We start from the raw sequence: 51295 nt of genomic DNA on the forward strand, positions 1-51295 counted from the left end.
GGGCTGCGCGGGGACGCCCTGCGCCCCATGCGCAAGCGCCATGTCCTGCATTGCGTTTGCACCGCGCGCCGGCTGGCGGCGCGCTTCGCCGAGCGGCGCGCCTGGCTGCGACGGCGCGCGCGGCGGTTCCATCGCTGCTCGCGACGCACCCGCAGGCGGCGTCTGCACCGGCGGCACCGGCGCACGCGTGCCGCGCAGCCAGTCGGCGGCCGCTGTCGGTTCGGTGCGCGCCCATGCCGCGGCGCGATCGGCGGGACCACGGAAGCCGGGCTCGGCACGCCACGACGCAGCATCCGCAGACGTGTCCTGTGCGGCGGCAGCGGCCGACGCTGCGCCGAATCCCGTGGCCATCGCGCCGGCTGTGCGCGGCGTATCGCGACCCGCGCGATCCTCGCGTACGTCGCGCGCCGGCGGCCGCCAGATCGTCGGCCGTTTGCGTCGTGCGCCGTCGCCTGGCATCGGCGGATTGAAGGTGGCGGCGCTATGCGTGGGCAGTCCGTCTTCGGCTGCGGCATGGCGGCTGCGGCGTTCGCGGCGCGGGCTGTCTTCGGTTTCTCGCGCGGCGCGGATGTTCAGGCCGAGGCCTAGCGAGATGTCGGCCCAGGCGAGGAATTCGCGCCAATGGAAGTCGAGCAGCCACGGCAAGCTCACGAGCAGGAGGGCCGTCATCGCGAGCGGCGCGGCCACGTGGCCGACGAGCTTGCCGAGCCCGCCCGAAAGCGCGTGGCCGAGCGCGTCGAAACCGGCGATGTCGATTACCGTCGCCTCGAGCGCGCAGCTCGCCACGAGCACGCCGACGAAGCCGAGCCAGAGCCGGATCGTGCCCGGGCCGCGCAGGCCCGCGCCGCCCGGCAGCACGGACTTGACGAGACGCCAGATCAGGGGGATGAGCCAGACGGTCGAAATGCCGAACCAGCCAGGAACTACCGTGTGCATGCCGAAGATATACGTAGAGAAGGTGTGCGACGTGTGGAGTGTAACCGCTCGGCCCCTGCGCGCCGCCATCCGCTTGAGGGCGATGTGGTGCGCCGCGCGGCAGGCGTTGCGCGCCCGACACGCCAGAGACCCCGCGTGTGCCGCTTTGGTTCGCGCGCAACAAATAAAGAGCCGCGCCGGGCAAGGGCGCGGCGGCTCGTGCGCGCAGCGATCACTGCGCCGGTTTGGCGTCGGAGGCTGTGCCGGGCGTCGCGGCCGGGCTTGTGCCTGGTTCGGCGCCCTGTTCGGCAAACGTCAGGCGGTCGCCGTTTTCGAGCACGAGAAAGAGCGATTGCGGATGGCGCATCTGCACGCCGGAGCGCGCGATATGCGAGAGCGCTTCCAGATAAGCACCCTCGATATCGCCGCCCGCGCCGATGCACGCCATGCGCGTGCTGCCGAGCTGGCTGAATGAGAGCAGGCCGTTCTTGAGCGCATAGGCGCCGAAATAGCGGTTGCAGCCCGAGAAGCCGCTTGCGCGGCGCTGGCCGCTCTCGGTCGAGAGGTCGAGCGTGATGGGGCGAGCGTCGGGGTTTTCGGTGTTGCCGGCATCGGCGTTGCGGCCCGGCAGGGCGCGCATCGTGCCGTCGGCGCGCTTCCATTCCACGAGCTGCCAGTGCGTGTTGTCGAGCAGCTGCGTCGTGGCGGGGTTGAACGGATCGGGCAGCGGCGCGGAGGCATCCGTGTGCACGGGCAGCTTGCACGCGCACACCAGCAGGGCCGCAGCGAGCATCGCCGTGCGCGAGGCCAGCTTTCGCGCGAATTCGCCTCGGGCGGGGCGCTGGCGCATCTTCACGCGCGGGCTCGGTGCCTGGATCGGCGTCTGGCTCGGCGTCTGGCTCGCCGTCCGGCTAGTAGGCATCGCATCGTTCCTCGTAATCGACGAAGGCGTAAGCGTAACGCACCGCGCTGCAGCATGCGAGCGCAAACGTGCGCGCGCCGCGCCTGAACCGGACGGCCGCCGACGCGCCAAAGTGCCGCGCCGCGGCAAGGCCGCGTGTTAACATCGGCGCTCTTACGCATTTGCGCCATCCCGCCATTCTGGAGACATCATGCAAACCCGCCCCCGCATCGGCACGCCGCTTTCCGCTTGCGCCACCCGTGTCATGCTGCTCGGCGCGGGCGAGCTTGGCAAGGAAGTGATCATCGCGCTGCAACGTCTCGGCGTTGAGGTGATCGCCGTCGACCGTTACGAAAACGCGCCGGGCCATCAGGTCGCGCACCGCGCGCACGTGATCGACATGGCCGATCCCAAGGCGCTGCGCGCGCTCATCGACGCCGAACGCCCGCATCTCGTCGTGCCCGAAATCGAAGCGATCGCCACCGACGCGCTCGCCGCCGTCGAAGCCGAAGGTGTCGCCGAGGTGATCCCCACCGCGCGCGCCGCGCAGCTCACGATGAACCGCGAGGGCATCCGGCGTCTCGCCGCCGAGGAACTCGGCCTCGCCACCTCGCCCTATGCGTTTGCCGATTCGCTCGACGAGCTGAAGGCGGGCGCCGCCAAGGTCGGTTATCCGTGCGTGGTGAAGCCGGTGATGTCGTCGTCGGGCAAGGGGCAGTCGGTCGTGCGCAGCGACGCCGACGTCGAGCGCGCCTGGGACTATGCGCTGGCGGGCGGCCGCGTGAACCGCGGGCGCGTGATCGTCGAGGGCTTCATCAACTTCGACTATGAAATCACGCAGCTGACCGTGCGCGCCACCGACCCGGCGAGCGGCCAGGTGCAGACGTATTTCTGCGATCCGATCGGCCACCTTCAGGTGGACGGCGACTACGTCGAATCGTGGCAGCCGCAGCCGATGAGCGCGCAGGCGCTCGAGCGCTCGCGCGAGATTTCGCACAGGGTGACCGAGGCGCTCGGCGGCCGGGGTCTGTTCGGCGTCGAGCTGTTCGTGCGCGGCGACGAGGTGTGGTTCTCGGAAGTGAGCCCGCGCCCGCACGACACGGGGCTTGTCACGCTCGCGTCGCAGCGCTTCTCGGAGTTCGAGTTGCATGCGCGCGCGATTCTCGGTCTGCCCGTCGATACGACGGCGCGCGGTCCGGGCGCCTCGGCCGTGATCTATGGCGGCATGGACGCGCGCGGCATCGCGTTCGAGGGCGTCGTAGAGGCGCTGGCCGTGCCGGGCGCGGATCTGCGCCTGTTCGGCAAGCCCGAAAGCTTCGTGAAGCGCCGCATGGGCGTTGCGCTCGCCACGGGTGCCGACACCGGCGAGGCCCGCTCGCGCGCCCGCGAAGCGGCCGCGGCGGTGCGTCCGGTGCCGGGCGACGCCGCGCAGTGACCGTACGGCGCGGGACCGGCGCAACGCCAACGCAACACCAACGCAACACCCGGAGAACACAATGATCGACGCTCGAAGCGGTGCCATCCGGCTGGCGGCAGCGTGCGGTCTCGCCGCCGCGCTGCACGTGGGCATGGCGAATGCGGCAAATGCGGCGGCCCCGCTCGAAGTGCGCGACATCCAGGTGCAGTCGCGCCACACGTTCAGCTACACCTGCGCCGACGGCAAGACCTTCAAGGTCACCTATCTGAACGCGGCCAACGGCCAGAGCTTCGCGCTCGTGCCGGTGGACGGCCGCAAGCGCCTTTTCGTCGGCGTGATCGCCGCTTCGGGCGTGAAGTACGTCGCCGACCGCTACACGTGGTGGACGAGAGGCCCCGGCGCGGATCTCTACGACGTCACGTCCGAGGCGAGTCCGAAGCCGGTGCTCCCGGGTTGCGCGACGATCATGCGCTAACGCCCGACGCCCGACGCACGCTTCACGACGCATTCCGTCTCGCGGGAGTAACCTGTCGGCCTGTTCGCGAAGGCCGGCTGCCGCCCGCGCCGCCGGCCGCGCTCTTGCCAGCGAGGTGGTCGATGAAAGCATCGGATCTGTTCGTGAAGGCGCTCGAAGCAGAAGGCGTCGATTATGTGTTCGGTATTCCCGGGGAAGAGAACCTCGATCTGCTCGAATCGCTGCGGCGCTCGAAGATTCGTCTGATCGTCACGCGCCACGAGCAGGCCGCGGGCTTCATGGCCGCCACTTATGGACGGCTGACGGGCCGCACCGGCGTGTGTCTGGCTACCCTCGGGCCGGGCGCCACCAACTTCGTGACCGCCGCGGCCTACGCGCAGCTCGGCGGCATGCCCATGCTGATGGTTACGGGCCAGAAGCCCATCAAGTCGAGCAAGCAGGGCCACTTCCAGATCGTCGACGTCGTGCGCATGATGGAGCCGCTCACCAAGTACGCGCGTCAGATTGTCTCCATCGGCAACATTCCGGCGCTCGTGCGCGAGGCGTTTCGCCAGGCCGAGCAGGAGCGGCCCGGCGCCGTGCATCTCGAACTTCCCGAAGACGTGGCCGACGAAGAGGGCGACGGCAAGCCCATTCCCAAGAGCTTCAGCCGCCGGCCCGTGGCCGAGGAAAAGGCCGTCGCGCACGCGGTGGCGGCGATCTGCAAGGCGCGCCATCCGCTTCTCATGATCGGTGCGGGGGGCAATCGCAAGACCACGCGCAACGTGCTGCGCGAGTTCGTCGACGAAACTGGCATCCCGTTCTTCACCACGCAAATGGGCAAGGGCGTGATCGACGAGTCGCATCCGCTGTGGCTCGGCAACGCCACGCTGTCGGACGGCGACTTCGTGCACCGGGCGATCGAGCACGCCGACTGCATCATCAACGTCGGCCACGACGTGATCGAAAAGCCGCCGTTCTTCATGCGCAGCGCGGAAGAGAAAACCGTCATCCACGTGAATTTTCTCGGCGCGCAAGTCGACCCCGTGTATTTCCCGCAGATCGAGGTGGTGGGCGACATCGCCAACGCCGTGTGGCAGCTCAAGGAGAGCCTGAAACCGCGCGAGCACGCGTGGGACTTCGCGCGCTTCGAGGAGATCAAGCGCCATTTCGAGGCGCATCTCGTTAAGGGCCAGCACGACGAGCGCTTTCCCCTGTACCCGGTGCGGCTCGTGCACGACGTGTACGGCGCGATGCCCGAGGACGGCATCCTCTGCCTCGACAACGGCATGTACAAGATCTGGTTCGCGCGCTACTACCGCGCGCGCGAGCCCAATTCGATCCTGCTCGACAACGCGCTCGCCTCGATGGGCGCGGGGCTGCCCTCGGCCATCGCCACGAAGATCGTGCATCCGCAGCGCAAGGTCGTGGCCGTGTGCGGCGACGGCGGCTTCATGATGAATTCGCAGGAACTGGAGACCGCGGTGCGCCTGAAGCTCGATCTCGTCGTGCTGCTGTTGCGCGACGACGCGTTCGGCATGATTCGCTGGAAGCAGGAAAACATGAATTTCCCCGATTACGGGATGACGCTGCAGAACCCCGATTTCGTCGACTACGCGCAGAGCTACGGCGCGCATGGCCACCGCGTGGGATCGGCGGACGAACTCAAGCCGCTCTTCGAGCAATGCCTCGCGCAACCGGGCGTGCATGTGATCGACGTGCCCATCGACTATTCGGACAATGAGCGCGTGCTCAATCGCGATATCAAGCGCCTGAGCGCGCAGCTTTGACGCCGCACTTACGGAGAACCCGTCATGCTCAAACCGACCTATCCGTATTACCTGGCCAACGAGGCTGTCGCCGCCAACACCGACCTCGAAGTCACCGACAAATACAGCGGCGAAGTCGCCACGCGCGTCGCGCTCGCCGACGCGAAAGCGATCGATAAAGCCATCGCGGCGGCCGAAGCCGCCATGCCGGCCATGCGCGCGTTCCCGCCGTACAAGCGCCAGGCCGTGATCGACCATTGTGTGGCGCGCTTTCGCGAGCGCTTCGACGAGCTGGCGATGGCGCTGTGCATCGAGGCGGGCAAGCCGATCAACGATTCGCGCGGCGAGGCCACGCGCCTGATCGACACGTTCCGCGTGGCCGCCGAAGAGAGCGTGCGCATCGACGGCGAGATCGTCAATCTCGAGATTTCGGCGCGCGCGAAGGGCTATCACGGCTACGTGAAGCGCGTGCCGATCGGACCGTGCTCGTTCATCTCGCCGTTCAATTTCCCGCTCAATCTGGCGGCGCACAAGGTTGCGCCGGCGCTCGCCGCCGGCGTGCCGTTCGTGCTGAAGCCCGCGAGCCGCACGCCGGTGGGCGCGCTGATCATCGGCGAGGTGCTGGCGGAAACCGACCTGCCCAAGGGCGCATTCTCGATCCTGCCCGCGCACCGCGACGGCGCCGACCTCTTCACGACCGACGAGCGGTTCAAGCTGCTCTCGTTCACGGGCTCGCCCGCGGTGGGCTGGGACCTCAAGAAGAAGGCCGGCAAGAAGAAAGTGGTGCTGGAACTGGGCGGCAATGCGGCGGCCATCGTCGACGGCGACCAGGGCGGCAAGCTCGATTACGTCGTCGAGCGCCTCGCGTTCGGCGCGTACTACCAGTCGGGGCAGAGCTGCATCGGCGTGCAGCGCATTCTCGTGCACGCGTCGATTTACGACGCGCTGCGCGACAAGCTCATCGCCAGGGTCAAGACGCTCAAGATGGGCGACCCGAAGGACGAAACGACCTTCGTCGGGCCGATGATCTCGGAGTCCGAGTCGAAGCGTCTGGCGGGCTGGATGGAGAGCGCGGTGCTCGCGGGCGCGAAGATCGTCGCGGGCGGCAAGGTGGACGGCGCGATGTTCGAGGCCACGCTGCTCGAAGACGTGCGCCGCGACACCGACCTCTACCGCAAGGAGGCGTTCGGGCCGGTTGCGATCCTCGAGCGTTTCGACGACTTCGGCCGGGCGATCGAGATCGTCAACGACAGCGATTTCGGCCTGCAGGCGGGCGTGTTCACGGATTCGCTCGCCCACGCGCACCGCGCGTGGGACGGGCTCGAGGTGGGCGGCGTGGTGATCAACGATATTCCGTCATTTCGCGTCGATAACATGCCGTATGGCGGCGTGAAGGATTCCGGGCTCGGGCGCGAGGGGGTGCGCTACGCGATCGAGGATATGACCGAACTGCGGCTGATGGTCATGCGCGAGACGTGGTGAGCGGCGAGCAGCGGGCTGGCGAAAAAAGGGGTGCGATGCTCTGCCGTATGGCGCGCGGGACTTTCCCGTGCGCCGCGTTGCAGAACGCATGGCCTGCTGCCATAGGGATTTATGCCAAGGTGCTACAATACCGGCCTTTCGGCCCTTTGCGCCTGCAGCAAAGGGCGGGCAGAACGTCTGCAGTACGCCGGTCACAAGCCGCCCCGAGGCTTGCTCGATCGGCCCGAGTAGCCGATCGAGCCGTTTGACATATCCGGTGCGCACGCCAGTCGACAGGCGAGGATGGCGCCGGAACCATCTGGAATCGAGCGAGTCTGGCTGGGTTGAACCCGTGCGAGCGCGGCCCTGGAGCCTGCGCCCCGTCACCCGGCAGATTCTCTCGTCGTCCACGGGCCGCCCCGGGCCATCTGTTTGCGGGGCAGCCCTCGCGGGCGTGCGTTCCGCCCGTCGCCGCAGGGCGCCGATGTTGTTCGGCTCCCTTGCATCGACCTGCAATGCCCAGCAGTGACCTTTTGAGGCGCTCCCGCGCCTTGCGCGAATAGCGCCTTTATAGCGAAGCCACCATGTCCGACACAGCCGTCACGCCCAGCACCGCGAACTTTGACCAGTTTGGTCTGGCCCCCGAAATTCTCAGGGCCGTCAAGGAGCAGGGCTACACGACGCCCACGCCGATCCAGGCGCAGGCGATTCCCGTGGTGCTCACGGGCCGCGACGTGATGGGCGCCGCGCAAACCGGCACGGGCAAGACGGCGAGCTTCTCGCTGCCGATCCTGCAGCGCCTCCTGCCGATGGCGAGCACGAGCGCCTCGCCCGCCCGCCATCCGGTGCGCGCGCTGATTCTCACGCCGACGCGCGAGCTGGCCGACCAGGTCGCCAACAACGTGCGCACCTACGCGCAGCACACGCCGCTGCGCAGCGCCGTGGTGTTCGGCGGCGTCGACATGAATCCGCAATCCGACGAGCTGCGCCGCGGCGTGGAAATCCTGATCGCGACACCAGGCCGCCTGCTCGACCACGTGCAGCAAAAGACCACGAGCCTCGGTCAGGTGCAGATGCTCGTGCTCGACGAAGCCGACCGCATGCTCGACATGGGCTTCCTGCCCGACCTGCAGCGCATCCTGAACCTGCTGCCGAAGGAGCGCCAGACGCTGCTGTTCTCGGCCACGTTCTCGGGCGAGATCAAGAAGCTCGCCGCGACCTATCTGCGCACGCCGCAGACCATCGAGGTGGCGCGCAGCAATTCCACCGCGACCAACGTCACCCAGGTGGTGTACGAAGTCGCCGAGGGCGACAAGACCGGCGCGGTCGTGCAGTTGATCCGCGACCGAAGCCTGAAGCAGGTGATCGTGTTCTGCAACAGCAAGATCGGCGCGAGCCGCCTCGCGCGCCAGATCGAAAAGCAGGGCATCGTCGCCGCCGCGATCCACGGCGACCGCTCGCAGAGCGAGCGCATGCAGGCGCTCGACGCCTTCAAGCGCGGCGAAATCGAAGCGCTCGTGGCGACCGACGTGGCCGCGCGCGGCCTCGACATTGCCGAGCTGCCCGCCGTCATCAACTTCGACCTGCCTTTCAATGCCGAAGACTATGTGCACCGTATCGGTCGCACCGGGCGCGCGGGCGCCTCGGGTGACGCGCTTTCGCTGTGCAGCCCGAACGAGAAGAAGCAACTCGCCGATATCGAGAAGCTCATCAAGCGTCCGCTGACCGTGGAGCGCCTCGTGGTCGACGTGCCGGTGCCGCATCACGAGGGTGGCGGCCGCCGCCGCGAGCGCGACGGCTACGAGAGCCGCGAAGGCCGCGGCGAGCGCGGCGCGCACCGCCGCGCGGCGTCGTTCGAGCGCCCGCATCATCATCGCTCGCAGCCCATCGACGACTTTTTCCTGAAGCCCTACGAGCCCTCGGCGAGCGCGCGCAACAAGGCCGAAGACACGCCCGCGAACGCCGCGCCGCAAAAACAGCAGTCGAAGCAGCCGCTCGCGGCGCTGCTGGGCGGCCTCGGGTCGTCGTGGCGCAATAAGCCGACGTCGTCTTCGTCGAATTGAGTGCCGCGCGCGAAAGACTCGCGCCGTGCAGAAAAAACGGCATGTCGCGCCTGGCGGCATGCCGTTTTTGCTTAAGCGGCAGGCAATTGCCCGAGCCGCCGCTTCCACGCATCGATCGCGTCCGGCAGAAACGCTGCGAGCGTCGCGGGCGCGGGATCGTGCAATTCAAGGCCCAGATGCCGCGCCGCGGCCAGCAGCGCTTCCAGAGGCCGTGACGCATCGAGCGCCTGCGCCCCGGTCTGCTTCGAGAGCTTTTCTCCATCCGCGTTGGTGACGACCGGCACGTGCAGGTATGCCGGCGTCGGCACGCCGAGACACTGCTGGAGCCAGATCTGGCGCGCCGTCGAGTCGAGCAGGTCCGCGCCGCGCACCACGTGCGTGATGCGCTGTTCGGCGTCGTCCACGATGACGGCGAGCTGGTAGGCCCACTGGCCGTCCGCGCGCAGCAGCACGAAATCGCCGACTTCGGTTGCAAGATTCTGCTGCTGCGGGCCTTGCCAGCGATCGCCGAAGCGGATCAGTGCGGGATTGCCGCGGGCACCGGCAGGCTCGTCCGCGGTTGCCTCGTCAGGCACGCGCAGCCGCCACGCGCGTGCGGGCTTGCCGTGCAGGCCGTCGCGGCAGGTGCCCGGATAGATCAGTGTGGTATGGCGCTCGTGCGCGCGCAGCTGCGAATCGGCGATTTCCTTGCGCGTGCAGCCGCACGGGTAGACGTGGCCCGCGGCGATCAGCCGGTCGAGCGCCGCGCGGTAAAGACCGGTGCGGCGGCTTTGCCATTCGGGCGGCTCGTCGGCGTGAAGGCCGAAGGCCGCAAGCGTCGCGAGTATGTCCTCGGCTGCACCCGGCACGGTGCGCGGGCCGTCGATGTCCTCCACGCGCACGAGCCAGGCGCCGCCATGCGCTCGCGCGTCGAGCCAGCTCGCGAGCGCCGAAACGAGCGAGCCAAAGTGCAGCGGGCCAGTGGGCGAGGGCGCGAAGCGCCCGCGATACCCTCGCGGCGTTGCGCTCACGCGCGCGACTTAAGCGGCGGCCCGAGCCGCCGCACCCGTCGCGCCCGCGCGCTCCGGATGGCACGCCGGGCAGCTCTTGCCCACGACGTAGAGCGGCGAAGCCTGCTCTTGCGGCGTCACGACGGCGCGGCACGCGAAGCACTGTACGGTGTCCGTCGGTTCGAGCCGCGGATTGAGCGCGGTGCGCTGGTCGAACACGAAGCAGTCACCGTTGTAATGCGCGCCGCCCACTTCCTCGAAGTACTTGAGAATGCCGCCTTCGAGCTGGTACACGTGCTCGATGCCCACCTCCTTCATGTGGATGGCCGCCTTTTCGCAGCGAATGCCGCCTGTGCAGAACGATACGACCGTCTTGCCGTCGAGGTCGGCGCGGTTCGCCTCGATCACCGCGGGAAATTCGCTGAACTTGTCGATGCGGTAGTCGAGCGCCTTGTCGAACGTGCCGACATCGATTTCGAACGCATTGCGCGTGTCGAGCATGACGACGGGCCGGCCTTCGTCGTCGAAGCCGCGGTCGAGCCACGCCTTGAGCACGATGGGTGCGACGGAAGGCGCACGGCCTTCCTCGGGGCGGATCGCGGGCTTCTTCATCGTGATGATCTCGCGCTTCAGGCGCACGAGCATGCGGTTGAAGGGCCGCGTTTCGGAGAAGCTTTCCTTGAACCGCAGCGTCGCGAACTTGCCCTCGAAGAGCGGATCGTGGTTGATGTAGTCCATGAAGGCGCGCACGTTGGCTTCATCGCCGGCGACGAACAGGTTGATGCCTTCCGGCGCGAGCAGGATCGTGCCCCGCAAATCGAGCGATTTGCAGCGCTCGAGCACGAGCGGACGCCACTCGGGGGTCTTGTCGAGCGTGGCGAACTGATAAGCGGAGAGATTGAGAATACGCATGGTGCAACGGGAAAAGCGCCAAAGAAGGCGCGTGAAACCGGAGCCGGGCGCGCGTGCTGCCTGTCAGCTGGGGATCTCCCCAGAAACGGGAATTGGGCAAGGCGCGCGGCGGGCGCAATCCGCTATTATCCCTCAATCGCGCCTCGCGCCGCCTGCGGCGTAGTCGACACCGTGTGCGCCGGCCCCGCGCCCGCGCAAGGTCCTGGCCAGCCTGCCGATGTCACGTGCCCATGCGAGCGTGCGCCGAAAATCGCGTGCCCCTGAAGGTACAATGACGGCCATGTCAGATCCCCGCTTCGTCCATCTCCGCGTCCACTCCGAATTCTCGATTGCCGACGGCATCGTGCGCCTCGACGACCTCGTCAAGGCGGCGGCCAAAGACGGCCAGGGCGCGCTCGCGCTCACCGACCTCGGCAACGCATTCGGCCTCGTCCGTTTCTACAAGGAAGCCCGCGACAAAGGGGTCAAACCCATTGCCGGCTGCGACGTCTGGATCACGAATCCCGACGACCGCGACAAGCCGTCGCGCCTGCTGCTGCTGGTGAAGAACAAGCGCGGCTATCTGAATCTGTGCGAGCTGCTTTCCAGGGCGTGGCTCACGAACCAGTATCGCGGCCGCGCGGAAATCGACGTTGCGTGGCTCGAAGAAGGGCTGGCCGAGGGCCTGCTTGCGATCTCGGGTGCACAACAGGGCGACGTGGGTCTCGCGCTCGCGGCGGGCAATGCGCAGAGCGCGCAGCGCCATGCGCAGCGCTGGGCGAAGCGGTTTCCGAACGCGTATTACATCGAGCTGCAGCGCTGCGGCCAGCCCGGCGGCGAGCAGTATGTCGAGCAGGCGGTGGCGCTCGCCTCGCAGCTGAAGCTGCCGGTGGTCGCCACGCACCCCATGCAGTTCATGACCGACGAGGAATACACCGCGCACGAAGCGCGCGTGTGCATCTCGGAGGGCGACATCCTCGCGAATCCGCGCCGCCAGAAGCGCTTCACGACCGATCAGCGTTTTCGCACGCAGGAGGAAATGGCGGCGCTCTTCGCGGACATTCCATCGGCCATCGCGAACACCGTCGAAATCGCGAGGCGCTGCAATCTCACGCTCGAACTCGGCAAGCCGAAGCTGCCGCTGTTCCCGACGCCCGACGGCATGTCGCTCGACGACTATCTCGTGCAGCTTTCGAAAGAGGGGCTCGAGAAGCGCCTCGTGCAGCTGTATCCGGACGAAGCCGAACGCGAGCAGGAACGCGCGCGCTACAACGAGCGGCTCGAATTCGAGTGCGGGACCATCATCAAGATGGGCTTCCCGGGCTACTTCCTGATCGTTGCGGACTTCATCAACTGGGCCAAGAACAACGGCGTGCCGGTCGGGCCGGGCCGGGGTTCGGGCGCGGGTTCGCTCGTCGCCTACGCGCTGGGCATTACCGACCTCGATCCGCTGCGCTACAACCTGCTGTTCGAGCGCTTCCTGAATCCGGAACGCGTCTCGATGCCCGACTTCGACATCGACTTCTGCCAGCACGGGCGCGACCGCGTCATTCAGTACGTGAAGGAAAAGTACGGCGCCGACGCGGTGTCGCAGATCGCCACTTTCGGCACCATGGCCGCGAAGGCGGCGGTGCGCGACATCGGCCGCGTGCTCGACCTCGGCTACAACTTCACGGACGGCGTGGCCAAGCTCATTCCGTTCAAGCCGGGCAAGCACGTCACGATTGCCGATGCGATGAAGGAAGAGCCGCTGCTGCAGGAGCGCTACGACAACGAAGACGAAGTGCACCAGCTGCTCGATCTCGCGCAGCTCGTGGAGGGTCTCACGCGTAACGTCGGCATGCACGCGGGCGGCGTGCTGATCGCGCCGGGCAAGCTGACGGATTTTTGCCCGCTCTACACGCAGGGCGACGAAAGCGGCGTCGTGAGCCAGTACGACAAGGACGACGTGGAAGCCGTCGGCCTCGTGAAGTTCGACTTTCTGGGGCTGACCACGCTCACGATTCTCGACTGGGCCGAGCGCTATATCCGCATGCTCGATCCGTCGAAGAAGGACTGGTCGCTCGCCCAGGTGCCGCTCGACGACGCGCCGTCGTTCCAGATCCTCAAGAAGGCGAATACGGTCGCCGTGTTCCAGCTGGAAAGCCGCGGCATGCAGGGCATGCTCAAGGACGCGCAGCCCGACCGCTTCGAGGACATCATCGCGCTCGTGGCCTTGTACCGTCCGGGCCCGATGGACCTGATCCCGAGCTTCTGTGCGCGCAAGCACGGCCGTGAAGTGGTGGAGTATCCCGATCCGCGCGTCGAACCTGTCCTGAAAGAGACCTACGGCATCATGGTCTACCAGGAGCAGGTGATGCAGATGGCGCAGATCATCGGCGGCTATTCGCTCGGCGGCGCTGACTTGCTGCGTCGCGCGATGGGCAAGAAGAAGCCCGAGGAAATGGCCAAGCACCGCGAGATCTTCGCGGAAGGCGCGGCGAAAAACGGCCTCACGCGCGAAAAGGCGGACGAAACCTTCGACTTGATGGAGAAGTTCGCGGGCTACGGCTTCAACAAGTCGCACGCGGCCGCTTACGCGCTCCTCGCTTATCACACGGCTTGGCTCAAGGCGCACCATCCGGCCGAATTCATGGCGGCCAATATGTCGCTCGCCATGGACGACACCGACAAGGTGAAGATCCTCTTCGAGGACTGCCTCGCCAACAAGATGGTCGTGTTGCCGCCGGACGTGAATGCCTCGGCGTATCGCTTCGAGCCGGTGGCCGATGCCAATGTGGCCGAAGGCAAGCGCTCGCGCACGATCCGCTACGGTCTTGGCGCGATCAAGGGCAGCGGCCAGAACGCCATCGAAGAAATCTTGCGCGCACGCGAAGAGGGCGGCCCGTTCAAGGACCTGTTCGACTTCTGCGAGCGCATCGACCGTCGTCTCGTGAATCGCCGCACGATCGAAGCGATGATCCGCGCGGGGGCGTTCGACACGATTCACGCAAACCGCGCACAGTTGCTCGCCTCCGTTCCGATGGCAATGGAAGCCGCCGACCAGGCGAGCGCCAACGCCATGCAGGCGGGCCTCTTCGACATGGGCGACGCGCCGCTCGCCGCGCACGAACTGGTCGATGAACCCGCGTGGGGCGAGAAGCGCAAGCTCCAGGAAGAGAAGGCCGCGCTCGGCTTCTATCTTTCGGGCCACCTCTTCGACGCCTACAAGGACGAAGTGCGCCGCTTCGTGCGCCAGAAGATCGGCGAACTGAAGGAAGGGCGCGACAAGCTGATCGCGGGCGTGATCGCTTCGTTGCGCACGCAAATGACCCAGCGCGGCAAGATGCTGATCGCACTGCTCGACGACGGCACCGGCCAGTGCGAAGTGACGGTGTTCAACGAGCAGTTCGAAGCGCACAAGGCGCTCTTCAAGGAAGACGAGCTGCTCGTCGTGCAGGGTGGCGCGCGTAATGACGCGTTCACGGGCGGCATTCGCTTCACCGTGGATACGGTGATGGACCTGGAGCGCGCGCGCAGCCGCTACGCGCAGGCGGTGAAGCTGCAGATGAACGGCAACGCGAATGCGCTCGCGCTGCGTACGGTGCTCGAAGCGTATCGTGCGAAGCCCGACGACTCGCTGCCGGCACCCGCCGAGCAAACGCGCGGCCGTGGCGGTTTCGGGCGCGATCGCGGCGAGCGCGCGCAAGCGGCTATTCCGAACGGGCTCGCGGTGCAGATCGCTTACCGCAACGATCGGGCGCAAGGCGAAGTGCGCCTGGGCGACGCCTGGCGCGTCAAGCCCACTGACGACCTGCTGGCCGCGCTGCGCGGCGAGTTCGCGGGGAGCGAAATCGAGATTGTTTATTGACGGGAATGGGCGGCATGGCAGTTTTCGCGCTGCCATGCCATGCCATGCCATGCCATGCCATGCCGCGCGCGCGGCGATGCGCGCTTAACTCGCGAGTTCGGCCAGACCGCGCTCGGCGCGCACGGTGCCGTCCGCAATGCGCGCCTTGACCCGTTCTTCGTTGGAGCTGGCCCGCGAGCGCGGTTGTTCGCGATGCCACAGGTGGAAGATTTCCGTGGCATAAGCGCCGAGCTTGCGGTGCACGCCGCAGTTGGCGAGCCGCGCCACGAAATCGGCGTCCTCGTGTCCCCAGCCGGTGAAGCTCGTGTCGAAGCCGTTCACGCGCTCGATGTCGTTGCGCCAGGCGCTCATGTTGCAGCCCTTGATGCCGCGCCACTTGAACTGCTCGAGCACGCGCCACTTGCGGTCCGGCAGCTTGACGAACAGCGGCGCGATCTTGTTGACGTGGCCGGCGAGGCGTTGCCGCCCCCAGAATCCGAAGCCCTGATCCGCCAACGGGAGCGTCTGTCCGAGCACCTGCTGCGTCAGCGTTTCGTCGAGCAGGATGCGGCTGCCGGTGATGACGGTGCGTTCGCTCGCGAGCTGCCGGTGGCGCGCAATGAAATCGTGCTGCGCCACGCAGTCGCCGTCGAGAAAGATCAGGTAGTCGCCGCGGGCCTGCACGATGCCCTTGTTGCGGATCTCGGCGAGGCGAAAGCCGTCGTCGGGGTGCCATACGTGCTCCATGCGCACCGGGCTCGCAGTCGCGCAGCACTCCACGGTCTCACGGGTCGCGTTGGCCGAGCCGTCGTCGGCGACGATGATTTCGTAGTGCGTATCGGTCTGCGCGCTCAAGCTGGCGAGGACCCGTTCGAGCGCATCGGGCCGGTTATAGGTGCTGACGATCACCGAAATCAGCATGTCGCGGCGCGCGTTCATCGGCTCTCCGGTGCGGCGTCGCGGGCTTGGGCTGCTGCGGCCTGCTGTGTCTCGATAAGCATGAGCTTCAGGTAGCGGTAGTAGGTGCCTTCGGCGTTGGAGATCGCCAGCACGAAGCCCATCTTGCCGTCGAGAAAGCCGCGCTGGATGATCCAGCTGCGCACGAAAGACCAGAAGCCGTGCAGCAGCGCCTTGCGCAAGCCGCCGCGCTTGCCGCGCGCCGCGCCCTGTGTCGCGCCATAGGTCGAATAGCTGTCGATCTTGCCGAGCACTTCGGAGAAGTCGCGGAAGCTGTAGTGAATCAGCGCCTGATCAAGCGTGCCGACGCGTGCCTCGGGCGCGGCGATCACGCGTTCGTGCACGAGATCGTTCGAGAAGCGCGCGGCGTCGCGGCGAAAGAGCCGCGTCACGTAGTCGGGCGACCAGCCGGAATGGCGGATCCACTTGCCGCAGTAATTCGATTGGCGGGGCACGCGGAACAGGTCGGCGCCGTTGACCTTCACGCTTGCGAGAATCTCGTCGCGCAGCGCGGGGGAAACGCGCTCGTCGGCGTCGAGCGAGAGAATCCAGGGGCCGCGGGCCGCGTCGAGCGCGCGCTGTTTTTGCGGGCCGAAGCCCGGCCAGTCGGTTTCGACGACCGTCGCGCCGAACTCGCGGCAGATGGCCTGGGTGCCGTCCGTGCTGCCCGAATCGAGCACGACGATTTCGTCGACCCAGCCGTGCACGCAAGCGAGGCAGTCGCGAATATCGTGTGCTTCGTTCTTGACGATGACGATGACGCTGATCGCATCGGGTTTGGCGCTGTCGTTCATCGGCGCTGGCTCGCGATGGCTGGAAGAAGGTGAAGGAAGGCCGGCTGGCGCTGGCCTCGCGTTCGAGCCCCGAAGCCGGATCGGTGAGTATATACAAAAACGTCCGCGGCTACGAAACGCCCCGGAGGAAGACCCGGCTGGGCAGACACATCGTCTCTGAGGCCGAACGTTTACAATGGCATACCTGTTTGCCGCGGGGCGGGCAGATTACCCGCATTTTTTCGAGGAAATTTTGGGCGAGAGATCAACCTTGAGCAAGCCGATCGGCTCCGACACCAAGTCGTCGCCGATCGTGATTGGCCGGCGGCTGTGGCCGTATGTAAAGCCGCTTGTGTGGGTGCTCCTCGCAGGCGTGGTCGCGATGGCCGTGGTCGCCGCCACCGAAGCCGGCATTCCCGCGCTGCTCAAGCCGCTGCTCGATCACGGCTTCGGCACGCGCGGCGATCCGAAAGCGAAGTGGCTCGTGCCGGTCGCGGTGATCGGCCTCGCGCTCGTGCGCGGCCTCGCGCAATACGCGTCCGGTTACCTGCTGCAGTATGTGTCGAACCGTGTGCTGCTCGCGCTGCGGCTCAAGATGTTCGAGCGCATGATTCACGCGGGCGTCGGCTTCTTCCAGCGCGAAACCGCGAGCACGGTCATCAACGCGATCGTGTTCGAGGTCAACCAGATTCTCGGCGTGCTGCTCAGCGTGCTGGTCACGCTCGTGCGCGACTCGCTTACGGTCATCTTCCTGCTCGGCTACCTGTTCTACCTGAACTGGCGGCTCACGTTGATCGTCGCGGTGCTGCTGCCGGCGATCGGCTGGCTCGTCAGCAAGATCAACCGGCGTCTGCGCCGGCTGAACCGCGAGCATCAACTGCTCACGAACGACCTGTCCTACATCGTCGAGGAGACGGTGGGCGGCTACAAGGTCGTCAAGGTTCACAATGGCGAGCAATACGAAAAGGATCGCTTCGGCGAGATGAGCCGCCGTCTGCGCGGCTACCAGATGCGCATGACGGTGTCGGGCGGGCTCGCGCAGCCGCTCACGCAGTTCCTCGCTTCGATCGCGCTGGCGATCGTGATCACCATTGCCGTTGTGCAGGCCTCGAACGACCAGACAACGGTGGGCGGCTTCGTGGCGTTCGTCACGTCGATGCTGCTCGTGATCTCGCCCCTCAAGCACCTGATCGACGTGAATCAGCCGCTGCAGCGGGGCATGACTGCGGCCGAGCTGATCTTCGGGCTGATCGACGAGCCGCCCGAGCCTGCGGGCGGTGGCTTGCCGCTTGAACGCGCGCGCGGCGAGGTGGAGTTCCGCGATGTGTCGTTCTCCTATGGCGCGAGCCATCGCGTGACGCTCGATCATGTGTCGTTCCGCATCAATCCGGGCGAAATGGTGGCGCTCGCCGGGCCGTCGGGCAGTGGCAAGACCACGCTCGTGAATCTGTTGCCGCGCTTCTTCGATCCGGGCGGCGGCCACGTGATGGTCGACGGCGTATCGATCGCCGACTACGACGTGCACGCGCTGCGCAGCCAGATCGCGATGGTGAGCCAGGACGTGGTGCTGTTCAACGACACGGTCGCGAACAACGTCGCCTATGGGCAGACGGCCGATCGCGGGCGCGTGGAGCACGCGCTGCGTGCCGCGAATCTGTGGGAGACGATCTCGGCGCTGCCCGAGGGCATGGATACGCTGATCGGCGACAACGGCATGAAGTTCTCGGGCGGCCAGCGCCAGCGCCTGGCGATCGCCCGTGCGATCTACAAGGATGCGCCGATCCTGATTCTCGACGAAGCGACGTCGGCACTCGATTCGGAGTCGGAGCGCCACGTGCAGGCGGCGCTGGAAACGCTGATGCGCGGGCGCACGACGCTTGTGATTGCGCACCGGTTGTCGACGATCGAGCGCGCGAACCGCATCCTCGTGATGGATGGCGGTCACATCGTCGAATCGGGCACGCACCAGGAATTGCTCGAGAAGGGCGGCATGTACGCGCATCTGCACAGGATCCAGTATCAGCAGAGCGCTGCCTGACCCTTCCGGGCGATGACGCGGCGCGCGAGTGCAAGCGCGCCGCGCTCATGAAGGCGCGCCGGCGCGCGGCGTGGGCCCAGGCCGCTACGTTTGGGGTGATCAGGCGGCGGTGTGCGCCGCTGTGGGTGCGCGAGCGGCGAGTTGGCGCAGCACCGCGCCGACGACCTGTGCAGGCGGGATGGTGTCCACGTTGCCGCTGCCCTGCAGGCCGATGGATCGGCAGGCTTCGGTCAAGCGCAGCGAGGGCGGCTCTTGATCCCTGAACAGCGAGACGCTGGGCGTTTGCGTGGTGTGGGCAACGTGCATCAGGCCGCCGTCCGCGCCCACGAACAGCGCAGCGTGCGCAACGATCTCACGTGCCTGAAGGAACGCGAGTTTGCCGGTCAGCGAGCGGATGCGCACGCCGGCGGGCGCGCTCGCACACAACTGCGCCGCGATTTGCGTGCCGTTGTCCGAGCCGAGCACGACAATTTCCCTGGCGGCGCTCGCGTTGTCGTACTTGTTGAGCAATTCGACGACTTCGGGCCAGCGGTTGTAGGTGCGATCGGGGTCCACGCCACCCGCCGCGATCGCGATGAACGGATTCGCAGGCAAGAGGGTGCGCACCGACTCGCGCGTTGCCGGCCTGCTGGCGAGATAGGGCTTGCTGATCGCGGCGAGCGTGTCGGCGTCGTGGCCGAGCGAGAACACGTCGTTGACGCTCGCGAAGCTGAAGCGGGTCTGGTTGCGGTCGGGGCCGTTGAAGTAGCGGAACAGGCCCGCGTACGGCAGCTTCGCGAAGTGCCGGGTCTTGATGCGAATCGAGGGCAGGTTGTACTCGGAGAGCAGGATCGCGTCGTAGCGGCCCGCATCGACCTCACCCGGGTCGCCGTAGATCTTGCCGAACACGTCGTCTTCGCTGAAAAGCGGCACGAGCGAGGGCAGCGCGAGCAGATCGATGCGCATGCCGAGGCCCTTGAGCAGGGCGCGGCCTGCCATGTCCATCGTCGCGTCGCCGAAGTTGCGTTTGGCGTAGACCCAGAGGATTCGCTGCGAAGGGGCCAGATGCGCCTGTTCGAGGCGCATCTGGCCGTGTGCCCTCAGAAGAAGCTGCTTGTGCAGGTATTTCTTCGCGATCTTGATGCGGCTGGTGCCGCGAAGAAATGGCTCCGGCTCGTAAGGCACGCCCTGATAGGGGATCACGCAGGACCGGGAAACGGCCCGATCGAGCCAGCTTGCCGGCGAAACCCCCGAAGTGTTTGAGTTGGTCTGCTGAAACACGGCTCTACTTGTTCTTCGAGATAACTTCTTATTATCACACGATACTGGCTCGCGCGCTTTACGCGGAATAAGGGAGCACTGCATTGGCTGGCACCGCAGAATACGAACTTCCGCGCTGAGTTCGGGTAAGAAGAATGTATGCGTACAATATCGGGTTTTCTCGTCATGCTTCGCACCCTAAAGGCCGCGTTGTCAGGACATTGCGAGAGAACCCATTTTCCGTGCATTCATGCTGGCCGTTTCGCGGCGAGCACGGAACGCGCGGATGCCAAATCTGACCCTTTCTAGGGCAACCTTCATGTTCAGCATTCTGATCCCGACCTGGAATAACTTGCCGTACCTCAAGCTATGCGTCGACAGCATCCGGCGCCATTCTTCGTTCGAGCACGAGATTCTCGTGCACGTCAACGACGGCAGCGACGGCACGCTCGACTGGGTCCGCGAACAGGGCATCCGCCACACGTGGAGCAAGGGGAACGTGGGCGTGTGCCTCGCCGTGAACGACGTGGCGCGCCTCGCCACGAGCGAGTGGATCCTGTTCATGAACGACGACATGTTCTGCACGCCCGGTTGGGATTCGGCCTTCGTCGATGCATTGCGCGAAATCGGCGAGGCGCCCGCCTATCTTGCCTCGCAGATCATCGAGCCGACCGACACCGGCAACAGCCTCGTGACGGTCGCCCACTTCGGCACGGGTCCTGCCGATTTCAACGAGGCCGGGCTGCTCGAATTTGCCGCCAAGATGAACACGGCCGACCGCAATGGCATCGCGCTGCAGCCGACGCTCGTGAGCCGCGAGCTTTGGCTGCGTGTGGGGGGCTATAGCATCGAGTTCGGGCCGGGCATGAGCAGCGACGACGACTTCCTGATGAAGCTCTGGCTGGTCGGCTGCCGCACGTTCCGCTCGGTTGGCGCGAGCCGCATCTACCATTTCGGCTGCCGTACGACCGGACGCATTCGCCGCAATCGCGGCGGCCGCGAATTCCTCCTGAAGTGGGGCGTGACACAGCGCGATTTCAAGTACAACTACATGGCCCGCACGGCCGACGCCGCGCCGGGTACGCTGCCGAATGTGCCGCGGCCCCACTTCGTGAGCCGTCTCAAGCGGGTGATCTACGCGTTCGGCCTTTACCCGACTCAGGATCTCGAAGCGTGGGAGCCCGATTTGCCCGCGCAGCTTCAGCACACCGCTTCGTTGACGCAACACGCCACGCCGCGCCGCTGATCGCGCCAACGCCGACGGCGCCGTTCGGCGCCGGTTCGCGCGGACTTTGCCTCGACCTGGAACAGTGTCTTAGGATTCCAGGGGTTAACCCTGGGGCATCGTGAGCATACGATGTGTACATCGGTCGCATACACATACTGTTGCACGTCGACCGCCTGATCCAACTGGAGGTCGTTTCCATGAAGTCCCTGATCCAATCCGTTGCCGTCGCCGCCGTTCTCGCCGCTGCCGTTCTGCCTGCCGCTTCGTTCGCGCAGTCGCACTCGACCATCACCCGCGCCCAGGTGCGCGCCGAACTCGTGCAGCTTCAGCAGGTCGGCTACCACGTCGGCGATGGCGACAACGCCCACTACCCCGAAGCGATCCAGGCCGCCCAGGCGAAGGTCGCCGCGTTGAATGGCGCAAACAGCAGCTACGGCGGCGTGGCGAACGCCGCGCAAGCGGGCGGCCGCGCCACGGTTTCGCCTGAAGACTGGAACGCGATGTACTCGCGCTAAGCCAGCGCGGTGCGCACGCTCGCTGTGAAGTCCGCCAGGGGGAAGGGATACGTCAGACGGCGCGAGGCGCTTCGGCTGCACCGTCCACCGGTTCGCCGGCGTGCGACATGTCCTGCAACTGCGCAAGGAGTGCGCGTGCTTGATGGAGCACATCGCCCGTCATCGGCTGGAAGGTGAAGTGCAGCGATTTTGCGAGCTTCGGATAATGGCGCCGCGTGCTGCGCATATAGGCGGGATCGTAGTGCTCGGCGATTAGCACTTCAGAGAGTTCGGCGCGGCAGTCCTCGTCGAGCATCCGGCACCAGCGCTCGATGCGTTCGCGCCCGTGCAACGGCGTGAGCTTCATCAGTTGCTCGCGCAAGTGCGCGTGATCGTCGAGCAGGTGTCCGTACTCCTCCAGCAACAGCGCGACGCGTTCGTCGCGTTCGACCGCGACCACGACGCAAGCCGCGCCGTGAAGCGCCTCGACGAGCGCGACGGGCAGTGTGATCGCGCCGATGCGCCGGCTTTCGGCTTCGACGAATACGGGCTGTGCGGCGTCGAAGGTGCGCAGCGTTTGCACGAGTGCAGTGTCGAACGACTTCTGCGAGGGCTGCGAGCGCGTGGGCAGCGCGCCGAGCAGCGAGCCGCGATGGGCCGCGAGTCCTTCGAGATCGAGAATCTGCGCGCCTGCAACGCCCAGCGCCTTCAACAGGCGCGTTTTGCCGCTGCCCGTGGGGCCTGCCAGCACGATGTAGCGAAACTCGCCGGGGAGCGTGCGAAGCGACTCGATCACCGTGTGACGGTACGCCTTGTAGCCGCCTTCGAGCTGACGGGCGCGCCAGCCGATCATGTTGAACATCGCCGTCATCGAGCCGGAGCGCTTGCCGCCGCGCCAGCAGTAAATGAGCGGGCGCCAGTTGCGCGGCCGGTCGGCGAAAGTAGTCTCGAGGTGCCTTGCGATGTTGTGCGCGGCGAGCGCCGCGCCGACGCGCGTCGCCTCGAACGGCGACTCCTTGTACATCGTCCCGACGATTACGCGTTCCTCGTTGCTGAGCACGGGCGCGTTGATCGCGCCGGGAATGTGGTCCTCGGCAAATTCGAGCGGCGTTCGTACGTCGACGATCTCGTCGAATTCGCCGATCTGTTCAATGGTGACGCGCTGGTGATTCAACTGCGATGCTCCGGTGATGCCTCAAACGCGTCGTGCTACATGAGCACGATGTCGTACTGTTCCTGACTCAAATTCGACTCCACCTGCAACGAAACCGGCTTGCCGATGAAGTCGATCAACATGGCGAGATGCTGCGACTCTTCCTCGAGAAAGAGATCGATGACCTGTTGCGAGGCGACCACGCGAAACTCGCGCGGATTGAACTGGCGCGACTCGCGCAGGATTTCACGCAGCACGTCGTAGCAAATGGTGCGCGCGGTCTTCACCTGGCCCTTGCCGAGACAAGTCGGGCAGGGCTCGCACAGCACATGCGCGAGCGATTCGCGCGTGCGCTTGCGCGTCATCTCCACGAGCCCGAGTTGCGAAAAGCCATTCACGGTCACGCGCGTGCGGTCGCGTGAAAGCGCCTTTTTCAGCTCGCCGAGCACCTGGTCGCGATGTTCGACGTTCTCCATGTCGATGAAGTCGATGATGATCACGCCGCCCAGATTGCGCAGCCGCAATTGCCGCGCGATCGTATGGGCCGCTTCGAGATTGGTCTTGAAGATCGTATCGTCGAAGTTGCGCGCACCCACATAGCCGCCGGTGTTCACGTCGACGGTCGTCATCGCCTCGGTCTGGTCGACCACGAGGTAGCCTCCCGACTTCAGGTCCACACGCCGCGAGAGCGCGCGCTGAATCTCGGCCTCGATGTTGTAGAGGTCGAACAGAGGCCGCTCGCCCGTGTAGTGATGCAGCTTCGGCTGCACGGCAGGTGTGAATTCGGTGGCGAACTCGGTGAGCTTCTGGAATGTTTCGCGCGAATCGACCTGAATGCGCGAGGTCTCGTCGTTCACGAAGTCGCGCAGCACGCGCTGCGCGAGATTCAGGTCTTGATAAAGCAGGCTCGTGGCGGGCACGCGCTGCGCCTGAGCGAGTATCGTTGCCCACGTTTTGCGCAGATACGCGACGTCCGCCGCAAGCTCTTCGCTCGTGGCGTCTTCAGCGATCGTGCGCACGATATAGCCGCCTTTTTCGTCGGCGGGCAGCACGGCCGTGAGGCGCGCGCGCACCGCTTCGCGTTCGGCCTCGCTCTCGATCTTCTGCGAGATGCCGATGTGCGGTTCCTGCGGCAAGTAGACCAGCGTGCGCCCCGCAATGCTCACCTGCGTGGAAAGCCGCGCGCCCTTCGTGCCGATCGGATCCTTCACGACCTGCACCATGAGCGTCTGCCCTTCGAACACGGTTTTTTCAATGGGCTGGTGATGCACGCTCGCATGCGCTTCGCCGGCAATGCGCGGATGCCAGATATCGGCCACATGCAGGAACGCGGCGCGCTCGAGACCGATGTCGATGAACGCGGACTGCATGCCCGGCAGCACGCGCACGACCTTGCCGAGATAGACGTTGCCGACGCGCCCGCGCGACAGCGTGCGCTCGACGTGAAGCTCCTGTACTGCGCCTTGCTGGACCAATGCGACGCGCGTCTCCTGGGGCGTGACGTTGATCAGGATTTCTTCGTTCATGATTTGTTCTAGAAGTCGATGCCCGCGGCGCGCAGGAGGGCGGCCGTTTCGAATAGTGGCAAACCCATGATACCCGAATAGGACCCGTCGATTCGCTCGACGAATTCCGCGGCGCGGCCCTGTATGCCGTATGCACCGGCCTTGCCGAACGGCTCGCCGCTTGCCACGTAGCGCGCGATCGCGGCGGGCAGCGCAGGGGCAAAACGCACGTGCGAGCGCGAGACCGCGACGGGCAGACAAACCCCTTCTGCGTTGACCACGGCCACTGCCGTCAGCACTTCGTGCTCGCGCCCGGCGAGGCGCTCGAGCATCGCATAGGCTTCGGCTGCATCGTGTGGCTTGCCGAGAATATGGCCGTCGATGGAGACCGTGGTGTCGGCGGTGAGAATCGGCGCGTGCCTGTGCGCGCCGGCGACGAGGCGAGCGCGGGCGGCATCGGCCTTCGCGGCGCACACGCGCTCGACATAGGCCGCGGCTTGCTCGCCGGGCAGCACGGTTTCGAGCGCTTCGGCGTCTTCGTCGGGGCGCGGCAGCAGCAGCTCGAAGCGCACGCCGAGCTGCTGCAGCAATTCCTGGCGGCGCGGGCTCTGCGAGGCGAGATAGACGAACGGATAGGGCGCGTTGGTGGGCATCGGAGCGTCTTTGTCGTTACGGACTTCGGTTTGACGTGCGCGCCTGGCATTTCGGGCGCAAGCGGGGCTCGAGCGAGCGCCGGCGCACGACGAAAGGCCGCGCGGCGCGCTTTAACCCTGCATCACACGCGGTGATAGGGGTGATTCTGCGTGATGGTCCACGCGCGGTAAAGCTGCTCGGCGAGCAGCACGCGCACCATCGCATGCGGCAGTGTGAGGGAGGACAGGCGCAGGAGCGTGTCGGCGCGCGACTTGAGTGCGGGATCGAGGCCGTCCGCGCCGCCGATCAGGAACGCCACGTCGCGGCCGTCCTGCTGCCACTGCGGCAGCGCACGGGCGAGCTGCATCGTGGTCCAGTCCTTGCCGCGTTCGTCGAGCGCGACGATGCGCGCGTTCTTCGGCAGCGCGGCTTCGATGCGCGTGCGCTCGGCCGCCATGACGCTCTCGGCGGAGCGGCCCGACGAACGCTGCTCGGGCTTCACCTCGCGCAGCTCGATGCGCAGCTCCGGCGGCATGCGCTTCGTATATTCCTCGAAGCCCTCGGCGATCCAGTCCGGCATCTTGTGGCCGACGGCGACGATATGCAGTTTCATCGTGCGGGTCGATGGTCGTTCGCGAACGCGCTGCGCCTACTTCGCGGTCTTACGCGCAGCGCTCTTGCGCGCGGGCCTCTTCACGGCCGGCGCGGCGGCTTCTTCGTCTTCGTCCTCGTCATCGATCGGCTCGCTCGGGCGCGCGCCCACGAAGCCCGTGTTGGCCGCGAGCTTCACGCGCACCGGCTTGTCGCCCCAGATTTCCTCGAGGTTGTAGTACTGGCGCAGCGCGGGCTGGAGGATGTGGACGACCGCGTCGCCGCAATCCACCAGCACCCATTCGCCGATGTCCTCGCCTTCGGTGCTCACGATGTCGCCGCCGGCTTCCTTGACCTTCTCGCGCACGCTGTTGGCGAGCGCCTTGGTCTGGCGGTTCGACGTGCCGCTCGCGACGACTACGCGGTCGAACAGCTCGGTCAGATGGCTCGTGTTGAAGACGCGGATGTCCTGGGCCTTGACGTCTTCGAGACCGTCGACGATGGCGCGTTGAAGTTTGCGGATGTCCATAGTTACCCGTGATGCAGATAGAGATGATGTTGAAGGATATAGTCCCACACGGCCGCGGGAAGCTTGTCGGCGGCGGTGCCGCGACGTTGCCCGCTTGCCACGCAGGCCGGCAGGTCGCGCCGGATTTCGGTCGCCGAAACGTCGAGCGCGAGCGTTTCGTCGACCAGCAGGTGGCCGTGCGGCGTGGTCGCAAGCGCGTGGGCGCCCGCGCGGCGCGCGGCCGCTTCGCGCGCGACCTCGGGAGGCAGCGCCGCGAAGTCGAAGCCGGGGCGGCTCGCCACGCCCAGATGCGCGAGCGCGAAAAGCTCGCGCCATTCGTGCCACGAATCGAGGTGCAGCAGCTGATCGGCGCCCATTAACAGCGTGAGCGCCGCTTTCGCGTTGCGCGCGCTGCCATCGGCGTCGCGCTGCGCGCGCCAGCGGCGCAGCGTGTCGACCGTGTAGGTCGGCCCGTTGTGCTCGATTTCGTCGGCGTCCACCGTCACCGTCACGCCCGGCAGCACAAGCGAGGCAGCGGCGGCACGCGTCATGGCGAGCCGATGCTGCGCCGCGGTAACGCCCGGCTTTTGCCACGGTTGCCCGGCGGGCAGCAGGATCAGCTCGTTCAGGCCCAGTACGCGCGCAAAATGACGCGCGAGAGAGAGGTGGCCTTCGTGGATCGGATCGAAGGTGCCGCCGAGCAGCCCGACGCGCCGTTCGAGCGCGTTGGGCGGGACGGTGAAAGCTGGCTTCACGGCGTGAGACGTCACGGCGTCAGACCCAGTCGCGCACTGGCAGGAAGTCGCTGTAGAGGCGCGCTTCCGGCGTGCCCGGCTGCGGCTGCCAGTCGTAGCGCCACGTGGCGCCCGGCGGCATCGACATGAGGATCGATTCCGTGCGGCCGCCGCTTTGCAGGCCGAAATGCGTGCCGCGGTCCCAGACCAGGTTGAATTCGACGTAGCGGCCGCGCCGGTACGCCTGGAATTCGCGTTCGGCTTCGCCATAGGGCGTCGCACGGCGCTTTTCGATGATCGGCAGATACGCCTTCAGGAAGCCGTCGCCTACGCTGCGCAGCATGGCGAACGCCTCGTCGAAGCCGCCGGTGGCGTAATCGTCGAAGAAAATGCCGCCCACACCGCGCGCTTCGTTGCGGTGCTTCAGGAAAAAGTACTCGTCGCACCAGCGCTTGAAGCGCGGGTACAGGTCTGCGCCATAGGGGGCGAGGGCGTCGCGGCACACGCGGTGAAAGTGCTGCGCGTCTTCCTCGAAGCCGTAGTAGGGCGTGAGGTCCATGCCGCCGCCGAACCAGAACACCGGCGCCTCGCCCGCCCGGGTGGCGAGCAGCATGCGCACGTTCATATGCACGGTCGGGCAATACGGATTGCGCGGATGCAGCACGAGCGAAACCCCCATCGCCTCGAAGCCGCGGCCGTTGAGTTCGGGGCGCGCTGCCGTGGCCGAGGGCGGCAAGGCGTCGCCGGAAACGTCGGACAAGCCGATGCCGCCGCGCTCGAAGAACGCGCCGCCTTCGATGATGCGCGTGCAGCCGCCGCCGCGCAGCTTCTCGCCGAGGCCGCGCTGCCAGTTGTCCGTGGCGAACGGCTGGCCATCGAAGGCGCCGAGCGTGTCGGCGATCTGCGTCTGCAAGCTGGCCAGCCAGGCGCGGACGGCGGCGCTGTCGGGGGAGGCGCGGTTAGGGGTGTCGGTCATCGATAAAATGGGGACGGCAGCGCGCGGGCGCTGGAATCGTGTTATTCGTCAGGTGATTCGTCGGGTTGCCCGGATAGACCGCCCAAGGCGGCCTGACAGCGGCAGTGTAGCGCCGATTGGCGCGAGGCCCGGCGCCAACGGCGGCCGCGCGGGCTGCGTGCGGTGCGCTCAGACTGCCGCGCGGGTTGGCTCGCGCTGGACGGCCTGGCGGCGCGCGCGAACGGCCAGCCGAAGAAGCCGTGAGAGCGCCGTTGCGCGGCGCCGGAAGGCCGCCGCTTCCTTTGGGGGCGCATCGAAAAGCGGGCGGCCCCGGCAAAGCGCTGCGCCTACTGCTTGCGCCCCGCGGCGCGATAGCCGATGTCGTTGCGATACTGCATGCCGTCGAACGAGATGCGGTTCACGGTCTCGTACGCCACGTTCTGCGCGCTGCGCACCGAATCGGCGAGACCCACCACGCACAGCACGCGGCCGCCCGAGGTCACGAGCTTGCCGTCCACCATCTGCGTACCCGCGTGGAACGTCACCGAATCGGCGGTTTCGGCGGGGATTTCGCTGATGCGGTCGCCCTTGCGCGGCGTGTCCGGATAGTTGTGCGCGGCGAGCACGACGCCGAGTGCCGTGCGGCGGTCCCATTCGAGCTCGACCTGGTTGAGCGTGCCGGCGATGGCGTGCTCCACGACCTTCGAGAAGTCGCCCTTCAGGCGCGCCATGATCGGCTGCGTTTCGGGGTCGCCCATGCGGCAGTTGAATTCGAGCGTCTTCGGGTTGCCCTGCGCGTCGATCATCAGACCGGCATAGAGGAAGCCCGTATAGCGGATGCCTTCCTTCTCCATGCCCGCCACGGTCGGCAGGATGATTTCGCGCATCACGCGTGCGTGCAGCTGCGGCGTGACGATCGGTGCGGGCGAATAGGCGCCCATGCCGCCCGTGTTGGGGCCCTGGTCGCCGTCGTGCAGACGCTTGTGGTCCTGGCTCGAGGCGAGCGCGAGCACGTGCTTGCCGTCCACCATGACGATGAAGCTCGCTTCCTCGCCCGCGAGGAACTCCTCGATCACCACGCGCGCGCCGGCGTCGCCGAGCTTGTTGTCGGCGAGCATCATGTCGATGGCCTGGTGCGCTTCTTCCAGCGACATCGCCACGACCACGCCCTTGCCGGCAGCCAGGCCGTCGGCCTTGATGACGATGGGCGCGCCGTGCTTCTCGACGTAGGCGTGCGCGGACGTGGCGTCCGAGAAGGTCTCGTAGGCGGCGGTCGGGATGTTGTGGCGCTTCATGAACGCCTTGGCGAAGTCCTTCGAGCTTTCGAGCTGCGCGGCTTCCTTCGACGGGCCGAACACCTTCAGGCCGCGCTGGCGGAACACGTTGACGATGCCCGCGGCGAGCGGCGCTTCCGGGCCGACCACCGTGAGGGCGACGCCTTCGCGCTCGGCGAAATCGGCGAGCTCGTGGATGTCCGTGATGTCGACGTTGGCGAGCCGCTCGTCCTGCGCGGTGCCGCCGTTACCGGGTGCGACGTAGACGAGCTGCACGCGCGGCGCCTGCGCGAGCTTCCACGCCAGCGCATGTTCGCGGCCGCCAGAACCGACGACGAGTAACTTCATGAGAATCCCCGAAAGACCAAGACCAGAAACAGTTGCGGCCGGCGCACAGTGCGCCGGCCGTGAAAATCGCTTGCGGGAGGCGGGGCCGAAGCACGGCCCAAGCCGAACCTGAGCCTGGCCTGAGCGCGGCCTCCCGGGCCGATGCCTTATTCCTCGGCGATCGACGCGTTGGTGTACACCTCCTGGACGTCGTCCAGGTTTTCGAGGGCGTCGAGCAGCTTTTGCATCTTCACGGCGTCGTCGCCCGTGAATTCGACCTCGTTCTGCGGCTTCATCGTGACTTCGGCCATTTCCGCCTTGAAGCCTGCGGCTTCGAGCGCGGTCTTCACCTTCGTGAAGTCGAACGGCGGGCAGACCACTTCGATCGAGCCGTCGTCGTTCGTCACGACGTCGTCGGCGCCCGCTTCGAGCGCGGCGTTCATGAGCTCGTCTTCGGGCGTGCCCGGCGCGAACACGAACTGGCCGACGTGATCGAACATGAACGCCACCGAGCCGTCCGTGCCCATGTTGCCGCCGAATTTCGAGAACGCGTGGCGCACTTCCGCGACCGTGCGGGTGCGGTTGTCGGTCATCGTGTCGACGATGACGGCCGCGCCGCCGATGCCGTAGCCTTCGTAGCGGATTTCCTCGTAGTTCGCGCCGTCCACACCGCCCACGCCGCGCTGGATGGCGCGGTTGATGTTGTCCTTGGGCATGTTGGCGTCGTACGCCTTGTCCACAGCCAGACGCAGGCGCGGGTTCGAGTCGATTTCGCCGCCGCCCATGCGCGCCGCGACCTGGATTTCCTTGATGAGCCGCGTCCAGACCTTGCCGCGCTTCGCGTCAGCAGCAGCCTTCTTGTGCTTGATGTTGGCCCATTTCGAATGACCCGCCATACCTTTCTCCGTCTCACGCGCCATGCGCGTGCAGTGTGCAATGTGCTGTTGTCGTTGCGATGTTCCCGGGCGCGGCCTTCGTGCGTCGCCCGCACGGCGCGCGTGATTCAGCGCGCGCCTCGCCCGTCGCGTCCGTCATGCCCGCGCAGCACGATGTGCCGGCAGGACTGGACGCAGCGCCCGTTCAGGTGGATCTGAATTTTATCACGCCGGGACCGCCCGGCTTCGCCTGCCCAGGTGACGCCACGCGCGACGATTGCCGGTTACGCCGGCCGCGGAGGGCGCTAACGGGGCGGGATCGTGTGCGCCCGCGCGAGGCGGGGAGGGGCGAGGGCGGCCAGTCTTCCCGGCCGCCCCTCGGCAACCGTGCGCGGCTGTTAGTTCTTCGTGCCGAAAAGCCGGTCGCCGGCGTCACCGAGGCCCGGGACGATGTAGGCGTGCCCGTTCAGATGCGAATCGAGCGACGCCACGTAGAGCTTCACGTCCGGGTGGGCCTTCTGGAACACATCGACGCCTTCGGGCGCGGCCACGAGGGCGAGGAACAGGATGCGCTCGCCGGGCACGCCGCGGCGCTTGAGCACGTCGATGGCGTGCGCCGCCGAGTAGCCCGTCGCGACCATCGGATCGCAGAGGATGAAGGTGCGGTCCTCGAGGTCGGGCAGGCGCACGAGATACTCGACCGGGCGGTGGTCGTCGGCGCGATACACGCCGATATGACCGACGCGCGCGGAGGGCACCAGTTCGAGCAGGCCGTCGGACATGCCCACGCCCGCGCGCAGCACGGGCACGATGGCGAGCTTCTTGCCCGCGATCACCGGCGCATCGATTTCGACGAGCGGCGTCTGCACGCGGCGCGACGCGACCGGCAGGTCGCGCGTGATTTCATAGCCCATCAGCAGCGTGATCTCGCGCAGCAGCTCGCGGAACGTGCGCGTGGACGTGTCCTTGTCGCGCATATGCGTGAGCTTGTGCTGGATCAGCGGGTGATCGAGGATGAAGAGATTCGGGAAACGGCTGTCCTGTTTCATGACGGGGCGCACGAGGCTGCAAGGTGATCGGGGAATCGGTCGTGCCGTTGCCGCGAGCCCGACGCTCAGGCTCGGGTTGCGCGGCGGCGGCGGCCACGGCCCGCGGCGCGCCGCAAGCACTCAAGCCTTGCGAGGGCGCCGGGCCGCGCTACAGGCGCAAGTATACCGTTAAGCATGCGCGCATCGGCGCGCGCATTGCGCGTTGCGACGCGACTGCGCGGACCGGTTGCCGGGCCGCGCCTGCGGCCTTCCACGCGTCGCGCCCGATTCTTCTAGAATCCCAAAAAAGGTCGCAGGGCGGCGCGGCGCAGGGCCTGGCCGTGTCCACCCTGTCACAGGACGGTCATCCACGCAAAAAGGACACGAAAACGATGGACATGGGCATCGCAGGACGTAACGCGCTGGTGTGCGCGGCCAGCAAGGGGCTCGGGCGCGGCTGCGCCGAGGCGCTCGCCGCCGAAGGCGTCAACGTGACGATCGTCGCGCGCACCGCGCAGACGCTGGAGGAAACCGCCGCGCAGATCCGCAGGAGCACGGGCGTGGACGTCAAGGCGGTGGCCTGCGACATCACGACCGAAGCGGGCCGCGCCGCCGCGCTCGCGGCGTGTCCGTCGCCCGACATTCTGGTGAACAACGCCGGCGGCCCGCCGCCGGGCGACTTCCGCAAGTACACCCACGAGGCGTGGATCGCGGCGCTCGAAGCGAACATGCTCACGCCGATCGCGCTGATCCAGGCCACCATCGACGCCATGATCGCGCGCGGCTTCGGGCGCATCGTCAACATCACGAGTTCCTCGGTGAAGGCGCCGATCGACGTGCTCGGCCTCTCGAACGGCGCGCGCTCGGGTCTCACGGGCTTCGTCGCGGGCGTGGCGCGCCAGGTCGCGGCCACGGGCGTCACGATCAACAACCTGCTGCCGGGCGCGTTCGACACCGACCGCATCCAGGCCACCATCGTCGCGCAGGCGAAGGCAAGCCAGATTTCGGAAGAGGAGGCGCGCTCGCGCCGCATGAAGACAATTCCGGCCGGACGTTTCGGCACGCCCGAGGAATTCGGCCGCGCCTGCGCGTTCCTTTGCAGCGTGCATGCGGGCTATATCACCGGGCAGAACTGGCTGATCGACGGCGGCGCTTATCCAGGTACTTATTGAGTCGGCGCCGGGCAGCCGCGGCGCCCGGCGCGCCGCCTCACGACACGCCTCACGACTATTCAGCACGCAAACCACACGTCAAGGAGACTTACGCCATGCCAACCCGCGTCGCATTGATTGCACACGACCACAAGAAGGACGACATCGTCAAGCTGGCGAGCGAATACGTCGATACGCTGCGTCACTGCGAGATCATCGCGACCGGCACGACCGGCTCGCGTATCGAAGCCGCGACGGGCATCAACGTCGAGCGCATGCTTTCGGGCCCGCATGGCGGCGACCTGCAGATCGGTGCGCGGCTCGCGGAAGGCAACGTCGATATCGTGATCTTCCTGCGCGACCCGATGACTCCGCAGCCGCACGAACCCGACATCAACGCGCTCGTGCGCGCATGCGACGTACACGACGTGCCGTGCGCAACGAACATTTCGACGGCGCGCATGCTGCTCGACGTGCTCACGCTGCGCCAGAAAAACGCGGTCTGAAGCGCGCGCCGCGTAGCCCGATTTCAGGAAACCAGCCAGGACAACACCAAGGAGACGTGATGACCAAGGCAATCCGATACGACAAGACCGGCGGCCCCGAAGTGATGAAGTGGGTGGATGTCGACGTGGGCGAGCCGGGCGAGGGCGAGGTGCGCTTGCGCCAGAGCGCATGCGGCCTCAACTACATCGACGTGTATTTCCGCAGCGGGCTCTATCCGCAGCCACTGCCCGCCGGGCTCGGCATGGAAGCGGCCGGCGAGGTGACGGCGGTGGGCAAAGGCGTGAGCGCGCTCAAAGCGGGCGACCGCGTGGCTTACGTCGCGCGTCCGCCGGGTGCCTATGCGCAGGAGCGCGTGCTGCGCGCCGACCAGGTGATCAAGCTGCCCGACGGGATCAGCGACGAAGCGGCGGCCTCGATCATGCTGCAAGGCCTCACCGCCCAATATCTCCTGCGCCGCACGTATCGCGTGAAGGCCGGCGACACCATCCTCATCCAGGCGGCGGCGGGCGGCGTGGGCCTGCTCGTGTGCCAGTGGGCGAAGGCGCTGGGCGCGACCGTGATCGGCACCGTGGGTTCGGACGAGAAGGCCGCGATCGCGAAGGCGCACGGCTGCGATCATCCGGTCGTCTACACGCGCGAGGACTTCACGGCGCGCGTGCGCGAGATCACGAACGGTGCGGGCGTGCCCGTGGTGTACGACTCGATCGGCAAGGACACCTACACGAAGTCGCTCGACTGCCTCGCGCCGCTCGGCATGTTCGTGAGCTTCGGCAACGCGTCGGGGCCGCTGCCGCCGATCGATTCGTCGGAGTTCGCCGGGCGCGGCTCGCTCTTTTTCACGCGCCCGACGCTCTTCACCTATATCGCGAAGCGCGCCGACTACGAGGCGAATGCCGCCGAACTGTTCGACGTGGTCGCCTCGGGCAAGGTCAGGACGTCGATCAACCAGCGCTATGCACTCAAGGATGTCGGCCTGGCGCATGCCGGGCTCGAAGCGCGCAAGACCACGGGTTCGACCATCCTGATCCCGTGACGTAACCATCGACGCACTGCCGCGCCGCATGGCGCATGCCATCGGCGCCGGCGCATTGATTCGAGCTTTACGTTTCCTGACTCCGTCATGGAGACCCTCATGGAGACCCCAAAGGCGCGCAACGCCAACGTTGCGCGCCTTTTTTCCTTTTGCCCCGTACCGTGATCGCGCCCGCGTTTACGCGTTTTTTATACGGGCGCCAAAACCTTTGATCCGGATTTAATGCCGCAGCGGGTAACGTTCAGCCATCCGTCATCCGCGAATGGAGAACACGACAATGGATGTGCTGTATATCGGGGGGCTGGCGGTTTTCGCCGCGCTCACGTACGCGTTGATCGCGGGCTGCGAGAAGCTCATGCAGTACCGCCGCGATCAAGGTGCGAACGGGGTGCGCCCATGACCTGGATTTTCTGGCTATCGGGGGCGGCAACGCTGTTGCTGTTCGTTTATCTCGTCCATGCGCTGCTGCGCGCGGAGGATATCGAATGAACGCCAGCAATCTGCTCCAGGCGGGGATTTTCCTCGTCGTCCTGCTCGCGCTCGCCGTGCCTCTCTCGGGCTACATGACGCGCGTGCTCGACGGGCGCTCGCGCGTCGTGCGCCTCTTTGCGCCGCTCGAAAACCTGCTCTATCGCGTCGCCGGCGTCGATCCGCAGGCCGAGATGAACTGGAAGCGCTATGCGCTCGCCACTATATCGTTCAACGTGCTCGGTGTGGGCTTTCTCTATGTGCTGCTGCGCATTCAGGGCTGGCTGCCCGGCAACCCGCAGCAGTTCGGTCCGATGACGGTGGACGGCGCGTTCAACACGGCCGTGAGCTTCGTCACCAACACCAACTGGCAGAACTACACGCCCGAGCAAACGGTGAGCTATCTCACGCAGATGCTCGGCCTCACCGTGCAGAACTTCCTGTCTGCGGCGACGGGCATCGTGGTCGTGATCGCGCTGATTCGCGGTTTTGCGCGCCACTCCGCGCAGACCATCGGCAACTTCTGGGTCGACCTCACGCGCACGACGCTCTACCTCCTCGTGCCGATGTCGGCGATCATCGCCGCGCTCCTGATGAGCCAGGGCATGATCCAGAACTTCAAGGCGTATCAGGACGTGCCGGTGCTGCAGACGACGACCTACGCCGCGCCGAAGCTCGACGCCCAGGGCAACCCCGTGAAGGACGCGAAGGGTAATCCCGAGACGGTCGACACGAAGGTCACGTCGCAGACGCTCGCCATGGGCCCGGTCGCCTCCCAGGTCGCGATCAAGATGCTCGGCACCAACGGCGGCGGTTTCTTCAACGCGAATTCGGCCCATCCGTTCGAGAACCCCACGCCGGTTTCGAACGTCATCGAAATGTTGGCGATCCTGATCATTCCGGCGTCGCTGTGTCTCGTGTTCGGCAACGTGGTGGGCGACCGCAGGCAGGGCATCGCGGTGCTCGCGGTGATGACGGTGGCGTTCGCCGTGGCCGTGGGCGGCGTGCTGGCGGCCGAGCAGTCGGGCAACCCGATGTTCACGACGCTCAACGTCGACCAGCACGCAAGCGCGCTGCAGGCCGGCGGCAACATGGAGGGCAAGGAAACACGCTTTGGCATCGCGCAAACGAGCATTTTCGTGGTCGCGACCACGGCGGCCTCGTGCGGCGCCGTGAACGCGGCGCACGACTCGCTCACGCCGCTCGGCGGTCTCGTTCCGATGCTCTTCATCCAGCTCGGCGAGGTGATCTTCGGCGGTGTCGGTTCGGGTCTTTACGGCATGCTCGTGTTCGCGCTGCTCGCGGTGTTCGTGGCGGGGCTCATGATCGGCCGCACGCCGGAATATGTCGGCAAGAAGATCGAGTCGTTCGAGATGAAGATGGTGTCGATCGTCGTGCTGCTCACGCCGCTGCTCGTGCTGCTCGGCACCTCGATCGCCGTGCTCGCCGACGCGGGCAAGGCGGGCATCGCGAATCCGGGCGCGCACGGCTTTTCCGAGATCCTGTATGCGTTCAGCTCGGCCGCCAACAACAACGGCAGCGCGTTCGCAGGCCTTACCGTGAACACGCCGTTCTATAACTGGCTGCTCGCCATTGCCATGTGGTTCGGCCGCTTCGGCACCATCGTGCCGGTGCTCGCCATCGCGGGTTCGCTCGCCGGCAAGAAGCGCATTGCCGTGACGGGCGGCACGCTGCCCACGCACGGTCCGCTCTTCGTCGTGCTGCTGCTCGGCACGGTGCTGCTGGTCGGCGCGCTCACTTACGTGCCCGCGCTCGCGCTCGGTCCCGGCGTCGAGCATCTGATCATGATGGGCGTGCATTGAACGGGGGCCTTCGCAACATGAGCGAAACAAAAATGAATCAGCATAGTGCAACCCGGTCCATGTTCGATCCGGCGCTGGTGCGTCCGGCTATCGTGGACTCGTTCCGAAAACTCAAACCGCGCACGCAGTTGCGCAACCCCGTGATGTTCTGCGTCTACGTGGGCAGCGTGCTCACGACGATCCTCTGGGTCGCGGCGCTCATGGGCCAGGCCGAAGCGCCCGCGGGTTTCATCCTCGCGGTCGCGCTCTGGCTGTGGTTCACGGTGCTGTTCGCGAACTTCGCGGAAGCGCTCGCCGAAGGGCGCTCGAAAGCGCAGGCGGCGTCGCTTCGCCAGGCCAAGAAAGACGTCATGGCCAAGAAGCTCAACGAGCCGCATCCGAAGGCGCCGATCCGCATCATGACGGCGTCCGACCTGCGCCGCGGCGACGTGGTGCTCGTCGAGACCGGCGACACGATTCCGGCGGACGGCGAAGTGATCGAAGGCGTGGCATCGGTGGACGAATCGGCCATCACGGGCGAATCCGCGCCGGTGATCCGCGAGTCGGGCGGCGACTTTTCCTCGGTGACGGGCGGCACGCGCGTGCTCTCCGACTGGATCGTCGTGCGCGTCACGGCGAACCCGGGCGAAGCGTTCCTCGACCGCATGATCGCGATGGTCGAAGGCGCGAAGCGCCAGAAGACGCCCAACGAAATCGCGCTCACGATCCTGCTGGTCGCGCTGAGCATCGTGCTGCTGTTGGCCACCGCGACGCTGCTGCCGTTCTCGATGTTCTCGGTCGAAGCAGCGAAGATGGGGCACGTAGTAACGATCACGGCGCTCGTCGCTCTCCTCGTCTGCCTGATTCCGACCACCATCGGCGGTCTGCTGTCGGCGATCGGCGTGGCCGGCATGAGCCGCATGATGCAGGCCAACGTGATCGCGACTTCGGGCCGCGCGGTGGAAGCCGCCGGCGACGTGGACGTGCTGCTGCTCGACAAGACCGGCACGATCACGCTTGGCAATCGTCAGGCGTCGATGTTCCTGCCGGCGCCCGGCGCGACCGAAGAAGCGCTCGCGGACGCGGCGCAACTCTCGTCGCTCGCCGACGAAACGCCGGAAGGCCGCAGCATCGTCGTGCTCGCGAAGCAGCGTTTCAACATTCGCCAGCGCGACATGAGCTCGCTGCACGCCGTGTTCCTCGCATTTAGCGCCCAGACGCGCATGAGCGGAGTGGACATGCCCGGCCGCGAGATCCGCAAGGGCGCCGCCGACGCGGTCAAGCATTACGTCGAAGCTCACGGCGGCCGTTTCCCCGGCGAAGTCGAAAACGCCGTGGACGACGTGGCCCGCCGAGGCAGCACGCCGCTCGTGGTGGCCGAAACGCATGACGGCATTGCGCGCGTGCTCGGCGTGATCGAGTTGAAGGACGTCGTGAAGGGCGGCATCAAGGAGCGTTTCGCCGAGCTGCGCAAGATGGGCATCAAGACCGTGATGGTGACGGGCGACAACCGCCTGACCGCCGCCGCGATCGCCGCCGAAGCCGGCGTGGACGACTTCCTCGCGCAGGCCACGCCTGAAACCAAGCTCGCGACGATCCGCGAGCACCAGGCGCAAGGCAAGCTCGTGGCGATGACGGGCGACGGCACCAACGACGCCCCGGCGCTCGCGCAGGCCGACGTGGCCGTGGCGATGAACACGGGCACCCAGGCCGCGAAGGAGGCGGGCAACATGGTCGACCTCGACTCGAACCCGACCAAGCTCATCGAGATCGTCGAGATCGGCAAGCAGATGCTCATGACGCGCGGCTCGCTCACGACGTTCTCGATCGCCAACGACGTCGCGAAATACTTCGCGATCATCCCGGCGGCGTTCGCAACGACCTATCCGCAACTGCGCGTGCTCGACGTCATGCATCTGACGTCGCCTTCGTCGGCGATCCTCTCGGCGGTGATCTTCAACGCGCTCATCATCGTGATGCTGATTCCGCTCGCGCTCAAGGGCGTGAAGTACCGGCCGCTCGGCGCGGCGACGCTGCTGCGCCGCAATCTGCTGATCTACGGCCTCGGCGGCATTCTCCTGCCGTTCCCGTGCATCAAGCTGATCGACATGGTGCTCGCCGCGTTCGGCTGGGTCTGAGCCGCGCAGGCACACACGCAGACACACGGATAGATACATAGGAAGCCAAAATGAAATCGCAGTTTCGTCCACTTATCGTGATCTTCGCCGTGCTGGCGGTCGTCACCGGCCTCGTGTATCCGGCCGTCATGACCGCGTTCGGCCAGGCCGCGTTCCACCGCCAGGCCAACGGCAGCCTCGTCGTGGTCGACGGCAAGGTGGTGGGCAGCGCGCTCATCGGCCAGCAGTTCGACGCGCCCCAGTACTTCTGGGGGCGTCTGTCCGCCACCTCGCCGATGCCGTACAACGCGGCGGGCTCGGGCGCCTCGAACCTCGGGCCGACCAACCCGGCGCTCGCCGACGAGATCAAAGGCCGCATCGCCGCCCTCAAGGCCGCGGGCACCGATGTCTCGCAGCCGATCCCCGTCGACCTCGTGACGTCTTCGGGCAGCGGGCTCGACCCCGAGATCTCGCCGGCCGCGGCCGCGTACCAGGTGGCGCGCGTGGCGCAAGCGCGCCATATGAGCGCGAACGACGTGCAGGCGCTCGTGGACCGCTACACGAAGGGCCGTCAGTTCGGCCTCTTCGGCGAGCCGCGCGTGAACGTGCTCGAGCTGAACCTCGCGCTCGACGGCAAAGCGGTGAGCTGAGCGGGAACGCCACGCCGTACCGCACGCTCGACGCCTCGTGCGCCGAGCGTGCGGTTTGCCATTTCCGTGCCATGGTGAGACGATCATTCGTGCACAAGGCGCAACCCACGTGACACTCATCCCGACTTCCGCATGAACCGCCCCGATCCCGACGAACTGCTCGACCGGCTGCAGCGCGACGAAGAAAAGCGCCGCCGCGGCAAGCTGAAGATTTTCTTCGGCGCGTCAGCCGGCGTCGGCAAGACCTACGCAATGCTGCAGGCCGCGCGCCGCCGCGCCGAGGAAGGCGTGGACGTGGTGGTGGGTATCGTCGAGACGCATGGGCGCAGCGAAACCGCCGCGCTCACCGCCGGCCTCGAGGTGATGCCGCGCCAGCGCATTGCGTACCGCGGCCGGCTGCTCGAAGAGTTCGATCTCGACGCCGCGCTCGAACGCAAGCCGCAGCTCGTGCTCGTCGACGAGCTGGCGCATTCGAATGTCACCGGCGCGCGTCACATGAAGCGCTGGCAGGACGTGTACGAACTGCTCGACGCGGGCATCGACGTCTACACGACCGTCAACGTGCAGCACCTCGAAAGTCTCAACGACGTGGTGGGGCAGATCACGGGCATTCGCGTCTGGGAGACCGTGCCCGACCGCGTGTTCGACCGCGCCGACGAAGTCACGCTCGTCGACCTGCCCGCCGAAGAGCTGCTCGACCGCATGCGCGACGGCAAGGTCTACATGCCGGCGCAGGCCGAGCGCGCGGTGCGCAACTTCTTTCGCAAGGGCAACCTGATCGCGCTGCGCGAGCTTGCGCTGCGCCGCACCGCCGACCGCGTGGATGCGCAGATGCGCGAGTATCGTGCCGACCGCTCGATCCAGCATATGTGGCAGGCGCGCGAGCGCCTCGTCGTGTGCGTGGGGCCGGGGCCCGAGGCGAACGCGCTGGTGCGCGCCGCCGCGCGGCTCGCCGCGAGCCTGAAAGCCGACTGGATCGCCGTGTACGTGGAGACGCCGAAGCTCCAGCGTCTGCCCGATGCCGTACGCGAGCGCACGCTCGGCGCGCTCAAACTCGCCTCCGAACTCGGCGCCGAAACGGCGACGCTCGCAGGCGAAGACGCCGCGACCACGCTGGTCGGCTATGCGCGGCTGCGCAATGTGTCGAAGCTCGTGGCGGGCGGGTCGCTGCGCACGGGCGTTTCACGCTGGGTGAAGCGCCCGTTCGGCGAGCGCCTGGCCGAAAAGGCCGGCGACGTCGATCTCACGCTCGTGCGCGCGAGTGCGGGCGAAGCCGTGCGGGGGGGCAGCGAGCCCCGTGAAGCGGCCAGTGCCGCCGCGCGTGCTGCCAACGCGTGGCGCGATGCGCTGGCGGCGGGCGGCGCCGAGCGCTCGCCGCCGCGCGCCTATGCGGCCGCGCTCGTGATCTGCGCGTGCGTGACGCTCGTCGCGAACCAGTTGATCGACCGCATCGACCTCGCGAATCTCGTCATGCTGTATCTGCTCGGCGTGATCTTCGCAGCGGTGAAGCTCGGGCGCGGGCCGGGCGTGATGCTCTCGTTTGCAAGCGTCGCGGCGTTCGACTTTTTCTTCGTGCCGCCGCGCATGTCGTTCTCGGTCTCCGATACGCAATATCTGCTCACTTTCGTCGGCATGCTGCTCACGTCGCTCGTCATCAGCCATCTCACGTCGAGCCTGCGCCGCGAGGCGAGCGTCGCGCAGCGGCGCGAACAGCGCACCGGCGCGATGTACGCGATGGCGCGCGAACTGGCCGCGGCGCTCACCACGGAGCAGATCGTGGCGATCGGCAGCCGCCACGTGAGCGAGGTGTTCGGCGCGCGCGTGGCGCTGCTCCTGCCCGATAGCGCCGACAAGGTGCAGCAGAAGATCGAGGAGCCCGATCCCAGGATCATGCTCGACGCCGCCAACCTCGACATCGACGTGGGGCAGTGGGTGTACGACCAGCAAAAGCCCGCGGGCAACGGCACCGACACGCTGCCGGCGGCCGTGGCGCGCTACTTGCCGCTCAAGGCGCCGATGCGCACGCGCGGCGTGCTCGCCATCGTGACGCGCGACGCGCACGAGCTGCAGGTGCCCGAGCAGCAGCGCATGCTCGACGCGTTCGCCGCGCAGATCGCGCTTGCGCTCGAGCGCGTGCACTACGTGGACATCGCGCGCGATGCGCTCGTCAACATGGAGTCGGAGCGGCTGCGCAACTCGCTCCTTTCGGCCATCTCGCACGATCTGCGCACGCCGCTCACGGCGATCGTCGGCTTCTCGTCGATGCTCGCGCAAACCCATGAGCCCGGGGATGCGCGGGACGCGCGCTCGGGCGAGCTGATCGAGGCGATTCACGACGAGGCGCTGCGCATGACGGGCATCGTTACGAACCTGCTCGACATGGCGCGTCTGCAGGCGGGCAGCCTCAGGCTCAATCGTCAGTGGACGCTGCTCGAGGAAACCGTGGGCGCCGCGCTCGCCGCCTGCCGCCGCGTGCTCGCGCGGCATCCGGTTCAGGTGAAGCTGGAACAAGGCCTGCCGCTTTTGCAACTCGACGCCGTGCTGATGGAGCGGCTCTTCTCGAACCTGCTGGAGAATGCGGCCAAATACACGCCCGCCGACACGCCGCTCACGATCGCGGCGCGCCGCGTGGAGGAGGGCGGCCAGCCGTTCGTGCGCGTCTCGATCGAGGACAACGGGCCGGGCCTGCCGCCTGGCATGGGCGAGCGCGTGTTCGAGAAGTTCACGCGCGGCGAGAAGGAGTCGGCCAAGCCCGGCATCGGGCTCGGACTCGCCATCTGCCGGGCGATCGTCGAAGCGCACGGGGGTACAATCGGCGCGGCCAATCGCGTTGCCGCCGACGGCCGTGTGGAAGGCGCGACGTTCTGGTTCGCGCTGCCCGTGGAGTCGCCGCCGCCGCTGCCTGCCGATGTGACCGATGCGCCAGAGGCACCCGACGCGCTTGAGCCGATCGAGATGCCCGCCGCCCCCCAGAAAACCGTCGATCCCAAACCTGCCAATGAGTGACCCGAGCATCGCCGTCGTTCTGATCGAAGACGAAAAACAGATTCGCCGATTCGTGCGCGCCACGCTGGAGGGCGAGGGCATCGCCGTGCACGACGCCGAGACCGGCAAGCAGGGCCTCGTCGAGGCCGCCACGCGCAAGCCCGACCTCGTGATCGTCGATCTGGGCCTGCCCGACACCGACGGCATCGATGTGATCCGCGAACTGCGCGGCTGGAGCGACCTGCCCGTGATCGTGCTTTCGGCGCGCACCCAGGAAAGCGAGAAGGTGGCCGCGCTCGACGCCGGCGCCGACGACTACCTCACGAAGCCGTTCGGCGTGTCCGAGCTGCTCGCGCGCATTCGCGCGCAGCTACGGCGGCGCAACCGCGGCGGCGCGAACGAGGCGCCGCAGGTGAGCTTCGGCGCCGTGAACGTCGATCTGGGGCTGCGCCAGGTGACGCGCGAAGGCGCGCCCGTGCATCTCACGCCGATCGAGTACCGCCTGCTCGCCACGCTCGTGCGCGACGCGGGGCGCGTGCTCACCCACCGGCAACTGCTGCGCGAGGTCTGGGGGCCTTCGCACGTGGAAAGCAGCCATTACCTGCGCATCTACATGGCGCATCTGCGGCAGAAATTGGAGCGCGATCCCGCACAGCCGGAGCACATCATCACGGAAACGGGCGTGGGGTATCGGCTGGTTGGCGTGCAGTAGGCCTCAACTGCGCCGATGCTATCATTACAGTTCCGTAAGGACGGCCTTACGGTTTTTTATGTCAGCGGGGACGGCCCCATTTTCTGAATGGAGCATTCCCCATGTCCTGGTTTCTTCTTCTCGTCGCCGGCCTGCTCGAAGTGGCGTGGGCCGCCGGTCTCAAGTCTTCCGAAGGATTCACGCGGCTCTGGCCCGCGGTGTTCACCGTGGTCATGGCACTCGGCAGCTTTGCGCTGCTCGCCGCGGCCATGCGCCAACTCCCGCTCGGTACCGCCTATGCAGTGTGGACGGGCATTGGCGCGGTCGGCGCGTTCGTGTTCGGCATCGTCATGATGGGCGAGGCCGTGAGCGTGGCGCGTGTGGCGAGCGCCGCGCTGATCGTGCTCGGCCTCATCGGCCTCAAGCTTTCTTCGGCTGCCTGATTAAATTCGCTGCGCATACATCGGTCCGGACCCTATGCCGCGGCCGCGCAACACCGCTGCGGCACCGCAGCGAGCGTGGCTATAATGGAACGGTCATAACCCGATAACACTCCGCGCCGCATGAGCGGCGAGCGTGTGCGCGCAGCGCCGCTCCCCCGCATCCCGCGTGGAGCGCCGGCGCTCCGGCCGCGCCGCGCGAGGAGGCAGCCATGCTGGAACCACTTTCGCTAGCAGCGGGCCTGTCCTGGGGCAGCGGCCTGCGCCTCTATCTCACGGTGCTGATGGCCGGCGTGCTGCAACGTCTTGGCCTGATACACCTGCCCGACACGCTTGCCGTGCTCGCTTCGCCATGGGTGATCGGCATAGCCGCCGCGCTCACGGTGCTCGAATTCCTCGCCGACAAGATCCCCGCGTTCGATTCGCTCTGGGACGCGGTGCATACCTTCATCCGCATCCCGGCCGGGGCCGTGCTGGCCGCCGGCGCGCTCGGCCATGCCGATCCGGCGCTGCTGACCGTCGCAGCGCTGGCGGGCGGCACGCTCGCGGGCACGGCGCATCTCGCCAAGGCGGGTACGCGCGCGCTCATCAACCTGTCGCCTGAACCGGTGTCGAATGTCGTCACATCGAGCGCCGAGGACGGCATGACGTTCGTCGGCGTGTTGCTCGCGTTCTTCGTGCCTTTGCTCTTCCTCGTCATGCTCGTGGCGTTCCTCGTGCTCGCGGCCTGGGCGCTGCCGCGCCTGTGGCGCGGCGTGCAGGGCGGTTTTCGCGGCATGGCGACGCACATGGTTTCGCGACTTTCGTTGCGAGGTCGTCACGATTGAGCGGCGGCGCCCCTTCTTCCTCCAGCGCGAAGCCTCCACGCGGCGAAGGCGGCCCGGGCTTCGCACAGACTGAGCCGACGGGCGCAAGCGGCGGCGGCCAGAGCGGCCCTGGCAGGCCCGTGGCCGTGCGCACCACACCCGGCTGGTCCGATCTCGTGCATCTTGCCGCGCGCATGACGGCGCGCGACTGGCGCGCGGGCGAACTCACCATGCTGCTATTCGCGCTCGTGCTGGCCGTGGCGGCGCTCGCAAGCGTCGGTTTTCTCGCCGACCGGCTGCAACGCGGGCTCGAGCGCGACGCCCGGCGCATGATCGCCGCCGATTTCATCGTGCGCGCCGATCACCCCGTCGATCCGATGTTCGCCCGCGAGGCGCAGTCGCTCTCGCTGCGCACGGCGACCACGGCGATCTTCCCGAGCATGGTGAGTTCGGCGGCGCCGCCGGTTGCGGCAGCGGCGGGCGCTTCCACCGCGCCGGGCGTCACGGCCACTCGCCTTGCCGCCGTGAAGGCCGTCTCGGCGGACTATCCGTTGCGCGGCGCGCTGCGCATCGCCGCAACGCCGGGCGCGCCCGATCACGCGGCGCAAGGCATTCCGCCGCCCGGCACCGTCTGGGTGGACGACGAGCTGCTCGACGCGCTCAAGCTCCATGTCGGCGACACGGTGAAGGTCGGCACGCGCACCTTCACCGTGAACGCGCTCATCACGAAAGAGCTCGACCGCGGTTTTTCGTTCGTGAACTTCTCGCCGCGCCTCATGATGCGCGCCGACGAAGTCGCGTCGACCGGACTGCTCGGCTATGGCAGCCGCGTGACCTACCGCCTGCTCGTGGCGGGCGCCGATCCGGCCGTCGCGCAGTTCGCCGCGTGGGCGCGTGCGCGCGTGGATGGCGGCAAGATGCGCGGCGTCGCGCTCGAATCGCTCCAGGACGGCCAGCCTCAGGTGCGCCAGACGCTCGACCGCGCGCGCCACTTCCTCACGCTCGTTTCGCTCCTGACGGCGCTGCTCGCGGCGGTGGCGATCGCCATGGCCGCGCATCGCTATACGCGCCGCCATCTCGACGCCTGCGCCGCGATGCGCTGCCTCGGCGCGAGCCAACGCACGTTGCGCACGCTGTTCGTGCTGGAGTTCGCGGGGCTCGGACTCGTGGGCGGCGCAGCCGGCGTGGCGCTCGGCTACGCGGGTCATCTCGCGCTGCTGGCGTGGCTCGGCAATCTCATCGACGTCGTGCTGCCGCAGCCCGGCCCGCTGCCCGTGCTCGAAGGCATCGCCGCGGGCCTCGTGCTGCTGCTCGGCTTCGCGCTGCCGCCGCTCTTGCCGCTCACGCGCGTGCCGCCGGTGCGCGTGCTGCGCCGCGAGTGGGGCGACGAAGGGCGCGTCGCGTGGGCGGCCTATGGCGTCGGCATTGCGCTCTTCGCGGGGCTGCTGGTGATCGCGGCGGGAGAGTGGAAGCTGGGCGGCATCGTCGCCGGCGGTTTCGCGATCGGGCTGCTCGTGTTCGCCGGCGTGGCGCGCGCGGCGCTGTGGTGCGCGGCGCGCCTGGCGCGTAGCGGACGCCTCGCCGGCCAGGCACGCGCGGGCGTGGGTTGGCGCTATGCACTGGCGTCGCTCGAACGGCGGCCGGGCGCGAGCGCGTTGCAGATCACGGCGCTCGCCATCGGCCTCATGTGTCTCTTGCTGATCGCGATGACGCGCAACGACCTCGTCGAAGGCTGGCGCAAGTCCACGCCGCCCGACGCGCCCAACGAGTTCCTGATCGACATCCAGCCCGATCAGCGCGACGCCGTGGCCGCGTGGCTGCGCTCGCATGGCATTGCCGGGGCGGCCGATAGCGATCTCCAGCCGATGGTGCGCGCTCGCCTGATCTCGATCAACGGCAAGCCCGTGAATCCCGACTCGTACAAGAGCGAGGACGCGCGCCGGCTAGTGGATCGCGAGTTCAATCTCTCGTACACGACGAAGCTCCCCGACGACAATCGCATCGAGGCGGGCACCTGGTATGGCGATTCGGCCACGCCGCAGCTTTCGATCGAGCAGGGCCTCGCGAAGCTCATCAACGTGAAGCCCGGCGACGTGCTCAAGTTCGACGTGACGGGCCTGGAAGTCACGGCGCCCGTGACGAGCGTGCGCAAGCTCGACTGGGGCTCGTTCAAGGTCAACTTCTTCGTGCTGATGTCACCCGCGCTGCTGCGCGACTTTCCGGCGACCTACATCACGAGTTTTCACCTGCCGCCGGGGCAGCGCGAAGTCGTGGACGGTCTCGTGGCCCGCTATCCCAACGTCACCGCAATCGACATCGCGCCGATTCTCGCGCAGATCGAGCGTGTGCTGGAGCAGGTGATCGGCGCGGTGCAGTTCCTCTTTCTCTTCACACTCGCCGCCGGCGTGCTGGTGCTCTACGCGGCGCTCGCGGGCACGCGCGACGAGCGCATGCGCGAGTCGGCGCTGCTGCGCGCGCTGGGGGCATCGCACCAGCAGGTGCGCGCGGTGCAGGTGGCCGAATTCATCTCCGTCGGTGCGCTCGCGGGACTCATGGCGGCGCTCGGCGCGCAGGCGGTGGGCTCGGTGCTCGCCACGCGCGTATTTCTTTTCTATCTCCCGTTCGATCCGTGGCTCCTGCCGGCCGGCATCGCCGCAGGGGTGGTGTGCGCGGGCGTGGGCGGGTGGATCAGCTTGCGGCATGTGCTCGCGCGGCCGGCGCTGCAGTCGCTGCGCGACGCGTAGTGCCGCAACCCGCGGCCACCCGCCGAGCGCCGCTGTGCGAGAATCATTGGTCTTAAGGCAGTGCGCTGCCGTTCCTCTTTTTTCCTGATTCAACCGTATGACCGATCCAGCCGACGAAGCGCCGCAGAAACCCACGGCCTTCGAACTCGTCGGCGGCGAGGCGCGCGTGCGCGAACTCGTCGACCGTTTCTATGACCTGATGGACCTCGAGGCCGATTTCGCGGGCATCCGCGCGATGCATCCGCAAACGCTCGACGGCTCGCGCGACAAGCTGTTCTGGTTCCTCTGCGGCTGGCTCGGCGGCCCGGACCACTATATCGAACGCTTTGGCCATCCGCGCCTGCGCGCGCGTCATTTGCCGTTCGCGATCGCCTCGTCGGAGCGCGACCAGTGGCTGCGCTGCATGGCCTGGGCGATGGAAGACGTCGGCCTGGCGCAGCCGCTGCGCGAACGCCTGCTGCATTCATTCTTCGATACCGCCGACTGGATGCGCAATCACCCGGGTTGATCGACTGGGCACGATTGTTCCGGTCCGTGGGCCGGTACAGTCAGGCGTTCACGCGTCGCGGCCGTCCGGCGGGGCGGTTCGCCTCGCGGCCATAATGGCCCTTTGGCCGGCGGCCGGCTATGCGCGGCCCGCCGTCCGCAAAACAAGGAGACACCCACGATGACGACTACCCGCGCGCTCTTTCGCGAAGACGCCTATCTCACGCAGTGCGAAGCGACCGTGCTTGCCGTTGGCGAGGACGGGGTGCGGCTCGACCAGACCATGTTCTATCCGCTCGGCGGCGGCCAGGCCGGCGACGCCGGCGCGCTGGTGCTCGCCGACGGCACGCGCATCGAGATTGCCGATACGCGCAAGGCGAAGTTCGAAGGCGCGACGCCCGACGACGCGCTGCACGTTCCCGCGCCCGGCCAGCAAGCACAACTCGCGCGTCTCGCCGCGGGCGAGCGCGTGCGCGCCGAGATCGACTGGGCGCGCCGTCACCGGCACATGCGCCTGCACACGGCGAGCCATTTGATGTGCGCGGTGCTGCCCTATCCCGTGGATGGCTGCAGCATCACGGCCGACTATGCGCGCCTCGATTTCGCGACCGTCGAGCCGATCGAGCGCGAGATGGTGGAGGCACGGCTCGCCGAACTCGTTTCGGGCGCGCACGCGGTGGCGACCGAGTGGATCACCGACGAGGAGATGGCGCAGCGCCCCGAACTCGTGCGCACGATGAGCGTGAAGCCCCCGATGGGTCTCGGCCGTGTGCGCCTCTTGCGTATCGATAACGTCGATTTGCAGCCCTGCGGCGGCACGCACGTGCGTAACACGCAGGAGATCGGCGCGCTGCGCGTGGCGAAGCTCGAGAAGAAGAGTGCGCGCACGCGGCGTCTCGTGCTGGAACTGGCGTAATGCATCTCGAAGCGCGTGCGCGCGAGGTGCTCGACTTCTGGTTCGGTGAGCCGGATTCGGAGGAATTCGGCCGCGAGCGCAAGATGTGGTTCCGCAAGAACGCCGCGTTCGACGCGAAGCTGCGCGAACGCTTCGGCGCGCTGCTCGACGCCGCGTGTGCGGGCGAACTCGACACATGGTGCGAGACGCCCGAAGGCGCGCTTGCGCTCGTGATCGTGCTCGACCAGTTCTCGCGCAACTGCCATCGCGGCACGCCGCACGCCTTCTCCGCGGACGACAAGGCGCTCGGCATCGCACGCGCGATGGTGGCGAGCGGCGCGGATCTGCGCTTGCCCACGCTGCAGCACCGCGCCTTCGCGTATCTGCCGTTCGAACACGCCGAAAGCGCCGAAGCGCAGCGCGAATCGCTGCGGCTCTTCGGCGAGCTGGCGAAGGATCCTGAGGGGAAGGGCTACTACGATTACGCGGTGCGCCACGCGAAGGTCATCGAGCGCTTCGGGCGCTTTCCGCATCGCAATGCGCAACTGGGCCGCGTGTCCACCGACGAAGAGGCCGTGTTCCTGCGCGAACGGGGTTCGTCGTTCTAGCGTCGTTCTAGCGCAATCCCGCGCGCGACGTCAGCGTCCGCCGCTCACGTCGAGCAGGGCGCCTGTGACATACGAGGCGGCGTCGCTGAGCAGCCACACGATCGTTTGGGCGACTTCTTCGGCGCTGCCGGGCCGGCCGAGCGGCGTTTGTGCGCCAAGCACGGCAGCGCGATCGGGGCGGCCGCCACTTGCGTGGATTTCGGTATCGATGAGGCCGGGGCGCACCGCGTTCACGCGCACGCCCTGAGGTCCGAGCTCCCTGGCGAGGCCGATCGTCATCGTGTCGACCGCGCCCTTCGACGCCGCATAGTCGACATATTCGTTGGGCGAGCCCAGCCGCGCGGCAGCCGAGGAGACGTTGACGATCGAGCCGCCGTCGCCGCCGCGATCTTTCGACATGCGCCGCGCCGCTTCGCGTGCGCATAGAAACGCGCCATACACGTTCACGTCGAACATGCGCTTCAGACGCTCGGCGCTCATGTCGGCGACCTGGCTGCCGGGCGCGACGATCCCCGCGTTGTTCACGAGCGCATCGATGCGGCCATAGGCCGATTCGAGCGCGTCGAACATCGCCATGACGTCCGTCTCGCTCGCGACGTCGCCGCGCAGCACGCGCGCATGGCCGCCTGCGCGGCCCACTTCGGCGGCAGTTTCGTCGGCGGCCGGTTCGTTGTGCAGATAGTTGACGCCCACGGTCCAGCCGTGGGCGCCAAGCAGACGCGCCGTCGCGCGGCCGATGCCGCGGCTTGCGCCGGTGATCAGGACAACTTTGCTCATCGCGATGGCCTCGTGAAATTGACTGCCTGTGGTGACTGCGGATTGTCGGGGCGAATGGCGCTATGCGGCTGGATTACACGTTCTCGCGCAAGTCCGCCCACTTGTCCTTTGCGGGCGCGTGATAACGCTTGAGCCTGGCGATCAGCGCGACGGGATCGGCGTCGGTCTGCAGCATGTCGAGGTAGGTCTGGCGCATGAAGCCTTCGCGCACCGTGTGATCGAGCAGCGCGATGAGCGGATCGTAAAAGCCGCTGATGTTCAGCACGCCCACCGGCTTGCGGTGATAGCCGAGCTGCGCCCAGGTATAGACCTCGAACAGCTCTTCGAGCGTGCCCGCGCCGCCCGGCATGGCGACGAAGGCGTCGGAGAGGTCGGCCATCATCTTCTTGCGGTGGTGCATGTCGGGCACGACGTGCAACTCGGTGAGGCCCGCGTGGCCCACTTCCTTGTCGACCAGCAGCTCGGGGATCACGCCGATGGCGCGGCCGCCGCCCGCCATCACGGTGTCGGCGATCACGCCCATCAGGCCGACCTTTCCGCCGCCATAGACGAGCGCGAGGTTCGAGGCGACGAGCGCGCGGCCGAACGCCTGTGCGGCTTCGGTGTAAACCGGATTGGCTCCAGGCGAGGAGCCGCAATATACGCAGACTGCTTTCATTCGGCTTTGGCCTTTATTCGCGGTTGTCCTTTGCGGCGCCCGCGCCTTCGCGCGGCGGCAGGTAGTCGTAGAACTCGCGCTTGGCGAGCTTGCCCGAGACGAGGTCGTCGAACAGCTCGCGCGCGCGGCCGCGCAGATACGGCGCCATCAGCGAGACGATCTGCACGCTGACCTGGTGCAGCTCGTCGCGGATCGCTTCCTGGTCGTTGTACTTGCGCGGATTCATCACGAACTGGTACGAGAGCCAGTAGGTGGCGATCACGCCGATATTGGTCGAAATCACGTCGATCTCGGCGGGCGTGGCGACCATGTCGCCGTCTTCCACGAGCTGCTCGCAGAACTGCTTCGCGAAGTGCACCTTGTGGCTGATGATCTGCTTGAAGTGCATCTCCAGCGTGCGGTTGCGCGCGAGCAGGTCGTTCAGGTCGCGATACAGAAAGCGGTAGCGCCACGTGAAGTCGACCATGTACTGCAGGTACGCCCACATCTCGTCGATGGTGGCGCGGTGGTCCTCGGGAAAGCGCAGACGCTTTTCGATCTCCTGCTCGAACTGGCCGAAGATGCTGTTGATGATGTCGTCTTTGTTGCGGAAGTGGTAGTACAGGTTGCCTGGACTAATCTCCATTTCCTCGGCGATGGTCGTCGTGGTGACGTTCGGCTCGCCGATCTCGTTGAACAGCTTCAGCGACAGCTCGAGAATCCGTTCGCGTGTACGGCGGGGAGGTTTGGCATCCATGTCGTCCGGCCCTGAAAATGCAGTGCCGGGCTCAGGCGCCCGCTCGTAGGTTGCGGTGCGCGCGGCCCGGACGCGGTTGGTCGTTATAAGACTGTCGTTCGATTATAAACCGACGGCCCGCGCGCACCGACAGCTTGCGCCTGTCGGGAGCGGGCAAGCGTGGTGCGGCCCTGGCGGACTGGAGGAGCGAGGCGCTAGAGTACGCCGATTCCGTGCAGCAGCAGCGGCCCGAAACGGGGTACGAGGATCAACCCCCAGGTCAGGACGCAGAGCAGCAAGGCGAGCGTCACCGCGGCGCTGCCCAGGTCCTTGGCGCGGCCCGAGAGCTCGTTGCGCTCGAGGCCGATGCGGTCCACTGCGTTCTCGATGCTCGAATTGAGCAGCTCGACGATCAGCACGAGGATCACCGAGCCGAGCAGCAGCACGCGCTCGACGGGCTCGACCGGAATGAACACGCCGATCGGCACGAGGATGGCCGAGAGCGTGAGCTCCTGGCGAAACGCGCTTTCCTCCCGGATAGCGGCGCGAAAGCCCTTGATCGAGTACTTGAGCGCCTTCCATGCGCGGGTGATGCCGCGGTTGCCCTTGTAGGGGTTGAAGGGGAGCGGGGCGAGCGGATCGTCGGGGCCGAGCGGTTCGTGCAGATGCGGCGGCTCGGGCGGCTCCGGCGCGGCAGCGCGCGGCGCAGCGGGCCCGGTGGGCGCAGCGGAATGGGCGGGCCCGCTCGCGGATGCGGGTGC

The 51295-nt window shown here is 67.0% G+C and carries 45 protein-coding genes and 1 pseudogene; 25 read left to right on the forward strand and 21 right to left on the reverse strand.

All coding sequences use genetic code 11. The annotated features are described in order from the left end of the window. Both BHE01S_RS33645 and BHE01S_RS33650 read right to left on the reverse strand, forming a co-directional pair. Window positions 1-936: pseudogene (locus BHE01S_RS33645) on the reverse strand (cell division protein FtsK); the annotation flags it as partial. 211 nt (window positions 937-1147) lie between these two features. Next, the gene (locus BHE01S_RS33650) at window positions 1148-1837 is read right to left on the reverse strand and encodes an META domain-containing protein (RefSeq protein ID WP_084069543.1); all 690 of its coding nucleotides are present in this window, start codon (window positions 1835-1837) and stop codon (window positions 1148-1150) included. Window positions 1838-2027: 190 nt separating this feature from the next. Between BHE01S_RS33650 and purT the strand changes: the two genes are divergently transcribed. The 5 genes from purT (at window position 2028) to BHE01S_RS33675 (ending at window position 8980) form a co-directional block, all read left to right on the forward strand. After that, window positions 2028-3251: a formate-dependent phosphoribosylglycinamide formyltransferase gene (purT, locus tag BHE01S_RS33655; protein ID WP_042272233.1), complete on the forward strand. Its 1224-nt coding sequence runs from the start codon at window positions 2028-2030 to the stop codon at window positions 3249-3251. Window positions 3252-3312: 61 nt separating this feature from the next. Further along, complete coding sequence (locus BHE01S_RS33660; protein WP_407669586.1) at window positions 3313-3708, forward strand: MliC family protein; 396 nt, start codon at window positions 3313-3315, stop codon at window positions 3706-3708. Window positions 3709-3830: 122 nt separating this feature from the next. Beyond that, window positions 3831-5477 (forward strand): acetolactate synthase large subunit, encoded by a 1647-nt coding sequence (locus tag BHE01S_RS33665; RefSeq protein ID WP_042272234.1) that lies wholly within the window; start codon window positions 3831-3833, stop codon window positions 5475-5477. Between the two features lie 24 nt (window positions 5478-5501). Beyond that, entirely contained in the window at window positions 5502-6938 is a 1437-nt protein-coding gene (locus BHE01S_RS33670; RefSeq protein ID WP_042272235.1) for an aldehyde dehydrogenase family protein, read from the forward strand. Between the two features lie 563 nt (window positions 6939-7501). Next, window positions 7502-8980 carry a DEAD/DEAH box helicase gene (locus BHE01S_RS33675; RefSeq protein ID WP_042272236.1) on the forward strand — a complete coding sequence of 493 codons (1479 nt, stop codon included), beginning with the start codon at window positions 7502-7504 and terminating at the stop codon, window positions 8978-8980. Between the two features lie 71 nt (window positions 8981-9051). On the opposite strand, the gene gluQRS is transcribed toward BHE01S_RS33675, so the two are convergent. Next, a complete protein-coding gene (gene gluQRS, locus BHE01S_RS33680) occupies window positions 9052-9990 on the reverse strand; it encodes a tRNA glutamyl-Q(34) synthetase GluQRS (protein WP_042272239.1) in 939 nt (312 codons plus the stop codon). 9 nt (window positions 9991-9999) lie between these two features. Beyond that, a complete protein-coding gene (locus BHE01S_RS33685; protein WP_042272242.1) occupies window positions 10000-10881 on the reverse strand; it encodes a sulfurtransferase in 882 nt (293 codons plus the stop codon). Window positions 10882-11152: 271 nt separating this feature from the next. Here BHE01S_RS33685 and dnaE point away from each other — a divergent pair, with 271 nt between their 5' ends. Beyond that, complete coding sequence (dnaE, locus tag BHE01S_RS33690; RefSeq protein WP_042272245.1) at window positions 11153-14710, forward strand: DNA polymerase III subunit alpha; 3558 nt, start codon at window positions 11153-11155, stop codon at window positions 14708-14710. Between the two features lie 84 nt (window positions 14711-14794). Here the strand turns inward: dnaE and BHE01S_RS33695 are convergent, their stop codons facing one another. After that, window positions 14795-15628, reverse strand: a complete 834-nt coding sequence (locus tag BHE01S_RS33695; RefSeq protein ID WP_042272248.1) for a glycosyltransferase family 2 protein — start codon at window positions 15626-15628, stop codon at window positions 14795-14797. Further along, the gene (locus tag BHE01S_RS33700) at window positions 15625-16440 is read right to left on the reverse strand and encodes a glycosyltransferase family 2 protein (protein WP_042272250.1); all 816 of its coding nucleotides are present in this window, start codon (window positions 16438-16440) and stop codon (window positions 15625-15627) included. Before BHE01S_RS33700 ends, BHE01S_RS33695 begins: the two co-directional genes overlap by 4 nt. A 232-nt stretch (window positions 16441-16672) precedes the next feature. Between BHE01S_RS33700 and msbA the strand changes: the two genes are divergently transcribed. After that, window positions 16673-18457: a lipid A export permease/ATP-binding protein MsbA gene (gene msbA, locus BHE01S_RS33705; RefSeq protein WP_157025802.1), complete on the forward strand. Its 1785-nt coding sequence runs from the start codon at window positions 16673-16675 to the stop codon at window positions 18455-18457. 99 nt (window positions 18458-18556) lie between these two features. Here msbA and BHE01S_RS33710 read toward each other — a convergent pair whose 3' ends face one another. After that, window positions 18557-19639 (reverse strand): glycosyltransferase family 9 protein, encoded by a 1083-nt coding sequence (locus BHE01S_RS33710; RefSeq protein WP_052406227.1) that lies wholly within the window; start codon window positions 19637-19639, stop codon window positions 18557-18559. 376 nt (window positions 19640-20015) lie between these two features. Here BHE01S_RS33710 and BHE01S_RS33715 point away from each other — a divergent pair, with 376 nt between their 5' ends. Beyond that, window positions 20016-20942 (forward strand): glycosyltransferase family 2 protein, encoded by a 927-nt coding sequence (locus tag BHE01S_RS33715; RefSeq protein ID WP_042272257.1) that lies wholly within the window; start codon window positions 20016-20018, stop codon window positions 20940-20942. 179 nt (window positions 20943-21121) lie between these two features. Further along, window positions 21122-21439: a DUF4148 domain-containing protein gene (locus tag BHE01S_RS33720; RefSeq protein WP_042272323.1), complete on the forward strand. Its 318-nt coding sequence runs from the start codon at window positions 21122-21124 to the stop codon at window positions 21437-21439. A gap of 52 nt (window positions 21440-21491) precedes the next feature. On the opposite strand, the gene mnmH is transcribed toward BHE01S_RS33720, so the two are convergent. From mnmH to upp, 10 genes are all read right to left on the reverse strand, one after another. After that, window positions 21492-22592 (reverse strand): tRNA 2-selenouridine(34) synthase MnmH, encoded by a 1101-nt coding sequence (gene mnmH, locus BHE01S_RS33725; RefSeq protein WP_042272260.1) that lies wholly within the window; start codon window positions 22590-22592, stop codon window positions 21492-21494. A gap of 35 nt (window positions 22593-22627) precedes the next feature. Then, window positions 22628-24097, reverse strand: coding sequence for a ribonuclease G (rng, locus tag BHE01S_RS33730; RefSeq protein WP_042272263.1), 1470 nt, complete (start codon window positions 24095-24097; stop codon window positions 22628-22630). An 8-nt stretch (window positions 24098-24105) separates the two neighbouring features. Next, window positions 24106-24729: a Maf family protein gene (locus tag BHE01S_RS33735; protein WP_042272266.1), complete on the reverse strand. Its 624-nt coding sequence runs from the start codon at window positions 24727-24729 to the stop codon at window positions 24106-24108. Window positions 24730-24851: 122 nt separating this feature from the next. Further along, window positions 24852-25322: a 23S rRNA (pseudouridine(1915)-N(3))-methyltransferase RlmH gene (gene rlmH / locus BHE01S_RS33740; RefSeq protein WP_042272269.1), complete on the reverse strand. Its 471-nt coding sequence runs from the start codon at window positions 25320-25322 to the stop codon at window positions 24852-24854. Between the two features lie 36 nt (window positions 25323-25358). Beyond that, window positions 25359-25829 (reverse strand): ribosome silencing factor, encoded by a 471-nt coding sequence (gene rsfS, locus BHE01S_RS33745; protein WP_042272272.1) that lies wholly within the window; start codon window positions 25827-25829, stop codon window positions 25359-25361. A gap of 2 nt (window positions 25830-25831) precedes the next feature. Further along, complete coding sequence (locus BHE01S_RS33750) at window positions 25832-26563, reverse strand: nicotinate-nucleotide adenylyltransferase (RefSeq protein ID WP_042272326.1); 732 nt, start codon at window positions 26561-26563, stop codon at window positions 25832-25834. A gap of 19 nt (window positions 26564-26582) precedes the next feature. Further along, window positions 26583-27518: an oxygen-dependent coproporphyrinogen oxidase gene (gene hemF / locus BHE01S_RS38200; protein WP_042272274.1), complete on the reverse strand. Its 936-nt coding sequence runs from the start codon at window positions 27516-27518 to the stop codon at window positions 26583-26585. 326 nt (window positions 27519-27844) lie between these two features. After that, window positions 27845-29119, reverse strand: a complete 1275-nt coding sequence (gene purD / locus BHE01S_RS33760; protein ID WP_042272275.1) for a phosphoribosylamine--glycine ligase — start codon at window positions 29117-29119, stop codon at window positions 27845-27847. Between the two features lie 146 nt (window positions 29120-29265). Continuing rightward, entirely contained in the window at window positions 29266-29994 is a 729-nt protein-coding gene (locus tag BHE01S_RS33765) for a YebC/PmpR family DNA-binding transcriptional regulator (RefSeq protein WP_042272329.1), read from the reverse strand. A 377-nt stretch (window positions 29995-30371) separates the two neighbouring features. Next, window positions 30372-31022 carry a uracil phosphoribosyltransferase gene (upp, locus tag BHE01S_RS33770; RefSeq protein WP_042272276.1) on the reverse strand — a complete coding sequence of 217 codons (651 nt, stop codon included), beginning with the start codon at window positions 31020-31022 and terminating at the stop codon, window positions 30372-30374. 371 nt (window positions 31023-31393) lie between these two features. Here upp and BHE01S_RS33775 point away from each other — a divergent pair, with 371 nt between their 5' ends. The 16 genes from BHE01S_RS33775 to BHE01S_RS33850 all read left to right on the forward strand — a co-directional run bounded on the left by BHE01S_RS33775 (window position 31394) and on the right by BHE01S_RS33850 (window position 48384). Then, entirely contained in the window at window positions 31394-32173 is a 780-nt protein-coding gene (locus BHE01S_RS33775) for an SDR family oxidoreductase (RefSeq protein WP_042272332.1), read from the forward strand. 95 nt (window positions 32174-32268) lie between these two features. Next, a complete protein-coding gene (locus BHE01S_RS33780) occupies window positions 32269-32658 on the forward strand; it encodes a methylglyoxal synthase (RefSeq protein WP_042272278.1) in 390 nt (129 codons plus the stop codon). A 59-nt stretch (window positions 32659-32717) separates the two neighbouring features. Next, complete coding sequence (locus BHE01S_RS33785; protein ID WP_042272280.1) at window positions 32718-33692, forward strand: quinone oxidoreductase family protein; 975 nt, start codon at window positions 32718-32720, stop codon at window positions 33690-33692. A 277-nt stretch (window positions 33693-33969) separates the two neighbouring features. After that, window positions 33970-34092: a hypothetical protein gene (locus BHE01S_RS33790; protein WP_042272335.1), complete on the forward strand. Its 123-nt coding sequence runs from the start codon at window positions 33970-33972 to the stop codon at window positions 34090-34092. Next, window positions 34089-34181, forward strand: coding sequence for a K(+)-transporting ATPase subunit F (kdpF, locus tag BHE01S_RS33795; RefSeq protein ID WP_027819619.1), 93 nt, complete (start codon window positions 34089-34091; stop codon window positions 34179-34181). The genes BHE01S_RS33790 and kdpF overlap by 4 nt, the downstream gene beginning before the upstream one ends. Beyond that, window positions 34178-35983, forward strand: coding sequence for a potassium-transporting ATPase subunit KdpA (gene kdpA / locus BHE01S_RS33800; RefSeq protein ID WP_042272282.1), 1806 nt, complete (start codon window positions 34178-34180; stop codon window positions 35981-35983). Before kdpF ends, kdpA begins: the two co-directional genes overlap by 4 nt. A 32-nt stretch (window positions 35984-36015) precedes the next feature. Further along, on the forward strand, window positions 36016-38100 hold the full coding sequence (gene kdpB / locus BHE01S_RS33805; RefSeq protein ID WP_042272338.1) for a potassium-transporting ATPase subunit KdpB: 2085 nt from the start codon (window positions 36016-36018) through the stop codon (window positions 38098-38100). Window positions 38101-38150: 50 nt separating this feature from the next. Continuing rightward, the gene (kdpC, locus tag BHE01S_RS33810) at window positions 38151-38729 is read left to right on the forward strand and encodes a potassium-transporting ATPase subunit KdpC (RefSeq protein ID WP_042272283.1); all 579 of its coding nucleotides are present in this window, start codon (window positions 38151-38153) and stop codon (window positions 38727-38729) included. A gap of 132 nt (window positions 38730-38861) precedes the next feature. After that, entirely contained in the window at window positions 38862-41735 is a 2874-nt protein-coding gene (locus BHE01S_RS33815; RefSeq protein ID WP_042272284.1) for a sensor histidine kinase, read from the forward strand. Next, the gene (gene kdpE, locus BHE01S_RS33820) at window positions 41728-42426 is read left to right on the forward strand and encodes a two-component system response regulator KdpE (RefSeq protein ID WP_042272287.1); all 699 of its coding nucleotides are present in this window, start codon (window positions 41728-41730) and stop codon (window positions 42424-42426) included. The genes BHE01S_RS33815 and kdpE overlap by 8 nt, the downstream gene beginning before the upstream one ends. 101 nt (window positions 42427-42527) lie before the next feature. Then, window positions 42528-42848, forward strand: a complete 321-nt coding sequence (sugE, locus tag BHE01S_RS33825) for a quaternary ammonium compound efflux SMR transporter SugE (RefSeq protein ID WP_042272291.1) — start codon at window positions 42528-42530, stop codon at window positions 42846-42848. A 209-nt stretch (window positions 42849-43057) separates the two neighbouring features. After that, entirely contained in the window at window positions 43058-43672 is a 615-nt protein-coding gene (locus BHE01S_RS33830; RefSeq protein WP_042272294.1) for a DUF4126 domain-containing protein, read from the forward strand. Between the two features lie 173 nt (window positions 43673-43845). After that, window positions 43846-46395 (forward strand): ABC transporter permease, encoded by a 2550-nt coding sequence (locus BHE01S_RS33835; RefSeq protein ID WP_042272341.1) that lies wholly within the window; start codon window positions 43846-43848, stop codon window positions 46393-46395. Between the two features lie 97 nt (window positions 46396-46492). Then, a complete protein-coding gene (locus BHE01S_RS33840; RefSeq protein WP_042272297.1) occupies window positions 46493-46903 on the forward strand; it encodes a group II truncated hemoglobin in 411 nt (136 codons plus the stop codon). Between the two features lie 159 nt (window positions 46904-47062). Continuing rightward, window positions 47063-47797 (forward strand): alanyl-tRNA editing protein, encoded by a 735-nt coding sequence (locus BHE01S_RS33845; protein WP_042272300.1) that lies wholly within the window; start codon window positions 47063-47065, stop codon window positions 47795-47797. Next, on the forward strand, window positions 47797-48384 hold the full coding sequence (locus BHE01S_RS33850) for a DUF924 family protein (protein WP_042272303.1): 588 nt from the start codon (window positions 47797-47799) through the stop codon (window positions 48382-48384). Before BHE01S_RS33845 ends, BHE01S_RS33850 begins: the two co-directional genes overlap by 1 nt. A 30-nt stretch (window positions 48385-48414) precedes the next feature. Here BHE01S_RS33850 and BHE01S_RS33855 read toward each other — a convergent pair whose 3' ends face one another. From BHE01S_RS33855 to BHE01S_RS33870, 4 genes are all read right to left on the reverse strand, one after another. Then, entirely contained in the window at window positions 48415-49161 is a 747-nt protein-coding gene (locus BHE01S_RS33855) for an SDR family oxidoreductase (protein ID WP_042272306.1), read from the reverse strand. A 73-nt stretch (window positions 49162-49234) separates the two neighbouring features. Next, a complete protein-coding gene (locus tag BHE01S_RS33860; RefSeq protein ID WP_042272309.1) occupies window positions 49235-49819 on the reverse strand; it encodes an LOG family protein in 585 nt (194 codons plus the stop codon). 13 nt (window positions 49820-49832) lie between these two features. Next, complete coding sequence (locus tag BHE01S_RS33865) at window positions 49833-50555, reverse strand: TetR/AcrR family transcriptional regulator (RefSeq protein ID WP_042272313.1); 723 nt, start codon at window positions 50553-50555, stop codon at window positions 49833-49835. A 194-nt stretch (window positions 50556-50749) separates the two neighbouring features. Continuing rightward, window positions 50750-51295, reverse strand: a 546-nt coding sequence (locus BHE01S_RS33870; RefSeq protein WP_052406228.1) for a diacylglycerol kinase, incomplete at its 5' end; no start/stop codon positions are given.

The sequence above is a fragment of the Paraburkholderia heleia NBRC 101817 genome (genome assembly GCF_000739775.1).
In the GTDB taxonomy this organism is placed as follows: Bacteria; Pseudomonadota; Gammaproteobacteria; order Burkholderiales; family Burkholderiaceae; genus Paraburkholderia; species Paraburkholderia heleia.

What these genes read in the sequence shown, in the direction of transcription:
- BHE01S_RS33650 (WP_084069543.1), bottom strand. Translation starts at nt 1,837, where the DNA reads ATGCCTACTAGCCGGACGGCGAGCCAGACGCCGAGCCAGACGCCGATC.
- purT (WP_042272233.1), top strand. Translation starts at nt 2,028, where the DNA reads ATGCAAACCCGCCCCCGCATCGGCACGCCGCTTTCCGCTTGCGCCACC.
- BHE01S_RS33660 (WP_407669586.1), top strand. Translation starts at nt 3,313, where the DNA reads ATGATCGACGCTCGAAGCGGTGCCATCCGGCTGGCGGCAGCGTGCGGT.
- BHE01S_RS33665 (WP_042272234.1), top strand. Translation starts at nt 3,831, where the DNA reads ATGAAAGCATCGGATCTGTTCGTGAAGGCGCTCGAAGCAGAAGGCGTC.
- BHE01S_RS33670 (WP_042272235.1), top strand. Translation starts at nt 5,502, where the DNA reads ATGCTCAAACCGACCTATCCGTATTACCTGGCCAACGAGGCTGTCGCC.
- BHE01S_RS33675 (WP_042272236.1), top strand. Translation starts at nt 7,502, where the DNA reads ATGTCCGACACAGCCGTCACGCCCAGCACCGCGAACTTTGACCAGTTT.
- BHE01S_RS33685 (WP_042272242.1), bottom strand. Translation starts at nt 10,881, where the DNA reads ATGCGTATTCTCAATCTCTCCGCTTATCAGTTCGCCACGCTCGACAAG.
- dnaE (WP_042272245.1), top strand. Translation starts at nt 11,153, where the DNA reads ATGACGGCCATGTCAGATCCCCGCTTCGTCCATCTCCGCGTCCACTCC.
- BHE01S_RS33695 (WP_042272248.1), bottom strand. Translation starts at nt 15,628, where the DNA reads ATGAACGCGCGCCGCGACATGCTGATTTCGGTGATCGTCAGCACCTAT.
- BHE01S_RS33700 (WP_042272250.1), bottom strand. Translation starts at nt 16,440, where the DNA reads ATGAACGACAGCGCCAAACCCGATGCGATCAGCGTCATCGTCATCGTC.
- BHE01S_RS33715 (WP_042272257.1), top strand. Translation starts at nt 20,016, where the DNA reads ATGTTCAGCATTCTGATCCCGACCTGGAATAACTTGCCGTACCTCAAG.
- BHE01S_RS33720 (WP_042272323.1), top strand. Translation starts at nt 21,122, where the DNA reads ATGAAGTCCCTGATCCAATCCGTTGCCGTCGCCGCCGTTCTCGCCGCT.
- rng (WP_042272263.1), bottom strand. Translation starts at nt 24,097, where the DNA reads ATGAACGAAGAAATCCTGATCAACGTCACGCCCCAGGAGACGCGCGTC.
- BHE01S_RS33735 (WP_042272266.1), bottom strand. Translation starts at nt 24,729, where the DNA reads ATGCCCACCAACGCGCCCTATCCGTTCGTCTATCTCGCCTCGCAGAGC.
- rlmH (WP_042272269.1), bottom strand. Translation starts at nt 25,322, where the DNA reads ATGAAACTGCATATCGTCGCCGTCGGCCACAAGATGCCGGACTGGATC.
- rsfS (WP_042272272.1), bottom strand. Translation starts at nt 25,829, where the DNA reads ATGGACATCCGCAAACTTCAACGCGCCATCGTCGACGGTCTCGAAGAC.
- hemF (WP_042272274.1), bottom strand. Translation starts at nt 27,518, where the DNA reads ATGACCGACACCCCTAACCGCGCCTCCCCCGACAGCGCCGCCGTCCGC.
- purD (WP_042272275.1), bottom strand. Translation starts at nt 29,119, where the DNA reads ATGAAGTTACTCGTCGTCGGTTCTGGCGGCCGCGAACATGCGCTGGCG.
- BHE01S_RS33765 (WP_042272329.1), bottom strand. Translation starts at nt 29,994, where the DNA reads ATGGCGGGTCATTCGAAATGGGCCAACATCAAGCACAAGAAGGCTGCT.
- upp (WP_042272276.1), bottom strand. Translation starts at nt 31,022, where the DNA reads ATGAAACAGGACAGCCGTTTCCCGAATCTCTTCATCCTCGATCACCCG.
- BHE01S_RS33775 (WP_042272332.1), top strand. Translation starts at nt 31,394, where the DNA reads ATGGACATGGGCATCGCAGGACGTAACGCGCTGGTGTGCGCGGCCAGC.
- BHE01S_RS33780 (WP_042272278.1), top strand. Translation starts at nt 32,269, where the DNA reads ATGCCAACCCGCGTCGCATTGATTGCACACGACCACAAGAAGGACGAC.
- BHE01S_RS33785 (WP_042272280.1), top strand. Translation starts at nt 32,718, where the DNA reads ATGACCAAGGCAATCCGATACGACAAGACCGGCGGCCCCGAAGTGATG.
- BHE01S_RS33790 (WP_042272335.1), top strand. Translation starts at nt 33,970, where the DNA reads ATGGATGTGCTGTATATCGGGGGGCTGGCGGTTTTCGCCGCGCTCACG.
- kdpF (WP_027819619.1), top strand. Translation starts at nt 34,089, where the DNA reads ATGACCTGGATTTTCTGGCTATCGGGGGCGGCAACGCTGTTGCTGTTC.
- kdpA (WP_042272282.1), top strand. Translation starts at nt 34,178, where the DNA reads ATGAACGCCAGCAATCTGCTCCAGGCGGGGATTTTCCTCGTCGTCCTG.
- kdpB (WP_042272338.1), top strand. Translation starts at nt 36,016, where the DNA reads ATGAATCAGCATAGTGCAACCCGGTCCATGTTCGATCCGGCGCTGGTG.
- kdpC (WP_042272283.1), top strand. Translation starts at nt 38,151, where the DNA reads ATGAAATCGCAGTTTCGTCCACTTATCGTGATCTTCGCCGTGCTGGCG.
- BHE01S_RS33815 (WP_042272284.1), top strand. Translation starts at nt 38,862, where the DNA reads ATGAACCGCCCCGATCCCGACGAACTGCTCGACCGGCTGCAGCGCGAC.
- kdpE (WP_042272287.1), top strand. Translation starts at nt 41,728, where the DNA reads ATGAGTGACCCGAGCATCGCCGTCGTTCTGATCGAAGACGAAAAACAG.
- sugE (WP_042272291.1), top strand. Translation starts at nt 42,528, where the DNA reads ATGTCCTGGTTTCTTCTTCTCGTCGCCGGCCTGCTCGAAGTGGCGTGG.
- BHE01S_RS33830 (WP_042272294.1), top strand. Translation starts at nt 43,058, where the DNA reads ATGCTGGAACCACTTTCGCTAGCAGCGGGCCTGTCCTGGGGCAGCGGC.
- BHE01S_RS33835 (WP_042272341.1), top strand. Translation starts at nt 43,846, where the DNA reads ATGACGGCGCGCGACTGGCGCGCGGGCGAACTCACCATGCTGCTATTC.
- BHE01S_RS33840 (WP_042272297.1), top strand. Translation starts at nt 46,493, where the DNA reads ATGACCGATCCAGCCGACGAAGCGCCGCAGAAACCCACGGCCTTCGAA.
- BHE01S_RS33845 (WP_042272300.1), top strand. Translation starts at nt 47,063, where the DNA reads ATGACGACTACCCGCGCGCTCTTTCGCGAAGACGCCTATCTCACGCAG.
- BHE01S_RS33850 (WP_042272303.1), top strand. Translation starts at nt 47,797, where the DNA reads ATGCATCTCGAAGCGCGTGCGCGCGAGGTGCTCGACTTCTGGTTCGGT.
- BHE01S_RS33855 (WP_042272306.1), bottom strand. Translation starts at nt 49,161, where the DNA reads ATGAGCAAAGTTGTCCTGATCACCGGCGCAAGCCGCGGCATCGGCCGC.
- BHE01S_RS33860 (WP_042272309.1), bottom strand. Translation starts at nt 49,819, where the DNA reads ATGAAAGCAGTCTGCGTATATTGCGGCTCCTCGCCTGGAGCCAATCCG.
- BHE01S_RS33865 (WP_042272313.1), bottom strand. Translation starts at nt 50,555, where the DNA reads ATGGATGCCAAACCTCCCCGCCGTACACGCGAACGGATTCTCGAGCTG.